The organism is Mucilaginibacter sp. CSA2-8R, assembly GCF_038806765.1.
Lineage (GTDB): Bacteria > Bacteroidota > Bacteroidia > Sphingobacteriales > Sphingobacteriaceae > Mucilaginibacter.
Window position 1 is genome coordinate 1,038,089 of the sequence record NZ_CP152389.1, and the last position, 57,671, is coordinate 1,095,759.

The window sequence follows — 57,671 nt, forward strand, 5'->3', positions numbered from 1 at the left end:
TGACTAACGTGTCGGACGCTGCGGATGCCGTAACACTTTCCGGAATTTTACGGGAGCCTGCTAATTCAGGTAATAAAACAACATCGGCAACTCCGGAAATTACTGAGGTAAACATAGGCCCTGCGGGTACCGCTATGCGGTTCTTAACTGCATTTTTTACTTTGCAGGATGGAGAGGTGTTGCTCACCGGTACCGAGCGGATGAAACAGCGCCCTATCGGTATTTTAGTTAATGCATTGCGCCAGTTAGGTGCCGATATTTCTTATGCCGAGCAAGACGGTTTTCCGCCATTGCATATTAAAGGCGGCTTTGAGCAAAAAACAAATCAGATTACGATTAAAGGCGATATCAGTAGCCAGTATATTACCTCGCTGCTGCTCATTGCGCCTAACTTGCCGCAAGGCTTGGAGTTGCATATTGACGGGGAGCTAACGTCCCGCCCATATGTAGAAATGACTTTGAGCATGCTGCAGCAGGCAGGCATACAGCATACCTGGACCAACCATGTGATTGGTATTGCTCCCCAGGAGTACCGCGAAACCAGCATCTGGGTAGAACCTGACTGGAGCGCTGCATCATACTGGTATTCGGTAGCCGCATTGGCCGATGAGGCAGAACTGTTTTTGCCAGGATTAACGTCTTACAGCTTACAGGGTGATAGTGTGATTACTGAACTGATGGCCAACTTTGGTATCACTTCGCAATTTAAAGATGGCGGTGTTTACCTGCGTAAAGACCCGAAGCCGGTAGTTCGCAAGATATTCGACCTGAAATCGTGCCCCGACCTGGCGCAGACTTTAGTGGTCGTATGTGCAGCCCTGAATCACGAAGCAACCTTCACTGGTTTGGAGACTCTAAAAATCAAGGAAACCGACCGTATTGCCGCCCTGCAAAATGAACTGGGTAAGATGGGCGTTAAGCTGATTGAAAAAGGCCAGGTCTACAAACTGGATTGCAGCGAACGCTTCATCCCTGAACGTATCACCATCAAAACGTACGAAGACCACCGTATGGCGATGGCCTTTGCACCACTGGCCCTCATCATCCCCGAAGTAGAAATCGAAGACCCTCAGGTAGTCGAAAAATCCTACCCCGCCTTCTGGCAGGATTTTGAAAAAGCAGGGTTCTCGATTAGAGAAATATAGAACCAAGAGCCAAGAACCAGGAGCCAGGAGTGCAAAAAGATAGGAGAGACGCTCATTCTTTAGTCGTTTCGTTCTTGGCTTCTGGTTCTTAGCTCTTGTCTCTATTCCACCTCCAGTCTATTCTCCTTCCTGTGTTGCCGGTAAATGTTTTCAAAGCCAGGTTTTAAATCCTTAATCAGGAAGATTCCTGTACCGTGCTCACGGGCTAAGGGGTTTTCTACCATCCCTGCGCGCTGGTAGCTTTCTGCTACCGGTTGCAGGTCGCTTACATCGTTATCATCACTTACATAAATCAGGTATTCGGCGTTGAGTTTTTCAGGCGCCCACAAGGCAAAACTGCTGTTGAGGCAAACTACCTCGGGTAATTGATAGCGGTTGTGGTATACATGCAGGGCACCAGCCTCGCCGTAGTTATCTGCAAAAATAACGGTGCGTTGCTGTTGTGCCGGGGTAAGCTGATGGTAGATGGCAGCAGTTTTTTTGGCTATTTCTTCCCATCCCAGCATATCGGCATAGTCTTGTGTAGTACGGTGCTTTTTGTGGTCTTCCCAGGTAATGGCAAAATCCATAAACTTTAAATGCTGGCGGTAATAATCAAAAAAGGAGAGTGCCTGGTTAATTGACAAAACGGGGAGCACGATTGGTAGGAGCAACAAGTTAGGGGCTATCATCAATATGGTAGCTACAATCCGTAGAGCGACATTTTTAAGCCAGTATTCGATTCCTGTACCACCAGCCGCAAACAGCATAGGGTAAGCCGCCAGGAGATAGTACGCTTTACCGTTCATCTTTAATAAAAAGGCAAAAACCAGTAAAAAAGCTAAACCTACAAACCGGTATTTAGCAAACTTTGGATGAAATAGCGCTACCAACAAACCCGCTATCCACACAACTGCCGCAGTGCCATGTAGCAGTAACTGCGGTATTATAAAATCAGCAGGTTTAATGTACTTCAATTGTTCCTGGTTCAGCTTGGTCATGTGGGTAACCACCGGCCAGTGATGGGTGTATTGCCACCAGAGGTTGGGTAAAAACAAAAGGATGGCTATTGCTGCAGCTATGGTAGTTTCTTTGCGCCATAGCAAACGCCGTTGAGGCATAAGTAATATTGCCATTAACAATGCGCCGGTAAAAAAGGCCATGGTGTATTTGGTGAGCAAACCCAAGCCAATGACCAAGCCTAAATAATATAAATATTTACCATTCTCGCTGTTTACATATTTTACGCACAGATAGGCAGCTAACAGCCACCACAGCTGGTCGAACACCACGGGCTGAAACAAATAACCGCTGGCAGCCATACCCGGCGAAAACAGGATACATAAACAGGCCAACGTGATGGCGAAGCGTTTGCCGCCCAGTTCGATGGTCAGCAAGCCGGTAAACCAGATGATGAGCAGACTGGCAATTGCCGGAAATACCCGCGCGGCCATTACGCTGCTCCCCAAAACAGTGGTGCTTATTTTAGCCAGCAAGGCAATCAGCGGGGGCACTTCCATGTAGCCCCAGTCCAGGTGGTCGCCCAGGGTAAGATGCAGTAACTCGTCCCGGTGAAAGCCATAATGGCCGCCGGTAAATATCACCAGTAATACTTTTACCGCAACAAATATCCAAACGAATGCTTTTAATTGCTGAACAGGTTGTGGTTGAGTGTTTTGCATAAGGAGGTTGGCGTGTAAGCTAAAAGTAATCAACAAAAAAGTAATTTGCCGTATTAATGAATAGATGTTATGAAAGTTCATGTCAAAAATATGGTGTGCCATCGCTGCAAACTGGCTGTAGAGCAGGTGCTGACCGAAAGTGGTTATCATGTGCAGCAAGTCGAACTGGGCGAGGTTACTATTGACGAAGATTTAAACAGCACTCAGCTAAACGCTTTAGATACCCAGTTAAAGCATTTAGGTTTTGAACTGATAGACGACCGTAAAGCCAAACTGGTAGAGCGGATTAAAAATCTGATCATTGACCGGGTACACCATCATGAGGATACACTAAGTATTAACCTATCCGATTACTTAGCAGAAAAACTGCATTACGAATATAACTACTTGAGCAACCTGTTTTCGGAGGCAGAGGGTACCACGATTGAAAAATATTACATCAGTCAAAAAATAGAAAAGGTAAAAGAGTTACTAATTTATGATGAATTAACGCTGAGCGAAATAGCTTACCGCATGGGATACAGCAGCGTGGCTTATTTATCAAACCAGTTTAAAAAGGAAACCGGTTTTACACCAAGCCATTTTAAAGCCATTAAAGAAAACAAGCGCCGCAATATAGAAGAACTGTAAATTTTATAAATCAATCCGGTAATTGTGTAAAGCCGCAGGCTTGGGTAGCCGTACCTTTGTATAGTAAATATTAAAGTTATGAAACACACCTACGCAGTAACCGGCATGACCTGTGCCGGCTGCCAATATAAAGTACAGCACCTGCTTTCGCAGGTTGACCACGTAAAAGAAGCCAGCGTTGATTTAGAAAAAGGTCAAGTAACGGTAGATATGGACCAGCATATTGCTACGCCTACCTTGCAATCCGCATTAAAAGAATATCCTAAATATCAACTGACGGATGCGCCTGCTGTTGCGAGTTCGATCAGCGGCGATGCAGTGCAAGACGAAGCAAAATCCTGGTTTGAAACTTACAAGCCCATCGTGATCATATTTGGCTACATCACACTCGTGTCTATAATTGTCGGTTCTACCTTAATTGGTTTCAACGAGTTGCTGGCCATGCGGGTGTTTATGGCCGGTTTTTTCCTGGTGTTCTCGTTTTTTAAACTGCTAAACCTGGATGGTTTTGCCGATAGCTATGCCATGTATGATGTGATTGCCCGACGGTTTAAAGGTTGGGGTTATTTGTACGCCCTTATTGAGTTAGCGTTAGGAATTGCTTATGCGGCCGATTTTAATCCGGTAGCCACAAACATTATAACATTAGTGGTGATGTCGGTAAGCATCATCGGCGTGCTGCAAACCGTACTTAATAAAAGAGCCATACAATGTGCTTGCTTAGGGGGCGTGTTTAACCTGCCTATGAGTACCGTAACTATTATTGAAGACGGCTTGATGATACTGATGAGTGCCTTGATGCTTTTTATGTATTGATATTGTATAGGAGCTATAACACAAACGGCAGCTATTTAAGAGATAGCTGCCGTTTGTGTTTATATAGTGCTATTGTAATTCAATTACAATTTGCTGTTTTTGTTTCTGAGCCAATGGTCGGCCACCACCAAAGCGGCCATAGCCTCCACAATAGGTACGGCACGGGGTACCACGCAAGGGTCGTGGCGGCCTTTGCCCTGTATCTGGGCGGCGTTACCTTCGGCATCAATGGTGTTTTGGTTGGTCATGATAGTAGCTACCGGTTTAAAGGCTACCTTAAACTCGATAGGCATCCCGTTACTGATACCGCCCTGTATACCTCCCGAAAAATTGGTACGGGTTTTTACTTCGCCATCTTCATCTTTTACAAAAATATCGTTATGCTCCGAGCCTAACATTTCACTGCCGGCAAAGCCCGATCCATATTCAAAGCCGTGTACCGCATTAATGCTCAGCATCGCCTTGCCTAAATCGGCGTGCAGTTTATCAAATACCGGTTCGCCCAAACCTACGGGGCAGTTAGTGATGGTACAACTTACTTTGCCGCCAATGGTATCACCTTGCTTGCGCACTTCATCAATGCGGGCAATCATCTCTTCGGCAGTGGCAGGATCGGCACAGCGCACAATATTAGCTTCTCTAAGTGCTTCAAATTCCTGGGCTGATGTAATACTGATGTTAGGTGCTTCAATAGTTCCTACACCGCTTACATGAGCCAATACATCGATACCTTGCGTTTTGAGTAACTGCTTGGCAATGGCACCGGCAGCTACCCTGGCGGCTGTTTCGCGTGCAGATGATCGACCGCCGCCGCGGTGGTCGCGGATGCCATACTTTGTAAAATAAGTATAATCGGCGTGCGAAGGGCGAAATACATCAGTGTTGTGAGTATAATCTTTTGAGCGCTGGTCTTCGTTAGGGATCAGCATGGCTATCGGGGTACCGGTGGTTTTACCTTCAAACGTTCCGGACAAAATCTGTACAGTATCGCTTTCTTTGCGTTGGGTAGTAATTTTAGACTGCCCCGGCTTGCGTTTGTCCAGCTCGGCTTGGATGTAATCTAAATCAACGCTTAACCCTGCGGGGCAGCCGTCAATAATAACGCCGATGGCCACGCCATGAGACTCGCCGAAAGTAGTGATACGAAAAAGTTGCCCGAATGAATTACCAGCCATTTTTTTGAATAAAGAATAAAAAGAACCAAGGGTACAACTACGCTTGGTTTGAGCAAATATGTGAAATTTTGTGTAATAGGTGGTGATAAAATAAGCGAAGAGGCCGGTAATTATATAACTACCAGCCTCTTCGTTTAAAAATTATCATAAGCTTATTTAGCTATCTACGCCGAGATGGCATTGATGATATCATATTGAGTAATAATCTCTATTTGACCTTTCTCATCTTCTACCAGCACCGCAGCGTTCTCTTTATTAATCATGGCCGAAATCTTATCAATCGATGCGTTCAGGTCGACAAACGGGAATGGTGTAGTGGTAATGGCATTCACCGGCTGCGATTTAAGCGACGGGTTTTCGAGCAGGGCATCTAAAATATCACTCTCGGTAATTTTACCAACTACCATGCCTTGCTGCGTAACCGGTATTTGCGAAATATTCAGCGTTTTTATGGTATTAATGGCTTCCAGTACTGTTTTTTCGCTGTCGATAGTCACAATCTCAGAGCTTTCTTTTTTGCGGATAATATCGCGAGCAGTCAGTTTCTCGTCTTTCAAAAATCCGCGCTCGCGCAACCAGTCCTCATTGTACATTTTACCCAAGTAGCGGGTACCATGGTCAGGGAAGATGATGACTACCACGTCGCCTTCTTTAAAACGGTCTTTCATCTGCAAGGTACCTGCTACGGCAGAGCCGGTAGAGTTACCCGCAAAAATACCTTCCTGCATGGCAATCTGCCTGGTCATTAAAGCGGCATCCTTATCGGTTACCTTCTCAAAATGGTCAATCAGGCTAAAATCTACGTTTTGCGGTAAAAAGTCTTCGCCTATACCCTCGGTAATGTAAGGGTAAATCTCGTTTTTATCGAAGATGCCGGTTTCTTTATATTTTTTAAATACCGAGCCGTAAGTGTCAATACCTAAAACCTGGATGTCAGGGTTCTTTTCTTTCAAAAAACGAGCAGTGCCCGATATCGTGCCACCGGTACCTACACCTACCACCAGGTGGGTGATTTTACCTTCGGTCTGCTCCCAAATTTCTGGTCCAGTTTGTTCATAATGCGCCTGTGCATTCGATAAATTATCGTACTGATTAGGTTTCCAGGAGTTGGGCACTTCTTTTTCTAACCGCGACGATACGGAGTAATACGACCGGGGGTCCTCAGGCTCTACGTTGGTAGGGCAAACAATAACCTCTGCTCCAAATGCACGCAGGGCATCAAATTTTTCTTTGGATTGCTTATCGGTGCTGGTAAATATACATTTATAACCTTTAATAACCGCAGCAATGGCCAGGCCCATGCCTGTATTGCCCGACGTGCCTTCAATAATAGTTCCGCCTGGTTTTAGCCGGCCGTCTTTTTCGGCATCTTCTATCATTTTAAGCGCCATACGGTCTTTGATAGAATTGCCGGGGTTGGTAGTTTCTATTTTAGCCAGCACGGTGGCTTTAATATCTTTGGTTATCCGGTTCAGTTTAACCATTGGGGTGTTGCCAATAGTTTCCAGTATGTTATTACTCCACATAATTAGTAGACAAAAGTGAGAATATTAAATGAATAACAAATGCATTAGTTGCACAAATGATGCAGTAATGATTAAAATAAACGCCTGTCCAGACCTGATTTCTTGATTTGCGCCAACGGCATATCATTTAATAGGCTATGTGGTTTTAAACAAAAAAAGCATGGTGTTTAGCAAAACTGCCACACACCATGCTTTTACTAAAAAGGAGAAAAGTATTAAAAATCGAATTTTACAAAAAACCTTACCCCTAATTTAGATACATCCGGATTATCCAGGTAAGTGAAACGTTTCACTAAATCTACCCTCAGTATTTTAAAAATGTTGGATATACCTACGCTTCCTTCTAAATAAGGTTTGCCGTTAAGGGTATAAGTAAGCGGTATACCGGCACCGTCAACCGGGAAAGCTGGCAAATCAGGGTGAAGCGACGGATTATTTTCGTTTCGTAAACCGCCCCAAAGGCCTTTAAAATCAACCACCTCACGCCATTTTAATTCTTTAAGTAATGGTATCTTGTTAAAAAAGAAACCGTTAAAGTTGTGGTCAATATTAAAACTGGCGTAATGGTCGCTCACAAACTCTAAGAAGTTCATTAAGTTGTATGATTGAAACTGAAACGCGTAGCTTTGGTTGGCCCTGTGTATGTAAGATAATGCGAATGGCACTTTACCAAACAAATTACCCCCTTCGGCCGAAAAATCGGTATAGCCTAACTGCGACAAGTAAAAGCGCTTGGTAATATTGGCAGTGATGTTTTGGTAATTGTAATCGCCGCCTAACAGGCCTTTGACGCCCTGGCTATAGCGCAAAGTAAAAACCGGGTATTTGTCGGGGATAGGGGTACGGTACAATTTACCCTGGTAAAACTTTTCCTGAGGGGCATAGCGAAACTCTGCTGATAGCTCGGTGGTGCGAATTGCGTTGATGTTATTAGGCTGACCGTTAACCGTATTGATAAAATACAATGAACCGGCGGCACTTTGATCCCATTTTTTTAGTCCCAGTGCGTACGAAAAATGATTTTGGAACTCGTGCATGTAATCGAGCCTAAAGATATCATTGTACAACCATTTGTCGTTCAGGCCGCGTTTAAATGATAGCAGGAAACTGCTCTCCTGCACAAACTGTAATTCCTGACCCGGAATTTTAGTGTCGTGCTGAAAGCTGGCGCGGATGTAATGCTGCGGAAAGCGATAAATAGATTTATTGTTAAAGGAGTAAGTACCACTCAAAAAATACTTCCATTTTTCGTCCTTAAAGCCATAGGCACCGTAAGTTTCAAAATAATAACGCTGACTGAGTGCTGTTGTAGTACGGCCGCCTAACCGTAGGCGGAAACCTTCTACCGGGTTAAAGCTGTAAAAAGTGTTTACCGGCCCCATCTCAAAAGGGCCAAAATTTTTATAACCTGCAATAAACAGCGTAAGTAAATCCATCGTGCGTTTAAACGAGGGGATGGTTTGCAGGCTGTCTATGTTTTTATAAACATCGCGCTGTGCCGTGGTAAGGGTATCTAATCGGTTAGATTGCCAGAATGCATCATTTTTTTCATCAGCTTTTGGCAGAGTGACCACCGAGGGGCCCTCATAGGCAGTGCTGGGTTGCGGATGGTTGATGACAAAGTTTTTAAGGGTTACCGTACGCTCGCCAAAAATACCGCCGCCTTTGTTTTTATTGATGCCGAAATCAATTTTAAGGTCGCTGTTGCTTAGATGGTAACGCCCATCGCTGCTTTTTTCAAAGCCCAGGGCTGCCTGCATCTGGCGTACAAAGTTTAAGTTGATGTTTTTGTTTACAGTGAGCACTGCATTTTCAACTGCATAATTGCCGTCCAGGGTAATGTAAATACGTCCCTCAAACAATAAATCGGTTGTGTTACGGGGGGTAAAGCTCAGTTCTACCAGTTTAGGGTTTTGATCTTTGATAGTATCAGTAATAAAAAACTTGTAAAAAGTAGGGGCGCCATCAGCAATCGGACTAAGGATTTGGTTGCTTAGCATCGAAATATTGTTATCATAAATATCAATATCCTGGTACATGCGGTTAAAGTAAGTGCTCAGCCCCTGGTTGTCTACAAAGTTTTCATCGTACTTTACCTGCTTATCAGCCGTAATAATTTGTTTGTGTGTATTAGGGCTTTTGCGATAATAGTTGTCCGACAGTTTTTCCTCCATGTACATAGGCAACAGGTTTTTACCACCAATGGCTGATGAGTCCTGCTCTTGAAACATAAACTGGTAATTCTTAAAAATTTTGCGGTTCTTGAATTTCTCCGAAAGGTTGCTGAGCGAAAAGAACATCTTTTCGTATTGTTGATACTGCGTGTAATTGTAACTATCGGTTCGGTTTTGATTTTTGTGCGCAATCACCTGGCGTATCAGCTCAACGGCCGGGTTATTTTTATTGCTGTATTTCTTCTTTTTACCTGCCTTTACCACAACAGTCTGTAGCTGCCGGGTATCGCTGGTTAAGTTAATGTCTACTGTTTGCTCGCGGCCTGCAATAATATTTTTAACAACTGTAATATAGCCCAGGTAGGTTACCCTGATTTGGGTATATGTACCGTTAATGGTAATGCTGTATTTACCATCATCGTCGGTACGTACACCCTGTGTGCTGCCCACAACACCTATGGTTACATAAGGCAGTACAGTTTTGGTCCTGGCTTCGCGCACAGTGCCTTTTACTACCGTGTTTTGTGCAAAAGCCAGGGTTGAAATGGCCATGCAAAAAATCAGCAGAAAATATTTGTTTAATTTACTAATGTTCATGATTATGAGAGAGTTCGGAGCTGAATGATAGTGCCGTCAAATATAAGTTGGTGACGAGGATGGTTTAAGGTCAAACCATATTTATGATATTACATTGACGGTAAGCTATGGTAACCATTATGCAACTGGATGATAAGTTGCACAATGGTTAAATTATTGCTTAAAACAGCTTTATTGTTTCCAACCGCCGCCCAAAGCCTGGTACAGGTTAACGATGGATTGCAGCTCCTGCAATCTGTCGTTTATACCGCTAAGCTGTGCAGCCAGCAGGCTTTGTTCTGATGTTAATACGTCGGTATAGTTGGTGGCCGAGCTGTAGCGCAAAAGCTCTTTAGTATAATCCACTGCTTTTTCTAAAGCCTTCAGCTGATTAGCCCGGGTGTTTTGTTTTTCGACGGCAGTTTGGTAAGCAAATAAAGCGTTCGAAACTTCGCCGCCTGCGTTCAATAATGATTGCTGGAAGGCGTAGTAGGCCTCTTGTTGCTGTGCTTGTGCTATCCTTAAGCGCGATTTGTTTAAGCCTTTGTTAAAGATAGGCTGCGTTAACCCACCAACAATATTGTAAAAAATTGAATTATCAAACAGGTTCCTGATCCGAAGTGAAGACACACCACCCTGCGCAGTAATAGTTAATTGCGGATAAAAGTAGGTGCGCGCCACGTTGGTGTTTTCAAATGCACTACGGAAAGCCAGTTCGGACTGCTGTACATCGGGCCTGTTTTTAAGCAGTTGCGATGGTACGCCGGTCTGCAGGTTATGATATGGTTTTTGGTCGGCCAGCGAGCTGCGTTTAATGGCGCCTGGTCCTTGTGCCAATAGGATGCTCAGTGCATTCTCCGTTTCGCGAATGCTGCGTTTCAAATCCGGAATGGTAACCTCGGCAGCGTAACGGTTAGCTTCGCTCTGCACCACGGCAGCGCCTGTTACTATGGCACTTTCCTTCAATGCTTTCATCGTCTCCACGTCGCTTATCCGGTTTTTTAGCGTTTGCTCGGTAATGCGTAGTTGCTCATCCAAGGCCAGCAGGTTATAATAGTTGTTGGCAATGTTGGCAATCAGCTGTGTTTGTACGGCACGTTTGGCAGCATCACTTTGTAAGAGCACAGCCAGTGCCTGCCGCTTGGCGCTGCTTAGCTTGCCCCATATATCAGCTTCCCAGCTGGTATTGAGCGCAGCCTGATAGGTGGTAGTTTTGAGGTTAAACGTGTTGGCAAACTCGGGCGGAAAGTTTAAGCCTGCTGCAGATTGCTTAACCCTTGTTGCCGTTGCGCTCCCGCTCAGGCTTGGCAAAAATGCTGCCCGGCTTTGCTGCAGATTAGCTTGCGCTTCGTTAATACGCTGCACTGCAGTTTTTAAGTCCAGGTTTTCTTGTATGCCCCGGTTTATCAGGTTTTGCAATACGGTGTCGGTAAACAGTTGGTTAACCGGCAGGTTGGCAATAGTAGTGGTATCGGTAACGGTAGTATCGCGGTACAGGTTGCCTTTTACATCCAAACCCGGCTGCTGATACTTTTTAGTTACACACGAAGCAAATACCAGTGCTGCTGCCAGCACTGTGTAAATTTGCTTTTTATATCCTTTAATCATGTTGATGATTGGCTGAATAAGTTAATGAATGTTGATTAATGAACTTCGGAAAGGGTGGCTTCTTCAGTTTCGACTGGCTGTGGCTTGCCGCCAATGCGCTCCTGCAACGATTGGAACATGATGAACAGTACCGGTATTACAAATACACCGAATATGGTGCCAATCAGCATACCGCCAACCGCGCCCGTGCCGATTGACCGGTTACCCGCGGCACCTGCCCCCGATGCCAGCATTAGTGGTACCAGGCCTAAAATAAACGCAAACGAAGTCATCAGAATAGGACGCAAACGAGCTACTGCACCATCTATGGCAGCATTCACAATGCTTTCGCCTTCGCGGCGGCGGGCTACCGAGAATTCAACAATCAAAATCGCATTCTTGGCCAGCAAACCAATAAGCATAATCAGCGTAATTTGCAGGTAGATGTTGTTTTGAATCCCAAAAAAGAAAGCAAAAATGAATGCTCCTGCCAAACCGATAGGTAAGGACAGCAAAACGGCGAAAGGCAAAATATAACTTTCGTATTGCGCGCTCAGCAAGAAGTAAACAAACACCAGGCACAGCATAAAGATGAACATGGTTTGGCTGCCACCCGAAATCTCTTCGCGGGTTAAGCCCGAAAACTCATAACCAAAGCCGGCAGGCAGGGTTTTAGCCGCCACCTCGCGGATAGCCTTAATGGCATCACCCGAACTGTAGCCTGGTTTTGGTGCACCGGTAACCGAAATAGAGGTAAACAAGTTAAAGCGGTTAATAGACTCCGGCCCGTAAACCCTTTTCAGGCTTACAAATTCTGATATCGGGGCCATTACGCCATCATTAGTGCGTACATAAATACCATTCAAACTTTCGGGCGTACCGCGGTAGGGCGCTGCAGCCTGAATCATTACCCGGTACTGTTTGCCAAACTGGTTAAAGTTAGACGCATATAAACCACCATAATAGCCTTGCAGCGTTCCTAAAACAGAGCTTACCGATACGTTGGCATCCTTACATTTCGGTACATTTACATCAACCTGAAACTGCGGGAAGTTGGTATTGAAAAAGGTAGTAGCGTACTGTATTTCGGGGCGCTGACTTAATGCCGCTAAAAACTTGCCGTTAACCTGAGCAAAGTTGTTAATGTCGCTGCCGGTTTTATCCTGCACCTGAAACTCAAAGCCACTACTGTTACCAAAGCCCTGCAATGCAGGAGGCACGATAAACAGAATACGGGCACTTTTGATGCCGGCCGTCATACCAAATAGTTTACCAGTTACGGCATCAACAGTATGTTCGGCACCCTCGCGCTTATCCCATGGTTTTAATTTAATAAATACCACACCATAAGAACCGCCGGCACCGCTCAAAATACCCTGGCCGGCAATGCGGGTAGCCGATTCTACCTCGGGCATTTTTTGGATCATGTCGGCCACCTGGTTTACAACCTGGGTGGTACGCTCTAATGATGATGCCGGTGGTAAAGAGATATCACCGATAATAAAGCCCTGATCTTCGTTAGGTACGAAGGCGCTTGGTGTGGTTTTTAGTAAAAACCAGAACACCACGGCAAACACGGCAATACCGGCAATCGCTATCCATTTTTTTACGGCTAAAAAGCTAACCGAACGTTTGTATTTCTGGGTAAGCGAATCGAATGAGGTATTGAAAGCGGTATAAAAACGCTGTAACAAACCAGACTTGTGGTGCTCACCTTCCGGGTGCGGTTTTAGCAACAGCGCACACAGGGCAGGGCTCAAGGTTAACGCGTTAACGGCCGAAATTAAAATAGAGATAGCCAGCGTTAAACCAAACTGTTTGTAAAATACACCAGACGAACCAGTAATAAATGATACCGGAACAAATACCGCAGCCATAACCAAAGTAATAGAGATAATGGCACTGCTAATTTCGCTCATGGCATCGGTAGTTGCTTTGCGGGCAGATTTTACGCCATGGTCCAGTTTGGCATGCACGGCCTCTACCACCACAATGGCATCATCCACTACAATACCAATGGCCAGAACCAAAGCGAATAAGGTAAGCAGGTTAATGGTAAAGCCAAATAACTGCAAAAAGAAAAAGGTACCTATAATAGCCACCGGAACGGCAATAGCTGGTATAAGCGTTGAGCGGAAGTCTTGCAAAAAGACGAATACGACGATAAACACCAGAACAAAAGCCTCAACCAACGTGTGGATTACCTTTTCGATAGATACATCCAGAAACTCGTTGGCACTAAAGATAGGGACTACCTTGATGCCGGCCGGAAATGTTTTTGATGCTGCCTCAATGGTTTGCTCACACTGTGCAATCATCTCGTGTGCGTTTGATCCGGCAGTTTGGAATACGGCCACAGCTATTGACGGATTGCCATTGGTTTCGGTGTTGCTCGCATAGCTTAATGAGCCCAGCTCTACCTTGGCTATATCGCGAAGGCGCAAAATCTGTCCCTTGGTTGCCGAGCGTATAACGATGTTTTCGAACTCGGAAGGTGATTTTAAACGGCCTTTGTATTTTAAAACATATTGAAAAGACTGATCGCTGTTTTCACCGATTTTACCCGGAGCAGCTTCAATATTTTGCTCAGCAAGCGCGGCGTTTACGTCATCAGGAATTAAGCCATAGGTGGCCATTACATCCGGTTTTAACCAGATACGCATCGAGTAATCCTGCTGACCGAATACGCTGGCATCACCCACACCGTTTACCCGTTTCAGTTGCGGGAGCAGGTTGATGTTGGCATAGTTTTGCAAAAAAGTCTGGTCGTAAGATTTGTTGGTACTGGTCATGGCAAATACCATTACCATACTGCTTTGCTGTTTAGCGGTGGTTACACCTGCTTTAGTTACCTCGGCAGGTAACAGCGGTGTAGCTTTTGATACCCGGTTTTGCACGTTTACCGCTGCCAAATCGGGGTTGGTACCCAGTTTAAAGTAAACGGTAATTTTAGCACTACCGTCATTACTGGCAGTCGAGGTCATGTAGGTCATGTTCTCTACGCCGTTAATCTGTTCTTCGAGCGGAACAATAACGCTGTTCATTACCACATCGGCATTGGCGCCCTGGTAAGCGGCCGAAACCACTACCGTTGGCGGCGCAATTTCAGGATATTGGGAAATAGGCAGTGTGGTTAAGCCCAGTACACCCAATATAACAATGATAACTGATATTACGGTTGATAATACCGGTCGTTCAATAAATTTACGTAACATTATAAAGTGTTATGTTGAAAGCCTGCATTAAATGCCACGGCTGTAAATAGGATTAGTTTAAGTCTTTGTACACTGTGCCGTCGGCCTGCATGTCGGGCTTAACCGGAGTGCCATCCTGTAAGTTAGAAGTGCCTTCGAGTATCACGGTATCACCGTCTTTCAGTCCGCTGGTTACCACATAATACTGCCCGGTGGCCAAGTCCATAATTTGTATCTCGGTATTTTTTACTTTGCCGCTGCCATCAACCACAAATACAAAGCGTTTTCCCTGTAACTCATAAGTTGCCTTTTGTGGTATTACAATTACGTTTTGCAGGTTTTGCGGTATACGTACGGTAGCACTACCACCGCTGCGGATTAACCGCATCGGGTTAGGAAAGGTAGCCCTGAAACTGGCCGAACCGGTTTGGGTATTTATTAAACCGCTTATGGTTTCTACCCGTCCTTTTTCGGGGTAATCGCTGCCGTCAGATAGTAGTAATGATACCTGGGGTAGTTTTCCCAATTTAGCTTCGAGCGTGCGGCCTTCATAATGTCTCGAAAAATCGAGCAATTGCTTTTCATTCAGCGAAAAGTAAGCGTATATGTTGCCAATGTTAGAAACAGTAGTTAATGGCTGAGCCGTGTTGCTGTTTACCAGACTGCCTAATTTATAAGGAATAGTGCCTACTACCCCATTAACAGGGCTGGTTACGGTGGTGTAGCCTAAATTAGTGCGCGAATTGGCTAAGTTAGCTTTAGCTTGTTTTAGAGCGGCTTTGCGGGCTTGCAGCGTTAACTGTGCCGACTCTAATTCATAGTGGCTGATGATATCTTTTTCTACCAGCGGTTTGGTTTTGTTAACTTGCAGTTGGGCAGCATTAACATCGGCTTCGGCACTGCTTACGGCAGCTGCTGAGTTATTAACGTCCTGGGCATATTGTGGTGCACTAATGCGGAACAGCACCTGGCCTTTTTTTACTACCGAACCTTCATCTATATAAATATGGTCAATGTAACCATCGATTTTCGGACGGATTTCGATGTTTTGCTGACCTTGAAGGGTAGCAGGATAGTCGCTATTAAGGGTTGCATTACGGGGGGATACCTTGAAGACAGGATAGGCTTGTACTGGTGGCGGACCACCGGCTGCAGGCGCTCCGCCTGCCTGCTGTTTGCTATTGCCGCAAGCCGACAATAGCAACAGTGCAGAACTGATTACAGTTGCAGATAACAGTCTGGTTTTCATAAAAAGGGTGTTGTTAGAATATAAATACATGAGGGTTGTTGAGCAGTTGATAATATAGTTTGACAATTTTGTCAATTTTTGAGCAAAAAAAATCTACTTTAAAATCATGTCGCAAATCAGCTTTTTGCGTTCATTGATAACATCTTTGAACTCATCGTCCGATAAATTGAAGAATTGTTTATATAACGGAGCGGTAATAAGTGGATACATCATTAACGAGAACAGGTTCATCATAAAGTGTATAGGGTTCATCCGGGTAAGATTACCATTGTCCATCTCTGTTTCTATCTGTTTCAAAAAAGTATTCACTTTGGTGTTTTTTTCTTCAAAACATATTTGCGGGCCTACCGAGTTAATTTGGGTAATCAGGAAAACCTCCTGGTAGGGGTAGCGCATAGTTTGGTCTAAAAAAACATCAATCATATGCTCCACTTTTTTCTTAAACGGCAGGTCGGAGTTCATTACACTTTCCAGGCGGCCATTAGTTTCTTGCATTGCATCTTTAAATACCTGCTCTACAAGCTGGTCTTTTGAGCGGAAATAATAATGTAGTAAAGTACGGCTTACTCCGGCGGCATCTGCTATGTCTTGCGTAGTTGAATGAAGTTTGCCCTCCACAAAATACACACGCTTGGCAGTGTCTATTATTAGCTTTTCAGTGCTGTTATCCTTGATTCCCATAGATTTTACAAAAATGTCAAACATTTTTGATAAAACAGTCTATTGAGCATTTGATTGTTTGTTTAAGGCTGAAATATGAATATTTGGTGACTTTTTGGTAAGAGGTAAAATATGTCTGCATCCCAACTCAATTTAATATCTGAGTTGAATTCGTAGCGAAATACAAACCATTTATTCCTGATAGTGTTAATCAATCAAAAATCTACTACTATGAATAATTTTTTTAGAGCACTTATTGCCGGTTACGGAGCAAAAAAATTGGGCGGCGGTTGCCTCTCTACCATTGTCATATTTATTGTTATTTATACCTTGTTAGGTAAGTGTAACAATTCACCTCGTGCTGCAATGCGCCCGCAAAATGTTAAAGGTGTTAATACCCATAGTATGGTTTATGTGCCCGTTCAAAAGCTTAACCGTTAAGCTACCGTTAAATTTATACGCATAGGCTAAAGCAAATTTCGCTTTAAAATATTTAAGCCGGAGTATGATGAATGACCGTTCATTTATCATACTCCGGCTTATTTGTGAGGTGGTTTTTAATTTTTCAACTTTTCTAAGATGTGCCTTCTCTTTTAAAGTGACGCTTTATTTTACATCAAATTTCGGACGTGGCCATTTCTGAAAATTATTGAGTTGATAAAATAAGGCAATTAGGTTAATTTGTGGCTTCTTAAAATCAAGTTATCACGTTAAGCCCATTGCAGCCGGCCTAAGTGTAAAGTACTTGGTTTCTATCGTCTCCGTTTAAATGGAGATGATTAATCATCAATACATAGTCAATGAGTAAAGTTTTTACAATAACAGAAGGCTTAGAAAACCTGGGTGCTCTGCGCACAGGCGGGCAAGGCTCGGTATATAAGGGTAAAAGGCAGGGTACGCTGTATTCGGCCATTAAACTGCTGCCTACACCCATCATGAACGAAAGTGAGGACGACCGCGGCTACCGTAATTATCAGAGTGAGGTTGCTAAACTGCAAAAGGTTAACGAGCAGCCCAACCCTCATGTAGTTAAAATTCGCAGTTTTGGGCTTACCGATAGCGGCTCGTTTCCGTTCATCGAGATGGAGTACATTGAAGGGCCTGACCTCAGCGAGTTGCTGCAGCCACCGCATGACCCCGTTTTTAGTTTAAAAGAACTGATAAAGGTAGCCGACCAGTTAGCCGATGCTTTAGCGCATTGTCATAAAGTAGGCGTTAAACACGGCGACATCAAGAGCAATAACGTTAAGTATAATATAAATACGGGTAACTATGTGCTGTTAGATTTCGGTCTGGCCATTTTAACTGATGAGCAGCGGCGCAGCTCGGTAAGGCATGCAGGGGCTATTGAGTTTATGGCACCCGAGCAGCACGAGGGCGGGCAGATGCTGCCTCAAACAGATGTGTACAGTTATGGCGTAATTTTGTATGAGCTATTAGCTGGTGAGGTTCCCTTTACCCTAAGTGGTAACAGCGAAACGGGCAGAAACGCGGTAATGTTATCGCATTTAGAGCAAGCCATACCCGACCCCATCGCAAAACGGGAACAAAAGCTACCGGCTGAGTGGAGTGCCGAAAAGCGCCGGCAGGAAATGCAGGTACCACACTGGCTGCTGCAACTGATTGCCAAATGTTTGGAGAAAAATCCGGATAACAGGTATCGTGATGGGCTTGAACTACAACAAGCTATCACCGAAGGCAGCTTGATGGCCAACGCACCCTATCTTACTACACCGCAGCCACAAAGCATGCCTGATGTAGGCACTGCCCTGCAAGACGAGAACCAGCGTTTGCAAAACCAGATTTTAGCCTTACAACAGCAGTTGGATGAAGCACCTCAGGCGGAGCAGGAAGATGATGAATCGAATGTGACAATGTCTAAGCCACTGTTTTTTTTGTTTGTGTTTTTATTGGTGGTGTTTATGGGCTTTTCGGTTTACTCGGCGTTTTTTAAACGTGAGCCTATGCCTGCGGCTACTGAGCAGGGAGGTACTACCGATACTACCCAAATAAAAACAGATACCGGCGCAGTTAGTGAGCCAAAAACTTACAATCCGGATAGTATAAGTGATGCTGTAATGCGAAAGCGCAGGAGAGACTCAATTATACAAAGTAGTATTGACAGTGTAAGACGTGCTACGCAGAAAGCCCTGGAAGAAAAACAAAAAGACAGCGCTGATGTGCAAACCGACACCACACAAAGCCAGGAAGAGTAATTTTAACAAAACTGATTTAACAGAATTTATTGTAGGCAATTATTAAAGCGCCGGCAAACATCTGCGCAGATTTGCCTGTTTTGCTACCTCATAATTGCCAAGCACTGTAACTTACTTTTATGGAAACCAAACCTAATTTTTGGCAACGTTTAGGCATACAAGATTGGTTTTTAACCAACGAGAGCCAGCCTGTTGCTAACGTAACTCCGGCACTTACTCCCGAAGTGATTTATAAATATATTGTCGAGAAATTTCAGGAGTCTATCAACGAATTGTCGTTTGCCGGGCGGGTGGTATTTTATCACGAATTTATTATCAGCTTTAATGCTGATGACTACCGCGAGTTTAACGACAACAAACAAGGCATTATTGGCTTGATTGTGCAGGAATGCGTTAAAAAGTTTTATGAGATATTAAAGGGCTACCGCGAGGCCGGAAAAACCGTAGAGCCTTCGGGTTCAAAATGGGTGTTCCGGGTAGTTACCCATCCCGACTATGCCCGCGGCGATAAAGGCTTTATCGGTAAATTACTGCCGGATAGCAGTGCGCCGCAAAAAAAGGAAGAAAATCTGCGTGTTACCTTCATCCCGAGGCAAACCGGTATTGCGCAAACTTTTGACGTGAACCAGGAAGTGCTGAGCGGCTTTACTTACTACAGTGATGGTTATTTCGAAATACCATACGAGGAGCAACTGGAATATGACGCTCAGGAGGTAAATGATAGTAAGCCCGGTCAGGCCGTTATTGCCCGCCTGGAAACCATCATCCCCGATAAACAGTTTGCCGGCAAAAAGGTAGAGTACCTGATGAAGAGCGAGGAAATCATTATAACCGGTAAAGAAGAAACCCGCGAGGGAGACGAGATATTTAAAATCCCGTCGGATTGGGTGAGCGTGCCGCACCTGCATATCCGCTACAATAAGGCCGACGGCAAGTTTTACCTGGCCTCTTTTGGCGAGATGACCACCCTGAATGAAAACCTCGTACAGCATAGCGATATTAATGCGCCGGTTTGGGTGGAACTGCCGGTTAACTCGCGCATGCTGCTCAACGGCATTATTGGTTTAAACCTTTTTAAAGGATAACGGTATGTCGCAAATATTATCGGTAGGCTTGTTAGTATTGATTGTGGCCTTATTGGGCACACATTTTTTTGACATTAAAAACTCGGGAAAGCGCAATGGCTGAAAACTATTTTGGATTAACCGATACCGGCAGGGTGCGGGATAATAACGAAGATACCTTTATTGCCCAACAAACCCCCGGCGGTTTAATTGTAGCCTGCGTAATTGATGGCGTTGGCGGCTATCACGGCGGCGAAGTGGCTGCCGAAATTGCCCGGCAGGAAGTGGTTGCCCAACTCAATCGGACTCAAGGTGATATTATTACGGGTATGACCGCGGCGTTTAAACAAGCCAGCAAAAACATCTACCAGCGCCGTAAAGAAGAAAAAGAACTGGAAAGCATGGCCTGTGTTGCTACCCTGGCCGTGGTAGACATCACCTCTAATCAATTTTATTATGCCCACGTAGGCGATACGCGCTTATACTTGCTGCGCGATGGCTCATTGGTAAAGATTACCAAGGACCATTCTTTTGTAGGTTTTCTGGAAGATTCGGGCCGGTTGACAGAAAGTGCCGCCATGAATCATCCTAAACGGAACGAAATAAATAAAGCCTTAGGCTTTGACACCGCCATTGCCACCGACGAAAGCTATATCGAGACGGGTCAGTCGCCTTTTTTGCCCGGCGATGCCTTGCTGTTATGCAGTGACGGCCTGACCGATTTGGTAGACAAGGAAGTAATGACGCGAATTGTAACGCAACCGGTTACGCTCGAGCAAAAAGCCGCTCAGCTTATAGATGCAGCTAACCGCGCCGGAGGTAAAGACAATATTACGGTAGTACTCGTACAAAACGATAAAACATCACAAAAAACCGTAGCCCGGATGCCTGCAAGCCCGGTTAAAAAAAAGGAGACGGTAAATAAGCCTGATACCATCATTAGCAGAACAAACGAAACTGTTACTACACCGCAGCAAGCCCCTGCCGTCGCAGATAAAAAAAGCAGTAGCTGGGGACTTGTTTTTGGTTTGCTTAGCTTAATCTTTTTGGGTACTACGGTTTGGTTTTATATGCAGTTGAATGCTAAATCAAATCAGCAAGCAACACCGTCTGATACTGCCGCAGCCAAACAACCCGGTGCCATGCAAGTCAAGCTGCAAAATGCCATTAATGCTGTTAAAGGAGATACGCTTACCTTGTCCGACACGACTTACAAAGCGCCCATCCTCATCAGCGATAGCCTGGTGATTGATAAAGATACCTTGTTCATTAAAACCAAAGGTAATATCCGTTTGCAGCGCGATTCTGTTTATGCAGGTCCAGGCCTGATATTGGGTGGGGCATGTAAATATTTAGTGATTGAAGGTTTGCAAATGCAGGATTTCAACACAGGTATAGCTTTGCAAAACACGTCCTTAGAATTAAGGGGAGTTCAGTTTATTAATTGTAAACAGCCGGTGAATGCATCTTATCTTTTTAATAATGACAAGCGTATTACTGCCAAAATTGGGCGCGTTAGCTACCGGGCCGATTCTATAATTACTGTAAAGCCTAATGGAAACAAATAAAATAGAGGCAACGGGCAGGGGTAAGGAGCGTATTTTTTTACTGCTCATTACTGTTTTATTAGGCTTGCTTTTTTACCGCCTGTATACGGTATTGCAATTGCGCTTTGCTGATGTTGACCAACGCCTTAGCGATGGCACGATGGTCAACATCAATGCAAAAAATCCGGCTGCAAATTTCAAAGATTTATTAACTAAGGGATATTATTTTGATGACAAACGCGACATCAATTTAATCGAATCGGTGGTGGCGCAGGGCATCAGTACCGGCGAAAAAATTGATAATATAGGCGAGCTCAACAAGCGTAAATATTATTTGAATGCCGATGATGCTTTTGCCAACGGCGGCACTTCGTTTAAAAAGCGCGTTGCAGCGTCCCGCTCTTTATTGGGTTATACCGGGGCCGATTCTGTTCGTTTTAAACAGGAACGACGCAATCCGCCTGAGTTGCCTTCGGAGGTAGATTTAGCCATGGGCCAATACAGCATCGAGGGTAAGATTGTCAACAAAGAGCAGCCGGTAGGTGGCGTGCTGGTGCGCTTGGAAATGATTTTGCCGCAAGACAGTATTGTGAACGATGAGGTAGGCGAAGACATTAAAACCACCACCGAAACCAGTCGTACATTTACTAAACAATATATCCCCGACAGTGCAGGCAAGCGTCATTTGCAAGCTTTAACAGCTTACGCACGCACCAATGCCGACGGCGAAATTGAGTTTAAAAACCTGCCAACAGAAAAGGCATTCCGGTTGCTGCCTTTGCAGCCCGGTTACCAGTTTGGTACTTCGCAGGGTGTGCAAAGCCTGGACGGTAATGAAAAGTTCATCTTTCATCAGCAACCCCATACCATTAGGCTGCTTTCAACCCGCGATTTTAATATTCTTAAAAAAGAAAAATCGCTGATTGTACGTACCCCACAAGAGTTTAACCGCTGGTTTTTCATCATCGCCGGATGTTTTGTGATGGCTTTCCTGCTCATTCACCTGGTACTGTCAGCAAAATTCAGTAATGCCGACCAGTTGATTTTGCCGGTAATTATGACGCTGACTGGTCTTTCATTCCTTACACTGCTAAGTTTGCAGGACCCTTTGCGTGACCGTTTTTTGGCTAAAGATACTTTGGTCTACCTGGGCATCGGTACTGCCGTAACCATAGCTATGCTAACGCTAAACTTGCGCCGCTTTACTACCGACTCGGGTTTATACCGCTTATTTGTATTTAAAGGTACGCCAAGCGCAGGCAACGGCTGGCCGTGGGCGGTAATGGCCGCAGGTTTACTGGCTTTAACCATTTTGTTTGGTACAGGCCCCGAGGGTAGCGGTGTTAAAGTGAACTTATTTGGCTTTCAGCCGAGTGAGATTGTTAAATACCTGGTGATATTTTTTCTGGCTGGTTTTTTTGCTGCTAACGAGAAACTTATAAGCGAGTATACCACCTGGACCAAGCGCTGGTCTTTCTTCTACTTCGCGCTTATAGCCATATTGGTTACGTTGATGCTGTTTTTGCTCTTGGGCGATTTAGGCCCGGCCATGGTGGTTTGCTTTACGTTTATTACGCTGTTCTCGTTCTCGCGCGGCGATTTTGGCTTTATGGCTTTGGCTGTCATTATTTATGTATTAGCCTCGTGGCTGTTAAAAAACGTATGGCTCTCAGCACTGGCAACAGCAGCCGTAATGGCCTTGTTAATGCTTTTCCAAAGGCGCCAGTTGAGCGAGTCGGCCGTGATGGTGCTGATTATTATGGCGGCTTTCCTCACCATCGACCAAATACCTTACCTGGATAAAGTTTTCCCCGGCCCTGTTCAGCGTTTAATTGATCGTAAAGCCATCTGGCAGGATGCCTGGAACAACGAAGTTTACGGCGGCGACCAGGTGGCTAACGGTTTGTGGGCTATGTCGAGCGGCGGTGTTTCCGGCCAGGGTATAGGCGAAGGCTTCGCCAAAACCATCCCTGAGGCTCATACCGACATGATATTGCCCTCTATGGGCGAGGAGTTCGGCTGGACGGGTATTGTCTGCATATTTATCTTGTTTTTGATTTATTTGCACAGGGCTATTTTAATAGGCCGCCGAACGGGAACGCCCTTCCTGTTTTATTTATGTGCCGGCATAGGCGTATCTACCTTTGTGCAATTTTTGCTGATTGCCGGTGGCTCAACCGGGGCCTTACCTTTATCCGGTGTATCACTGCCTTTCCAAAGCTATGGAGGCTCGTCTTTAGTGGCTAATATGCTGGCATCGGGCTTTTTACTGTCTGCATCAATGGTGCGGGGTACGCCGGTGCAAATGACCTATATCTCCAAACAGCAAGACCGTAACCTAGTGCCTGCATTATTAGCGGCTTGTATGGGTATCATACTGCTTACCGTAAATGTGTCGCGCTACTTATTTGATAATAAAAAGTGGGTAGTACAGCCTGCCTTAGTGGCCGACAAAAGCGGTGCCCGTATGTTTAGCTATAACCCGCGCATCGCCATATTAATGAACCGGTTGCAAGCCGGTAATTTGTACGACCGTAACGGCGCTTTGCTGGCTACCAGCAAACCCGAAACCATCCGCAAACAACGGAGCAAACTAATAAGTGCTGGGGCCGGTAATTACAATTTAGACTCGGCCATGCATAAGCGGCTGGACCGCTATTACCCTTTTGAGGAGCAAACCTTTTTTTGGACGGGCGATGCAAATACCGGCGTTTTTAACGGCAGCAGCAACGGCTACTTTGCCGAATATGAACATGCTGCCGAACTGCGTGGTTTTGAACTGCCAACTACCCATTATAACGTAACGGCCAACCGCTACCGCGAAGACCGCTTTTTAGCGCGGGGCGTTAAAGAGATGGCGGTGGTGAAAAAAGATTACAAAGCATTGGCCACGTTGTTACTGGCGGGGATAAATAGTAAGCAAGTAGATGCATTTCGTAACCGAAACCGCAACGTGCAGTTAACTATTGATGCCAGCTTGCAAACCAGTATTCAGAAATCACTGGCTACCGACACATCATTGGCCGATAACCGGGTATCGGTGGTGGTAATGGAAGCGAATACCGGCGATGTACTGACCTCGGCCGTTTACCCCTTGCCGCCTGTGCGCGATTGGGAAAAACTTACCATGACCACAGCCGAGCAAAACCAGCTGGCTGGCTGGATGACTACCTCCGATTTGGGTTTTACTACGGCAACACAACCTGGCTCAACGGCCAAGGTGCTAACCGGCTTAGCGGCGTTTAATAAATTGGGTATGGCAGCTGCCGATGTAAAATACCCGGTTTATGCCCGCGAACGTATCCGTACCAAGGGTATCGAACCTGACGAAACCGGGATGATTAGTATGGAGCGGGCTATCGTTAAATCTAATAACGTATATTTCATCAAACTGGCTAACCAGCAACATCTGGAAAACCAGATGACGGATTTGTACCTAAAAACCGGTATGTTTTTACACGGCGTTGGTGGATACTACTACGGCCGGGGCACCGTTGATTCTGTTCAGCAGGATAAATGGCGTAAGCTCTGGACAAAAACCGAGTTTAACACCAAGCCCCGTTACGACCCTAACAACATACACCGTACACGGGCTAAAGGTATATCGGGTATGGCCTGGGGCCAGGGCGAATTAATTGCCACTCCGGCAGCCGTAGCCAGGCTGGTATCGGGCGTTGCCAACAATGGCGTATTGGTTAACAACCGTTACGTGTTAAAGGTTAGTGCAGATGCCCAGCCTGTTAAAGCCGGTATTAAGCTGGCCAATAAGCCGCAGTATGCCGATTTAATGCGAAGGTATATGATTGAGCAAAGTGCCCCCAAAGCTTATACGCTTGGTATTGCAGTAGCCGGTAAAACCGGAACGCCCGAACGTATCTGGAAAAAGCAACAGATTAACGATGGCTGGTACACCTTTTTTGCACCCAAGGCTAATGGCAGCGGCAATATGGTGGTTTGTATTCGCATAGAGGCTACCAAAGGGTCATCAGATGCAGTGAAGCTGGCGGGGCGGCATGTGGTACCTTTTTTGCTTCAAAAAGGGTATATTAAAAGTATTGTTCCACAAGCAACGGAGTAACCCAAGGAACGCGTAACGGGCTGCTTAAACCTTTTGCATTTATAACAGTATAAGTAAGAACCTATGTTTAATTTTTTTAAAAGCGGTGCAGACGAGCGACCCACTGATGTTAAAGGTGTGCGTTATGCCTTGCTGCAATTTATAAAACAAGAACTGCAAAAAGCAGAAGGTGGTGAAGGTGCCAACATTAAAGGGTTGTGCTTATACATCAACGCTAATGCCGCCGAGCAGCATATTTATGAAACTGCGGTTTATGCCGAGCAACCAGAAGAGTTAAGAGAAGAGATACAAAAGATAGCCGACGACTATGCATTGGCTTTGCCTGATAATTGGACGCTGGATTTGATTTATGAAGATGATGTACCCGACGAAGCCGTAAAGGCAACTAACGTAGATGCAGCTATTTTTATCAAAACCAGCCGTCACTTTATCAAGCAAACCACTACTGCCTATATAACGGTATTAAGCGGAGAAGCAGAAAAACCGGAGTATGTGATTACCTCCGAGAGTGGCAAGATAAATATTGGCCGGGATAAAAAGGCGCAGGCTGATGACGGTTTTTTTCGAACTAACCATATTGCGTTTCCGTCTGATAGCCAAAATCAGAGCAATCGTTATGTGAGCCGTCAGCATGCCCATATAGAGTGGAATAATGACAATTCTCATTTCATGCTTCACGCGGATGAAGGTGGTGTGCCGCCACGCAACAAAGTGAAGATTAAAGTGGCAGCTACCGAAGAGCTGGTAAAACTGCACTCTACCGAAATCGGTCACCCGTTAAATGAGGGCGACCAGATTATCATAGGCGAATCGGCCGTATTACAGTTTAGCAATAAACCGTCGGGAAATGAGTAAGGTATTTACAATAGCGGATGGATTAGAAAACCTGGGTGCTTTACGCACAGGTGGCCAGGGCTCGGTATACAAGGGCAAACGGCAGGGTACATTGTACTCGGCCATTAAACTGCTACCTACGCCGATCATCAGCGAAAGCGAAGACGACCGTGGCTATCGCAATTTCCAGAACGAGGTAACTAAGCTGCAAAAAGTTAACGAGCAGCCTAATCCGCATGTAGTCAAAATCCGCAGCTTCGGGCTTACTGACAGCGGCTCATTCCCTTTTATTGAGATGGAGTACATTGAGGGGCCGGATCTTTGTGAACTGTTGCAACCCCCTCACGACCCAATCTTCAGTTTAAAAGAATTGATTAAGGTAGCCAACCAGTTGGCCGATGCTCTGGCGCACTGCTACCGGGTAGGAGTAAAGCACGGCGATATTAAAAGCAATAACGTAAAGTACAACGTTCACACCGGTAATTATGTATTGCTGGACTTTGGTCTAGCCATTTTAACCGACGAGCAGCGGCGCAGTTCGGTAAGGCATGCTGGGGCTATCGAGTTTATGGCGCCAGAGCAGCACGAAGGAGAGATGCTGCCACAAACAGATGTATACAGTTATGGTGTTGTGTTGTACGAACTACTTACAGGCCAGGTGCCTTTTGTGTTGAATGGTAATGGCGAAACCGCCCGGAATGCGGTGATGTTGGCACACCTCGAGCAGGCAGTGCCCGATCCAATCACCCGGCGTATATTGCGGCTGCCTGCAGGTTGGGATGAGGATAAGCGTAAACAGGAGTTGGCAGTTCCGCAATGGCTCTTACAGGTAATTACCAGGTGCCTTGAAAAAGATCCAGCCCGCAGGTATGCAAACGGGATTGAACTTCAGCAAGCCCTTACCGAAGGCAGCCTGATGGCAGCTGAGTCTCATCATTTGCCTGCATCGGCACGCATAGATGCTACTGCCCTGCAGGAAGAAAATGAACGGTTGCAAGCAGAACTGCTGCAATACCGGCAAAAAGAAGAACAACATCAAAATCAACTATCTTCTCTGCAATCGGTAGCCCTGGAAGCAGGCGGCCGTTACAATCCCGAAAAGGGAATGTATGAATCTAACAAAGATATTGTACACCTGCCTAAGCGCTGGTTTGTAGGTCTGGCTGGCGTCGCTGCCTTGTTTATCGCGCTGTTTTCTTTCTCTTTTTTCTCCAAACCTAAAACGCCTGCGGGTACCGAAGCTGCAGCTGTAAAAGTGGACGAGAACTATAAATCGCCGTTTGTCTTTTTAAGCAAACGTTACCAGGATAGTGTGAAGGCAGTGTATACCAAACCTGCCGTTAAAATGGCTGCTTTTAAACCTGCCGAACAGCAGTTTGTACCGCCGGGTTGGGCCAAACATCATAAAAAGTTTAAAGGCAAGCATCGTAAAAGGTTTTTAGGTCTTTTTTAAGTTATAAAACGATAGCTTCTTAATGGTTAGGGTGTAGTTTTATCAGCAGTGAAATTAAAACCGTATTAACTGTTATTTAAAAATTAAACTAAAACTGCTATTTTGCAGAACTGCCAAGTAATTGGCATTTTACATCTATACCTAAGAACGTGTCCGAAACTTTTACCTTTTTAAAAGGCGGCGGCCTAATGGGCGAATTAATGCGCGCCAATAACTGGTCCGAAACATCTTTCGGCTCGCCTCAGACCTGGCCCGATAGCTTGCAATTGGCCGTGAGTATTGCTTTAAATTCGGGTTTCCCCATTGCTGTTTATTGGGGTGCTGACTTTTCTTTATTATATAACGATGCCTGGAGCACCATACCCGCACAAAAACATCCCTGGGCGTTAGGTAAACCTGGTGCGGTAGTATGGCCCGAAATATGGGAAGGGTTGAAAGATGAGTTTGAAAGTGTACTGCACGAAGGTGCATCTTACCGAAGGCCTGATGCCCTGCTGTTGATGAACCGCAACGGTTACACCGAAGAGTGTTATTTTGATTATACCCTTTCGCCGGTAATGTCTAAAGATGGTACCGTGGGTGGTGTGTTTAACGCCGTTATCGAGACTTCATACAAGTATATTCATGAGCGCCGCAATCAGTTACTGCTTCAGCTGATACACAGTGCTAATAAATCACAAACGGTAATTCAAGGCATTAGCAACGTAATGCAGATATTGGGCAATTCGCGCCTGGATATTGCTTTTGCTGCCTTATACTTAAGTGACGAACACCAAGTTACCCAGGTAAGCCTGAAAGCCCATAGCAATATTTTACTAGAGCACCTCACTGCTTTCCAGCAATTGTGTAGTGAGGTTGCTATCGGAGGCAAGTCAATCTTTGTTGAACAATTGAACGATTATTTGCCAGCACCGGTTGATAGCTTATGGCCTGAGCCTGTACAAGAAGCTTTAATTGTGCCCGTTAGTAATGATAATGCCCGTTTAAAAGGCTGCCTGGTATTAGGGGCTTCGCCCCGTAAACGCATTGATGCAGATTACCGGCAGTTTTTAGAGACTACCGGAATGCATGTAGGGACTTTATTAAATAATGCTCACGCGCACGAAATGGGCGAGTCGTACCAGCGCGAACAGGCTCTAAACGAGGAACTGGGCGCAGCTAATGAGGAGCTTTCGGCAGCTAACGAAGAATTGGCCGCAATTAACGGAGAACTGCAGCAGACTCAGCAGCGCTTAAGCAGTCTGAATGCTCACCTGGAAGAACGTATTGAGAGCCGGACATTTGAACTGGCGGCAACTAACGAAGAGCTGTCATCGACTAATGAAGAGTTGCTAACCATTAACGAAGAACTTTACGCAACTAAGCACGACCTCGAAAAAACGATAAAAGAACTGGCTGCCAGCCAGGACCAGTTCACGTTTTTACTAAATGCCATACCGCAACAGGTGTGGACCGCAAAACCTGATGGTAAGCTCAACTACGTGAACCAGACGGTAAGTAAAGATTTTGGCTACATGCCAAGCGAGGTAGTTAACCACGGTTGGCAAAAACTTATTCATCCTGATGATTTGCCGGGCTGTTTGAGGGCATGGCACAAAGCGTTGGCCTCGGGCAATGAGTATGTGACTGAATTTAGGTTGCGTATGCACAACGGCGAATACCGGTGGTACTTGAGCCGGGCCGTGCCATTGATTGAAGAAGGGGCCATTAAAATGTGGCTGGGTACTAATACGGATATTGATTTGCAGAAGAGCAATGAGCATAAAAAAGATGAGTTTTTATCTATTGCAAGCCATGAGCTAAAAACGCCGCTTACCAGTATCAAGGCGTTTAACCAGTTAATGAGCAGGGCAAAAGACAGCGAAAAGCTTCACGGCTTTATCAAAAAATCTGCTGAGCATATATCCCGTTTAGAAAAACTGATTAACGATTTGTTAGATGTAACTCGCATTAACGCCGGCAAAATGGACTACAATATGGCGCCGTTTAACATGGCCGAGTTGATCATGAGCAGCGTTGAGGCAGTACAGCTTACAGCGCCGGATTATGAAATTATCATCCGCGAAAATGCCAACGTTACTTATACCGGCGATTATTTTAGGCTGGAGCAGGTGGTGCATAATTTTTTAACCAATGCCGTTAAGTATTCTCCCGATAATAAAACCGTAATCGTAGACGCTGTGGTTGAGGATGACAGCGTAATAGTTTCGGTAGAGGATTTTGGTATTGGTATAGCGCAAGACCATCTTGATAAACTATTCGACCGCTATTACCGGGTAGATAATACTGCCATGCGTTTTGAGGGCTTGGGCTTGGGGTTATTTATCTCGTCCGAAATTTTAAAGCGGCACCAGGGCACTTTCTGGATTGAAAGCAAACAAGGCAATGGCTCTACGTTTTATTTTAGGCTGCCGTTGGTACAAAAGGATGAGCGCCGGGAGTTGATGATGGCCGATAATTTTTATCAGGATAACAACATTACGTTGCAATACAGTGCAGTGCATAACTACGTAGCGGCCGATTGGACAGGTTTCCAAACGGTAGATACGGTGAAAAACGGCTGTATGCAGATGCTGAGCTTAGTTAAAGCAAATGGTGCAACCCAAATACTTAATGACAATACCCATGTACAAGGCACTTGGTCTGAAGCCTCTGATTGGGTAGGGCAGGAGTTTTTTCCGATGCTCGAAGATGCTGGTGTTAAACATGTAGCGTGGATTTTTTCGCCTAGCATATTCAGCCAGCTATCTGCTCAAAAAAGTGTTGATGTTAAGCAGGGTAATGTAGTAGCCCAGTTTTTTACCACTCGTGCCGAGGCCGAACAATGGCTTAATAACAAAGACTAATCATTGTTATCAGAGCATCTGCATAAACACATGCCCTGATAGTTTTAACTGTTGCTATTGGTACGGGCAATGGGTAGGCTAAAGTAAAACGTACTGCCTTCGCCCAGGGCACTCTCTACCCAGATGCGGCCTTGTTGCGCCTCGATAAAATCTTTGGAGATAGCCAGCCCTAAGCCCGATCCCGACTTATTTTGCCCGTCTGTTGGTACCTGAAAGTAGCGGTCGAACAGACGCTTTTTGTACTGCTCGTCAATACCTTTTCCAGAGTCGGTTACCGAAAATATCATTTGGTTACTTTCAGCATTCAGCCTGATGATAATTTTAGATTTTTCGGCACTGTAACGCAGCGCGTTCGATAAAAAATTAATCAGCACCCAGGCAGTTTTTTCAACATCGGCCTGTACTTGCGGCAGGTCATCGCTTTTTACTACCTCTAACTGCACGCTTTTTTGCTCGGCCTGAAATTTTACCGAATTGATCGCGTAATCAAGTATTTGCTCGGGAGCTACAGGTATAAAGTTTAGTTGGATGTTTCCGGTTTCTACCTGCGAAAGCTCGAGCAACTCACTGGTGATTTTTAACAACCGCGAGGTATCATCGGCTATGTGTTCAACCAGTTGCTGCTGTTCGGCGTTCATGCTGCCAATGCGCGAATCGTTAAGTAGCTTGAGACTCATCTTGATGGAAGAAATCGGGGTTTTAAGCTCGTGAGAGATCGTGGCGATGAAGTTGGTTTTAGCCTCGTCGCGCTCTTTAAATTCGGTAACGTTACGAAGCAGGTAAACCTTACCGGCAGATTTACTGGCAATTTTAATAGCTTCAGTTTGCTCACCCAGATTAGGTACATAAATATCGCGGCTTTGCAACTGGAAGTACGATTCCTGCCCATCCAACACAATTTTCAGCAGTTTAACAGCTGCCGTGTTGCTCAGAATAGAACGGAACAAATCATTATTTTTCTCTAGCTCTGCAGTGTTTTGGCCAACTACTTTGCCGTCGGTCAGGTTGAGGACTTTACGGGCAGCGCTGTTGATAAATAGTATCTCGTGGTTTTCATTCACCCCTACAATGGCATCCTGCATTTGCTCAATAATGGTTTCGATACGGCGTTTTTCGGAAAGGATGGTTGCCACGTTGCTGTTTTCCCACTCGTTAAGGCGTATGGCCATATTGTTAAAGGCGTTGGCTACTTCACCAAACTCATCACCCTCGTCAAAATGTAAACGCTTCCGATAGTTTTTCTCGCTGATTTCGCGGATACCTTCCAACAGCGACCTAAGGGGGTTGGCAATAAAGCCCGGAAAGTTTACGCTAAAGCTAAACAGTACTAAAAAGGTAAACGCACCGGCCAGTCCCATAATAATGCCGGCCTGGTTTACAGATGCTCTTGCCGCATCATTTTTACGCACAATGGCCTGCATATTTAAAGCCTCAATGTTGCGCAAATGAGCGCGGGCCTGCCGTTCGGTAGCCTGCTGCTCGGCCAGGGAGCCTTGCCCCAGGCTTAATTTTTTAAAAGATTTCCGCAAAGCGGCTACGGCTTCACCCTCACCTTTCTCGGTGATGTTGTGCTCTTCTTTCACCAGCTGCACGTCAAACAGGTGTGCTGCCTGCTGATTAAGCGGCAGCGGTGTTTCATCAAGCAGGGTCCGCATCTCGCGGGTATAGCTCAAGGTTTCGTAATTATCCTTCAGGATGATTTTTGCGTTGTTGGATATCTGCTGGATGTAATAGATAGAAAGCGCACCAAAAAGCAGCACGATAGTGAACAGGAAGCCGAAGCCGAGCCAAAGTTTAGTTTTTATTTTCATGATAATATCACTAAATCTGTTTCTGTAGTAGATAAGTTTTTGAGCAGTTCGTTAAAAATGGCAGTTTGTAAAATAACCTGAAATAAGCTTAAGTGTGGTTTGCCTATACAAATGGTAGTTACCTCGCGCTCTTGCGCCAGTTTGATGATGGTTTGGGTAATCTGGTCGCTTTTAAGTTTAACTACCTCGGCACCCAGTTCGGTAGCCAGTTTAAAATTATTAATCAGGTGCCGCTGTTTATCCAACTTTATTTTGTCCAGGCTCTCATTGCTGCTTTGCACATATAATACAATCCACGGCGAGCGGTAGTAAGAGGCTAGTCGTGCCGTTTTCCGGATAACTGTTTTAGCTGTGGTAGCGTTTGAGGATATACAGGCTAAAAACTTTTCGGCCCGGAGCTTGATTTGCTTGGGTATTTCTACGTCAATTTTGCGTTCCAGGTAATGTGCCACTTCTTTTAACGCTATCTCGCGCAGCTGCAATATTTTATCGCTCCTGAAAAAATTTTGCAGCGCTGTCTCTACCTTGCTCTTGTCGTAAATCTTACCCTCTTTAAGCCGGTCAATCAGCTCGTCGGCGGTAAGGTCAATGTTTACAATCTCGTCGGCCAGTTGCAGCACTTTATCGGGTATGCGTTCGGTAATGGCAATGCCGGTAATGTTTTCCACTTCCTCGTTCAGGCTTTCCAAGTGCTGTATGTTTACGGCGGTTATTACGCTGATGCCGGCCTCTAAAATATCAAGCACATCCTGCCATCTTTTGGCATTTTTACTGCCTTCGATGTTAGAATGTGCCAGCTCATCAACAATCACTACTTCGGGATGCCTGTTTAAAATGGTTTGCAGGTCCATTTCCTCCAGCTCTTTGCCTTTATAAAACGTACGGCGCCGGCTAATTGCCGGCAGTCCGTCTAAAAGGGCATGGGTATCGGCCCGGTTGTGCGTTTCAATAAAGCCAATTTGTATGTTAATCCCATTGCGCAACAAAGCATGTGCCTCCTGCAGCATCCTGAAACTTTTGCCTACACCAGCACTCATACCGATGTAGACTTTTAGCTTACCGCGCCTTGATTTTTGTATCAGTTCGATAAAGTGTTTTACCGAATCGTCTTTGTGCTCCTGTTCTTCCATACCATTGGCGGTTCAATTATGCAAAAATTTGGTATAGCTGCATCCTTAAAAAGAAACAGCCATGCTTGCCGTAATGAGCGGGTCAGTGTTAACCGGCGTTCCCAAACGGGTAAATACATCATCTTTACTATTATACAGTTTGCCTTCCAGGCGTAATAACGCATTGCTCACCGGGGCATAATCCAGGTTAATTGAGTAACCTGTAGTTTTAAATCCGTTCGGGGTGTTAGAGGCTACAATAATTCCGTTTTTATCCTGGTAATATTCAACCCGGCCGGCTACCGCCCATTTGCCCGAAAACTGGTAACGTGCAATAGCTACCGGTGATAACACATGGTAATGTTTATTGCTGCCGATGCTTTGTTGCTGAGTACCATAATCAAATCCGGCGGTTAAACCAAAAACCTGACTAAGCTGAATGATACCGTAGAAGTTGTGATAAAAGCGACGTACCCTTATCGAGTCTGCTCCCTCGGTACCTAAATAATTACTGTAATTCAAGGTAATCTGCGATGCCGGTTTATAAACAATCTGTACGCCACCGGCCGGTTTACTGTTACCCGGCTGACGGTTGATGCGTTGCCAGCCATTTAAGTATAAGCCGGTTAGCGTTAATTTACCATCATTGGTGATGTAGGTAACTTTAGCACCCGATTCATAATAAGGCGTATTTTCTGACGCGATGTTACGGGTAAGTACCCAGCAATCTTTACTGATGGCACTTTCAAAACCAATATGCGACGCAAAAATACCGGCATCCAGCCACAGGTTAGCATTTTTGGCTAGTTTAACACCGGCGTTGGCCTCAAATATGTTTTTTAACACGCCCGGCTCTGCGGCCAGGTTGGCGTTGGCATAAGTACCTGCCATCACCGCTAAATTTGCTCTGAAGTTGCTGGCATCATAATTAGCTTTAATAAAGCCAAGGTTAAGATTAAACTCATTGTGGCGGTTGTGCGAGTATACAAACCCCGGACGATTATTATCTGCAGGGCGGTTAAAATCAAAACCGTAGTATAATTCGGCATAGCCACTAAAAGTTAACTTACCTGCTTTCACACTATCCTGCGCTTTTGAGCAAATAGCCGAAACGCAAAGGATAGTGAATATTATAAATTTTTTCATCTGTAGTATTAAGTGTGTGTGGGTTATAGTTTGCACTGTAGGGTTTTTGCCTTGTTATTGGCAGGGTTTTAAAAAACAGCAAGGCTGTTTACTTTTTAAGGTTGTTTAAAGCGATGTTAAGCGCTAAAACGTTTACGGTAGCGGGGCCAAACATTCCCAGCAAGGGTTTCTGAATATGGCTTTCTACCAGTGCCGCAACTTGTTGCTCGCTTAACCCACGTTTAGCAGCAATCCGTTTAACTTGCAGGCGGGCAGCCTCGGGCGAAATGTCAGGGTCTAAACCACTACCGGAGGCGGTAACCAAATCGGCCGGGATGTCGCTGCGTTTGATGCCCGGGTTGTATTTTAACAGGGTATCAATACGGTTGTTCACCTCTTTCAGGTAGTCGGGGTTGCTTGGGCCTTTGTTAGAACCAGCAGAGCCGGCCGCGTTGTATCCAATCGCCGACGGGCGCGACCAGAAGTATTGCGGCTGGTCAAACTTTTGACCTAAGGCAGCATAGCCAATTACTTTGCCATTTTGGGTAATGGTTTCGCCATTGCCCTGGCCTTTAGATAATTTACCGGCAAAGGCAATAATTACCGGGTATATACCGCATAGTAATACCATGAGTGCCAGGGTTAATTTTATAGATTGAGCTAATGTTTTCATGTCTTTTTTAATAATTAATGCTACTATTTACTTACACCATCAGGCCTACCACCATATCAATCAGTTTGATACCGATAAAAGGGGCAACAACACCGCCTACGCCATAAATCAGCAGGTTGCGACGTAATAGTGCACTGGCACCGATGGGTTTATACTCTACGCCTTTTAATGCCAGCGGAATAAGCAACGGGATAATGATAGCGTTGAAGATAACCGCAGATAAGATGGCACTTTCCGGACTGTGCAAGCCCATTATATTCAGGCTTTGCAGCGCCGGGATAGAAGCAATAAAAAGTGCCGGCACGATAGCAAAATACTTGGCTACGTCGTTAGCGATGGAGAAGGTAGTTAAGGTACCACGGGTAATTAATAACTGTTTTCCTATCTCTACAATTTCAATGAGTTTGGTAGGGTCGTTGTCTAAATCCACCATGTTGCCGGCTTCTTTGGCAGCCTGGGTACCGCTGTTCATGGCTACACCTACATCAGCTTGGGCCAGGGCAGGGGCATCATTGGTACCGTCGCCCATCATGGCTACCAGTTTACCAGTGGCTTGCTCTTGTTTAATGTAGTTCATTTTATCCTCAGGTTTAGCTTCGGCAATAAAATCGTCTACACCGGCTCTTTCGGCAATAAATTTTGCAGTTAACGGGTTATCACCGGTTACCATTACGGTTTTAACACCCATTTTGCGTAGCCTTTCAAAACGCTCGGCAATACCGGGTTTAATAATATCCTGCAACTCAATAGTGCCTAAAACCTCTTCATTATAGGTAACTACCAGCGGCGTACCACCGTTAGAGGATATGGCCTGTACACGTTCTTTAACCGCGTTTGATACAGTATGACCTGCGTTCAGCGCCATTTTACGCATGCTGTCATAAGCGCCTTTACGGGTACGGTTACCATCAAGTGTGTTGATACCGCTTGAGCGGGTTTCGGCAGTAAACTTGATAAACTCAGCACCGGCTGGAACAGATGGTATAGCCATATGGCTACTGGCCAGTTCAATGATTGATTTACCTTCGGGTGTTTCGTCAGCTAAAGAAGCCAGTACCGCAGCTTTAACCAGAGCATCCGGACTAACATCAGGTGCAGGCCAAAACTGGGTAGCTTTACGGTTACCAATGGTAATGGTACCGGTTTTGTCCAGCAGCAACACGTCAATATCACCGGCAGTTTCTACCGCTTTACCCGATTTGGTAATTACGTTAGCTCTCAGCGCGCGGTCCATCCCTGCTATACCGATGGCTGATAACAAACCGCCAATGGTAGTAGGAATCAGACACACAAACAACGAAATTAAAGCGGCAATAGTGATAGGCGTATTAGCGTAAGTGGCAAAGGGTTTCAGTGTAACACACACGATGATAAACACGATGGTAAAGCTGGCCAGCAAAATGGTTAAGGCAATCTCGTTAGGTGTTTTTTGACGCGATGCACCTTCAACCAGGGCAATCATTTTATCTAAAAAGCTTTCGCCGGGTTGGGTGGTTACCAGTACTTTAATCTTATCAGATAAAACTTTAGTACCACCGGTTACAGACGATTTATCGCCTCCGGCTTCCCTGATAACTGGTGCAGATTCGCCGGTGATGGCCGATTCGTCAATGGTGGCCAGCCCTTCTATAATCTCGCCGTCCGTAGGAATGGTATCCCCGGCCTGACACACGAACATATCGTTTTTTTTTAGCTGGCTTGATGACACGACCGAGATGTTGCCGTTAGCATCAATCAGGTTAGCGGGTGTGTCTTCGCGGGTTTTGCGTAAGCTATCGGCCTGTGCTTTACCTCTGGCTTCGGCAATAGCCTCTGCAAAGTTGGCAAACAGTACGGTAAGCAGTAAAATCAGGAAGATGATCAAGTTGTATACCCATGAACCCTGACCGCTATGCGTAAAGCTGTATATGGTTACATATAACATAACAGCCGTACCCACCTCTACGGTAAACATTACCGGGTTACGCATCATAACGCGTGGGTCAAGTTTTATAATCGACTCTTTAAGTGCGGATTGCACTAAAGCAGGTTCAAATAATTTATCAGATTGATTTTTCATTTTTATATTGAGTAACTAACCGGCCCGGTTAGGCCGGTTAAGTATCATTGGTATTTATAGAGGGAAAACTTTTAGTGAGCCATTGAAAAATACTCAGCCAGCGGGCCTAAGGCCAGTGCCGGGAAATACGACAGGGCATTAAGTACCAAAATTACCGCCAGTGTCATCACACCGAAAGTAAAGGTGTCGGTACGCAAAGTACCAGCCGACTCAGGTACGTATTTCTTTTGGGCCAGCAAACCTGCTATAGCAACCGGGCCAATAATGGGTAAGAAGCGGCCTAAGATGAGTACCACACCGGTGCCTACGTTCCAGAATATATTGTTATCGCCCAAGCCTTCAAAGCCGGAGCCGTTGTTGGCGTTGGCCGAGGTAAATTCATACAGCATCTCCGAGAAACCATGGAAGCCAGGGTTGTTTAACCAGTTTGCCGGCTTAACAGCCCAATCGGCATTACCCAAGTTAGTGAAGATGAACGCTGCCAGGGCAGTGCCTGCTAAAATCAGGAACGGGCTGAGCAGGGTAATGAGTGCCGCAATTTTAACCTCGCGCGCTTCAACCTTGTGGCCCAAAAACTCAGGCGTACGGCCTACCATCAGTCCCGAAATAAACACGGCGATAATGAGGTAGATAAAGTAGTTAAGTATACCTACACCGCAACCACCAAAAAAGCCGTTAATCATCATACCTAACAACTGCCATGCACCGGTAAGCGGCATGGTACTATCGTGCATACCGTTTACTGAACCGGTTGATACGATGGTAGTCAGCGTGCTCCAGTAGCCGGTAGCCATAGGGCCAATGCGTACTTCTTTACCTTCCATAGCGCCGGTAGCTTGTTGTACGCCCATTTTAGCTATTGCTGAGCTGCCGCCGGTTTCGCTGAAAAGTGTTGGAATCATCAGCATCAGCATGCCCACGGTCATCATCGCAAATATAACCCAGCCTAATTTTTTGCGGCGAACAAAGTAGCCAAAAGCCAGAATCATAGCCATTGGTATAATCATCTGCGAGATGATTTCGACCATATTGGTAAAGTAGCTTGGGTTTTCGAGCGGGTGGGCAGAATTTGCTCCAAACCAGCCGCCACCGTTAGTACCCAAGTGCTTAATGGCAATCATTTGCGCAGCCGGGCCGTGGGATACATTAACCGTATCACCCTGCATCGAAATAAACTGGTCTTTACCGGCGTAGCTTGATGGCGTGCCGCTGAATGATAGTATCAAGGCTATTACTATTGATAGCGGCAATAACAAGCGGGTAATTGATTTAAGAAAATATTCCCAAAAGTTACCGATGTTAGAGGTGGTTTTTTCTCTGAATGCTTTAAATAAGCCAATTGCTGCCGCTATACCTGTGGCCGCACTGGTGAACATCAAAAACATTACGATAAATTGTTGAGTGAGATAAGTTAAGCCGCTCTCGCCCGAGTAGTGCTGTAAGTTACAGTTAACTACAAAGCTGATGATGGTATTAAAGGCCAGATCAGGTGTCATACCTGGGTTGCCGTCGGGGTTAAGCGGCAATTTATCCTGGTAGATTAAAACAAAAAAGCCGTAAACCAGCCATACCAGGTTAATGATCATCATGGCCTTCAAAAATTGTTTCCAGTTCATGGGCTCGCTGGGGTTGATGCCCGAAATTTTAAACAAACCGTTTTCAAGCGGCTTCATAAAGTCGGTCCATACCTTTTCGCCGGCAAACATTTTAGCGAGGTATTTTCCTAAAGGAATAGCGATAAGGAGGGTGATCGCAAAGGAAGCAACGATTCCTAAGAATTCAGTGTTCATGGGGCAGGGGATAATTAGAATTTTTCGGGTTTAAGCAGTACGTATACCATGTATACAAACACTGCCAGAGAGATAATAAATAACGCTAACATAGTTTTCAGATTTGCTCGAACCAGTCGATAGATTTAAAAATGAACCAGCACAAAACGAGTAAGGCTGCCAGTAATAGTAGAGTAAGCATGTGCATCTGTTTTGGTTACCCCAATGCCAAAACAAATACCAATACTAAGAGAGGTATTTATAAGGTGTTGAAATACAATAAATTAATCTGAAATTATAGATTAATAAAATTCTAATAAAACGAAAAACCCTTCCAAAATGGAAGGGTTCGTTTTCAAAATGAAAGAAAAGCATCAGCTAATCTTGTATTCGTCAATTTTTCGGTAAAGGGTAGTTAGGCCTATGCCCAGCAAACGGGCCGTTTCGGTTTTGTTACCCTGGGTATGGGCAAGTACTTTCTGGATATGCTGCTTTTCAACCATCTGTAAGGCAAAGGTGTTGCCCTGGTAGTTGTTTTGCCTAAACCCCGGTGGCAGCAGGTCGGTGGTAAGCGTATCGTCATCCGCTAAGATTACCACGCGTTCCATCATGTTTTTTAATTCGCGGATGTTACCTTTCCAATGATGCTGGTGCAGGTTTTGTAAAAAGTCGGTTCCCATTTTCATGGATGGTTTGCCATTCAGGGCAGCAAAGTGCCGCAGGTAATAATCAGCCAATAAATCAATATCCTGTTCGCGCTCATTAAGCGATGGCAGTTGTATGGTAAAAACTGATAAGCGGTAGTACAAATCAGACCGGAACTTACCGTTATCAGCATCTTGTTGCAAATCGCGGTTAGTAGCGGCAATAATGCGCACGTTAACCTTGGTAGGCTGGGTATCGCCTACTTTAATAAAGGTTTTATTTTCGAGCACCCGCAATAATTTAGCTTGCAGCTCAATGCTCATCTCACCAATCTCGTCTAAAAATATAGTGCCATGGTTAGCTTCTTCAAACAGGCCCTTCTTGTCTTTTAATGCACCAGTGAAGGCGCCGGCTTTGTAGCCAAAAAGTTCGCTTTCTAATAGTTCGGCGGTAAAGCTGCTGCAGTTAATGGCCACAAAGGGCATCTGGCGGCGTTCGCTTTCGTAATGTATAGCCGAGGCAAAAACCTCTTTACCAGTTCCGGTTTCGCCAAGCAGCAGCACCGTAGTATTGGTGGCTGCAACCTTACGGGCCAGTGCTATGGCATTGACAATTTGGGGCGACTTGCCAATAATGGCCGATAGCATGGTTTTACTTTGTGCTTTGCTGTTTTCTTTAAAAGCCTGGTATTGTTGCTGGGCCTTTTGCATAGCCTGGTGCACCAATGGGATAATCCGCTCGTTATCGTCGCCTTTGGTAATGTAATTAAAGGCACCGTTTTGAATTGCCTTTACACCATCGGGTATATTGCCATAAGCAGTCAGATTAATGACCTCGGCAAATGGCTTTTGTTCTTTAATGGTTTTAACCAGCTCAACGCCGTTTACATCCGGTAGTTTAACATCGCTTAACACCACCAGTACGTCTTCGTGCTGGCCTAATTGTTTTAACCCTTCTTTACCAGTTGCTGCTTGTAAAACGGTAAAACCTTCCAGCTCAATAATGCGGGCCATTAAGCCACTCAGCTTTTTCTCGTCGTCAATAATTAAAATGGTGGGGCGCATATGGGGGCTGTAGAATTATAGCAACTAATTGCTTAAAATGAAAAGTGGTGCAATCTAAATATTTATCTCCGAATGATAAAAGTTTAAAAGCCGAACCCAGTATTTATGTTCGGGCGGAGGTAACTAAAAGCAAAATTTACGCTGATGTAGGTTTGATGAGTCAGCTTTTGCGTCAATATTCGCTTAAAACAAATTTAAATAAAATGCTGCTGACGTTTTTTTAAGTAATTGATAGTAAGTAACATAAATCAAATAAAGCTTAAATAAGCCTATATTCTGTTGTTACAATTAGGATAAACTGAGCGTCTGCTTTTTCTTTGCTTACCGATTAATAAAAAGGGCAAATGAGACGCTGCTTAAAGTAGTAATCTATTTGTCCGGGTGGCTGCCAATGCCACACCTAACCTGTAACTAACCATTTTGTATACCAAATTATAAGCGTTTAAATGCATATGCAGAAAAACTATTATCTAACTTTCATACTTCTTTTGCTGGTGATAACGGCAAAAGCACAAACCATTACTTCGCCCGATAAAAACCTGACGCTTAAGTTTGCTTTGGCGGCTAATGGCGTACCTACTTACCAGCTTACTTATAAACAAAAGCAGGTGATTAAAACCAGTAAGCTTGGCATTGAAACCAAAGATGTACCCTCTTTTTTAGATGGTTTTACAATTGCCAAAACCGAACAGCAATCTTTCGATGAGAGTTGGAATCCGGTATGGGGCGAGCAGAAAACCATCCGCAATAATTACAACGAGTTGCTGGTAACACTGGCCCAAAAGGTAGTAAAAGGCCGTTACATCCGCATCCGTTTCCGGTTGTTTAACGATGGCTTAGGTTTCCGTTACGAGTTTCCGTCGCAGCCTAACTTAAACTATTTTATTATCAAAGAAGAGCATACGCAGTTTGCTTTGGCCGGCGACCATAAAGCATTTTGGCTGCCCGGAGATTTTGATACTCAGGAGTACGAAACTGTTACCTCAAAACTGTCGGAAGTAAGAGGCAAAATGAAGGCGGCCGTTACGCCTAACGTTAGTCAGACTACTTTTTCGCCAACAGGCTTGCAAACGCCGTTGATGATGAAAAGCCAGGATGGTTTATACATTAACATCCATGAGGCCGCGCTGGTAGATTACTCGTGCATGTCGTTAAACCTGGATGATAAAAACTTTGTGCTTGAGTCGTTTTTAACGCCTGATGCCATTGGTGATAAAGGGTATATGCAGGCTCCAACGCAATCACCGTGGCGCACCGTAATTGTAAGTGATAAAGCAGGGGATGTGCTATTGTCTAAACTGGTTTATAACCTAAACGAGCCTACCAAGTTCAAGGATGTATCATGGATTAAGCCTGTAAAATACGTAGGTGTTTGGTGGGAAATGATTACCGGCAAAAGCACCTGGGCTTATACCGACTTGGAAAATGTACAGTTAGGCATTACCGATTACTCTAAAACTAAACCTAACGGCAAACACGGCGCCAACACAGCCAATGTTAAAAAATATATAGACTTTGCTGCCAAAAATGGTTTTGATGCCGTATTGGTTGAAGGCTGGAACGAGGGCTGGGAAGATTGGTTTGGCAAAACCAAAGACTTCGTTTTTGATTTTGTAACTCCTTACTCTGATTTTGATGTGAAAGAACTGCATCGCTATGCGGCCTCAAAAGGTGTTAAAATCATCATGCATCATGAAACCTCAGGTTCGGTACGTAATTATGAGCGTCACTTAGATACTGCCTATAAGTTTATGGTAGAGAATGGTTATAATGCCGTAAAAAGTGGTTACGTAGGGCAGATTATCCCTCGTGGCGAGCACCATTACGGCCAGTGGCTGGTTAATCATTACCTGTACGCCGTAACTAAAGCGGCAGATTATAAAATTATGGTTAATGCCCACGAGGCTATCCGCCCAACGGGTTTAGCGCGTACTTACCCTAACCTTATTGGCAACGAGGCGGCCCGCGGTACTGAGTACGAATCGTTTGGCGGTAACACGCCCGACCATACTACCATTTTGCCATTCACCCGTTTAATTGGCGGACCAATGGATTATACGCCGGGCATCTTCCAAACTAAAATCAGCGCTTACAATCCGGAAAATAACTCGTTTGTGCATACTACATTGGCTAAACAACTGGCGTTGTACGTAACCATGTACAGCCCGTTGCAAATGGCGGCCGACCTGCCCGAAACTTACGAAAAGTTTGCAGACGCTTTCCAGTTCATCAAAGATGTAGCGGTAGATTGGGACGAAAGTTATGCCCTGGAAGCCGAGCCTGGTGATTACATTACCTTGGCCCGTAAAGCTAAAGGCAAAAACGAATGGTACATTGGTAGTGTAACTGATGAAAACGCCCGCGTGGCTACAGTGACTTTCGGCTACCTGCCTAAAGGTAAAACGTTCGAAGCAACTATTTATGCCGATGGCAAGGATGCCAGCTTTGATAAAAATCCGCAGAGCTACAGCATCCGCAAAATGAAAGTAAACTCAAAAACCGTACTGAAACAGGAGGTTGCTCCCGGTGGTGGCTTTGCTATCAGCGTAAAATAATTTTTGTTATATATTAGGTTGAAGCCGTAGGACCGAAAGGTTCTGCGGCTTTTTTGTTGGATTTCCGAGCGGCAACACTATAATTTACAATTCTTTAAACAAGGTATTTTATAATGCGTCCTGTAGCTTGCAAATATTAGTCGTTTGATAAGCCAAGATGAAGTCTCATTAATAACGTGTTCATATAATGTGGTTAATTATGGCTACCTGGCGCGGTAATCATGATGTATATCTTCGTATCACTTGAGCATCAAGAAGAAAGCCGTGCTCCCTTAAAAGAAGTACAGCTTTCAACTTAATTTGGGTAACCTGTATAAGGTTATTTAGAAGCCTGTAATTTTATCCTTTTACCTACGGTAGGGTGCACTTTTAATATGTTGCCTTGTTTATCAAAATTCAGGCTGTCTATACAAAGCTGTCTAAGCACGTAGGCTTCTTTTTGCGGATAAATACGGTGATACAAAATGTAATCTTGATTACCGACTTTAAAGGTAGTATGGTGCCCCGGGCCAACTACCAATTTATCTGCCGAAGTATTCAAAATTAACCGGTGGTCATCCTCTTTAAAAGGGCCTAAAGGTGTTGGGCCAACAGCATAACCTACCTGGTAAGTATCATCAATGGCTTTACCTTCCGAAAACATCAGGTAGTATTTACCCTTGCGTTTTAACAAATGTGCACCTTCAAAAAAATGAGGAGTAGTCACATCTTCGGGTTTACCATCAAAGGTGTACATGTCTTTCTTAAGTTTAACCGCCATGCAATGGCCATTTTTCCAGTTATAGCCCGATCCCCAATACAAGTAGGCCTGGCCGTTATCGTCAATAAAACAATCCGGGTCAATATTATGCACTAAAGGGAAATCTGTATATTTTACCAATGGGCTATTATCTGGTTTAATGTTCTTCCAGGGGCCAAGCGGCGCATTGCTTACTCCGGCCCAAACCTCGCTGCCCACAGCTACATACATATAAAACTTACCGTCTTTGCCTTTTACTACCGAGGGTGCCCATACCATGGAGTCTTTTGAGGTAGGGCTGGTACAAGCCGCTTTGGTTGGCCAGTTAATATGGTGGCGTTTAAATGTTTTAAAATCTTTAGTTTCAAAAACAGCTAACTCCTTACTGCCCCATGGGTCAATAGTAGCATAAATAAAATAACTATCGCCATTTTTAACTATGGTTGGGTCGGCAAAGTAGCCATCTACGATGGGGTTTTGCGGCGATAGCATTTTTTGAGCAAAGCCGGGTGAGAGCAGGAAAAAAAATACGGCAAAGAAAAAATAGAAGGGTTTGTTCATGTAAGTATAAATGAGACTGAAAGTTAAATGCCTGTCAAAATAAATGCATCTTGCCGGATAAGAGCGTTTTAGTCTATCATCCGCCGCAGTGTTAACCGCTGTTAGCAGGATGCAATTTGCTTGAGCTTTTAAAACTATAAAAAATCAATCAGGTCTGTAGGTTATTGCAAAAACAAAATGATAAAAAGCGGTGCGCTCTTAAAAACAACTTTAAGGTGTTTGATAGCTAATGCTAACTGGTTTTCGACAGAACGTTTAGAAATGCCCAAAGCGTCAGCAATTTCCTGATTACTTAAATGATCCAGTTTACTCATCTGAAAAATAGTTTGGCAGCGCTTGGGCAACTGGCTTAAATGCCGGTATAATTCAGTTTTGAGTTCTTGCTCCTGTATTTTTTCATCGCCTTGGTTTGCTACCGAGCGAGCGTCTTCAAACACAGTAAAATCAGTTGGCACCAATGTAAGTTTAGCGGCCCGCTGGTGGTTGTAAATCTGGTACCTAACGGCCCTTGTTAAAAAGCTTTCAAAATGCTGTATTTCAAGCGTCTGCCTGCGTGTCCAGATGTTTAAAAAAACATCATGCACAATCTCTTCGCTTAACTCCTGGTTTTGGGTGTAGTTGTATGCCGCATAGAAAAGCTTTTTCCAATACCGGTTAAAAAGCACAGCAAAAGCTGCTGTGTCATTACTACGAATGGCGCTCCACAAATCAACATCATTAAACAAACCTGGCGGCATATAATTGGATTTTTAAAGGTATGAAAGCTTTTTGACAATGCAAACTCCATGATTTAGAGCATCAAAAAAAATAAAAAAAGTGTGTGAGTTAGTGCAGCCTTTCTACACTATGTAGGTAAACCAATTATTTTATCTTTCATGATCAGTAAAGAGCAGTATATACTTCTTTATGAAAAATTTTTGCAAGGGCAGTGTACGCCCGAGGAAATAGCATTGCTTGATGCTTATCAGGATGAGATAAATTTAAACGGCGAAAACGTTAGCGCAAAAGAGGTAGACGAAAATGCTGTACAGCATCGTCTATGGCAGCGGCTGCAAAATCATATAGACGTTGCATCCGAGCCGACACTACAAAAAACATCAGGTTACCTTTGGTTAAAAATTGCTGCGGTTTTGTTAGTAGTGATCTCATTTGGTCTTTTATTATTTAACTACACACGGGTAAATAAACCGCAGAACCAGTTTGGCAGCGTTAAAGGCGGTGCAGCGCAAATAAAAGCTGGTGGTAACAATGCTTATTTAACACTGGCCGACGGAACGGTTATTAGCCTTAATGGCGCCGGTGACGGCGAGTTGGCTAACCGGTCGGGCATTCAGATTACTAAAGCCAAAGATGGGATGCTGGTTTACAAGTTTGTAAACACGAAAGGTACTAAGCCTGCAACCAATGAGATAAATACCATTACAACGCCGCGCGGCGGCCAGTACCAGGTGCAACTTGCAGACGGTACCAAAGTTTGGTTAAATGCCGAAACCTCAATCAAATTTCCGGTTACGTTTAATACTAAGCATCGTGATGTAGAATTAACAGGCGAAGCTTATTTTGAAGTAGCCAAAAACAAACATCAACCTTTTACGGTGCACGCTAACGACACTAAAGTGCAGGTATTAGGTACACATTTTAACGTGAGTGCCTATGACCGTGATGCTGTATCTACTACATTACTCGAAGGCTCTGTGAGATTGGTAAAGCAAAACGCTACGGCAATGCTTAAGCCAGGTCAAAACGGAACTACTGAGCAAAACCGGCAAGATATAAACGTACAAAAAGCAGATATAGAGCAGGATATAGCCTGGAAAAACGGTTATATTATATTTAACGATGCCGATATTAAAACCGTCATGAAACAAGCTGCGCGATGGTATAATGTAGACGTAGAGTATCAGGGAAGTTTGTCTGATCAGCGTTATAATGGCAAAATTTCAAAATACAAGGATATAACAGAACTGTTAACTAACATGGAATTGACTGGTACAGTCCATTTTAAAATTGAAGGAAGGAGGATAATCGTGATGAAGTAAAATTTACTCTCCGGTTATCTGTAAAAAAAATCATCAGGAGCGTTCGCACCGCCCCTGACGATATAAAAGTTTCAGCCTTGAGAAGCTGAAATGTCGGATAATCTTCTTAATCGTTTCTACAACCAATTATCAACTAACCAACATTCAAATGTATAAAAATTTCACTGCAATTACTTGCGGGGCTCGCTCCTGCATTGTACCTAAATTTTTGAGAATAATGAAATTAGCGCTTGTTTTGTGGGTAGCAACTATGTTGCAGGTAAGTGCTGCAAGCTATGCCCAAAAAGTAAGCCTCGACGTAAAAAATGCCCCGCTAAATGAAGTACTGAATACGCTGAGTAAACAAAGCGGATATAATTTTTTATATACTAATGCCGCACTTAAAAGCAGCAATCCGGTAAGCGTTTCACTAAAAAACGAATTACTGAGTGAAGCATTGGAGCAATGCTTAAAAGGACAGCCGTTGAGCTTCGTTATAAACGGTAATACCGTCATTATAAAAAAGAAGGAAGATTCTTCTGCTCTTAATATTTCATCTGCAGCATCCGTTGTGCCGATAAAAATAACAGGTACCGTTGTTGATGCCAAAGGTGCGCCATTGCCGGGTGTAACAGTTAAGGTTAAGGGTGTACAATCGGGTACGCTTACCGGCGTAAATGGCAATTTCGCTATCAACGTTCCAGACAATGACGCAGTGTTAGTGTTTTCTTATGTCGGTTTTGTTACGCAGGAAGTACCTGTGGGCAGCAACACCAATTTGAAAGTGGTTTTAGCCGACGACGACAAGACACTTACCGACGTGGTGGTGGTAGGCTATGGCACTAAAAAGAAAAGCGATTTAACAGGTAGTATAGCTTCGCTTAGTTCTGACGAGATTGTAAAATCGCGTGCCCCAAATGCACAAGAGGCATTGCAGGGTCGTATGCCCGGAGTAGACGTAAAACGGAGCTCGGGTAAGCCCGGAGCCGATATGACGATCGAGATCAGGGGCGTAAACTCTATATATGGCAATACCCAGCCCTTGTATGTAGTTGATGGTATCCCGGTAGCTAATATTAACGACATCAACCCGGCCGACATTGAGCGTATGGATGTGCTAAAAGACGCGTCCTCTACAGCAATATTTGGTTCGCGCGGTGCTAATGGGGTGGTTATTGTAACTACCAAACGCGGTACCAGGGGAAAAACAAAAATTAACTATGACGGCTATGTAGGTTTTGTAAACCCCTACAACTTGCCTAAAGTTATGGATGGTGCCAAGTTTGTTGATTACGCCCGCGAATACTACCGCACGCTTGGTACTAACGTAACGCCCAATGTTAACTATACCGATGCTCAGATATTTTCTCCTACAGAACTATCTAACATTGCAAGTGGCAACTACACCAACTGGATTGACCTGATTAAACGTAACGGGCTGCAAACCAACCATAACTTATCAATAACAGGAGGAGATGAAAAAACGCTTTACTTCTTGTCGGCCGGTTATCAGCAATATGAAGGTGCTTTAAAGGTAGAGAATACCAAAAAGTACACGCTAAAAGTGGGATTAGAAAAAACGCTGAATGATGTGGTAAAAATCGGTGCCTCTATTTACGGCACTTATGCCGATTTTAATTTGGGCAGTGGCGAGGTATTTAGAAGTGCCTACCGCTTACGCCCCACCGGAAGCGCTTATAATGCCGATGGTTCACCAAGGTTTTTTGCTTACGAAACCGAAGCTCAGATAACTAATCCGTTATTTGACTTTGATAACGACCTGCGCCGCAATCAATACATCCGCATGCTGCCAAACCTGTTTGCGGAAGTTAATATTCTTAAAAATTTAAAGTTCAGGTCGTCTTTTACGCCCGACATTACTTTCCAACGCTCGGGAACTTATACAGATACCTACTCAAAAATAGGTGCAGGTACCCGGCCAAATGCAGCCACCAATGGGGCAAATCACCTGTTTAATTACACGCTGGATAATCTGCTTATCTATAATCAAAACATTAATAACGATAATAAGCTGGAATTTACCGCAGGTAATTCACTTAATTATTACCAGCAGGATAATAACCTGATTTCGGTAACAGGTTTACCTTACCGCTCGTTGTGGTACAATGTAGGCAACGTTACTACCATTAACGGCATTGCACCATCTACTACGGTATCCAGCGCTTACAGTAAGCAAAATATCAGCTCCTTCTTTTTTAGAGGTAACTATACCTTAAAAAACAGATACCTGTTAACCGTTACCGGCAGGGCAGATGGTAACTCTATTTTTTCTAACGGCAACAAGTGGGGTTTCTTCCCATCGGCCGCATTGGGTTGGGTAGCCAGCGAAGAAAATTTTATTAAAAATATATCAGCAATCAGTTTTCTAAAATTCAGGTTAAGCTACGGTAAATCGGGTAATGCTGCGGTAAATGGCACTTACTTTTATCCTTACGTAACCCAATCGGCCGTTACTACCAGCTTTTACGATTTTAACGGCAGCACAGCCAATGGCTCGGCCATCGTAAACCTGGCGCCTGCCGATCTTACCTGGGAGAAAACAACCGAGTACAATGCCGGTATGGAACTTAACGTGCTGAAAAACCGCATTGCCTTTACCTTTGATTATTATAACAAAACAGCTAAGGGTACCTTACTGCCGCAGCAAATTCCGGCTGCTAACGGTTACAGCACCGTAACGGCCAACGTTGGGTCAATCCGCAATAGCGGTATCGAAATCGGGCTGAATACCACTAATATTAAATCGTCAGATTTTAAATGGAGCACCAGCTTTAATTATTCAAAAAACAATAATAAGATTATTGACCTGTTTGGCAACGGTGCCAATGATGTGGGTAACGCGCGTTTTATCGGCCAAAAAGCCCGTGTATTGTATAACTACAAAATCATTGGTGTTTGGCAAACCAGCGAGGCGTCACAGGCCGCAACCTACGGGCAAAAGCCGGGGCAATATAAATTGCTGGACGTAAACGGCGATGGCAAGATTACTGCTGATGACCGGGTAATACAGGGCAGCGATATCCCTGATTGGTTTGGCGGCATCACTAACAATTTCAGTTACAAAAACTTTGATTTTGGAATTACCGTTTATACCCGCCAAGGTACCACCCAGGCAAGCACCTTTTTAGACCAGGCCATGAACGGCGACCAGGGCCGGGCCAGGTTTGGCGCGTATGACCGCAGCTATTGGACAACTACTAACCCAAGCAATACCTGGGCTAACAACGCCATTGAAACCGATGCAACGCGCAGGTTGATTGCTACTTACCAAAACTCGTCATACACTAAAATTAGTAACATGACTTTAGGGTTTACGGCACCTAAAAACTTAGCATCAAAAGTAGGGATGAGTAACCTGCGTATTTACGCTACCGCTTACAATCCATTTATCTGGACCAAGTTTATAGGATGGGACCCGGAAACTGCCGATTTAAACTCATTTGGTTTGCAGGATTTCCGTACCCGCACATTTATTTTAGGTGTAAACCTTACTCTGTAATTTAAAAAACTGTAACATGACTGCTATTAAATATTTAAAAAACAGCGTACTGTTTTTCTTATTCGCCATCATCGCAACCGGCAATACCGGCTGTAAAAAATATATCGAAGAAACTAATCTGGGTGCAGCAACCGACCAGTTGTATTATGTAACCAAACAGGGTTTCGAAGATTTGGCCAGGTCTAACTATCCTAACCTGCGTTATGTTGTGAGCATGAGTTCGCTTTATAACCTTGGCACGGATGTGTACACCTCCTATGCCACAACGGATGTTAACCCGCTAAATATTTACAACGTCTCCCTTAACTCGTCATTAATCGACGTAGATAACTACTGGAAGCAATTGTATTATACTATAGGCGGAGCCAATACTACTTTGTACTGGGCAACACAAGTGCAGGGAATGGATGCTGCCACCTTAAACGCCCGCGTAGGCGAAGCAAAAGCATTGCGGGCATACTGCTATTACTTGCTTGCCGAAACCTTTGGCGATGTGCCGCTGGTTTTAGATCGTACCGTAAGTGTAAACGTATCTTTTACCCGTACACCCGAAAAAGATATTTACACGCAGATTATTAAAGATTTAATGGAGGCTACCACCGCTTTGCCCGCTACTACCACCGATTTTGGCCGTATTACTAAAGGTTTTGCCCAGCAATTACTGTCTAAAGTTTACCTTACCCGTGGGTATAAAAGCTACGGCGCAGGAGCAACTGATTTTACGCAGGCAGCATCGCTTGCCGAATCGTTAATTACGAGCGGCACCTACTCACTGCGGCCACAGTTTTCTACGCTGTTCGATCCTACGGTTGCTAACTTTCAAGTAAATTCTGAGGTGATATTTTCTGTGCAGTACAGCACCAATGTGGCTACTAACCCGGTTTATTTTATGGGTAAAACCGGCGTTCCGGCTGTGGCAGGCGGTTCGGCCGCCTCGGGTACTGCAGTTGTAGGTAATGTGTTGCAGCAGTACTTTTTATGGGATGTACAAAACGTGCCAACTATAGGTAGGGCAGCTTTTTACAACAAGCCCAATGCTGCCCATACAGCCGTTCCCGACCCGTACTTTTTTTCGTTATTTGATAAAGCGCGCGACAGCCGGTACCAGGCCAGTGTGTGGACAGGTTTGTTAGCGCAAACCGCCGGTACATTAAACGGAAAAACTTTTGCGGTAGGAGATACCGTTATCTATTATCCTGATGTTGCTTTTACCGCAGCGCAAAAAGCAAATCGTAAATATTATGTTATTAATCCCGATGAGTACCGCACATCGCCATTTACGGGTAATACGCGTTCTTTTCCGCTGTTTAAAAAGTTTAGAGACCCTAACGCAGCATTTGCTGATAATGGTGGCACACGCGATACTTATGTTTTTAGATTGGGCGAAACTTACTTACTGGCTGCCGAAGCATTTTTGCAGGCTGGTAATTTGCCAAAGGCATTGCAGTATTTTAATCTGTTACGGGCAAGGGCTGCCAGGCCGGGTAATAACCCAAGCACCGGCACGTCATATGCCAGCGAGTTACAGGTAAGTTCGTTAACGCTCGACAACATCTTAGATGAGCGTGCACGCGAACTGGCCGGAGAAGAATTCAGGTGGTTTGAGTTAAAGCGTACCGGTAAATTAATCAGCCGTACGCTGGCCTACAACGAAGAAGCCCGTGCCGCAAATACACTGCAGTCGTTCCACTTGCTGCGCCCTATTCCGCAAAGCCAGATCGATTTAAATCGTGGGGCAGCGTTTCCGCAAAATCCGGGATATTAACTATGTTTGTCATTCTTTAATTTATTTCAAAGCGTACCGCCGCAATAGTGGTACGCTTTTTTGCATTTTATTCTCTTAGCAATTATAGGGGTATTAAAGTGCTTATCTAAATCATCTGTAACATGAAAAAGATATACTCAATAGTTTTGCTAATGTGTGCGCACTTGGCAGTACATGCTCAAAAAAATTACACCATCGCCAATTACGGAGCTAAAATAACGCTGCCTGATAATGCATCGGCAATACAAAAAGCTATTGATGATGCATCTGCAAACGGTGGTGGCAGAGTAATTGTTCCGGCAGGTAATTTTGTAACAGGCCCCGTTAAACTTAAAAACAACGTCGAGCTTCATTTAGCTGAATATGCCGTTTTATTAGGCAGTACCCATCGGTTAGATTTTGCTGAAAACAGCATGGCGGTAATATCGGCGCTGGGCCAGCACCATGTATCGGTAACTGGTAAAGGAACCATTACCGGGCAGGCACATTTGCTAATGGCAGATGTATTTAAGCAGTTGCGGGATGGAAAGATACAGGACGAGCAATGGCTCACTAAACGGCCTACTGAAAAAAACCGACCTAACTTAATTTTCTTTAAAAACTGTAAAGATGTTAAAGTAACCGGCATTAATTTGAAAGACGCTGCCAGCTGGATACAAAATTATAAAGAATGTGACGGCGTGGTTATAGATAGTATCTCGGTAAATAGTACCGCCTATTGGAACAACGATGGTATCGATATTGTAGACTCTAAGAATGTTAGAATTTCCAACAGCTTTTTTAATGCTTCTGATGATGCCATCTGTCTGAAATCAGAAATTGCTGATGGTTATTGCGAAAATGTTGTGGTAGAGAACTGCACATTGCGCTCAAGTGCCAATGGGTTTAAGTTGGGTACAGGTTCGGTTGGCGGCTTTAAAAATATTAAAGTAAGAAACATTACGGTTTATGACACCTACCGGTCGGCAATAGCGCTGGAGGCCGTTGACGGCGGCTTTATAGAAAATATAGACATCCGTAATGTAAGGGCAAAAAATACGGGCAACGCATTTTTTATTCGCTTAGGGCGTCGTAATACTGATAACCGTTACAGCAGTATTAAAGATGTACTGATTGATGATGTTAAAGTACAAATTCCGGCCGGAAAGCCTGATATAGGCTATCCGTTTGAAGGGCCGTTACCTAAAGTGCCGCCACACAATGTGCTGCCGGCTTCAATAGCAGGTTTGCCCGGGCATCTGGTTCAAAATGTAAATCTTCAAAATATCGAAATTACTTATGCAGGCGGCGCAAGCAAAGAAAAAGCTTATGTAAGTATCGATTCGCTTAATTCTGTTACCGAAAATGCCGCAGGTTACCCAGAATTTAATATGTTTGGTGAATTACCCGCATGGGGATTATATATTCGTCACGCTCAAGGTATACAGCTAAAACGTTTTATTGTAAATGTCGATCATGCTGACTTTCGTCCGGCAATGATTTTTGATGATGTAACGGGGCTGGCTTTACATGGTGTGTCAATCCCCGCAGGTAATCAATTGCCGGCAGTAGTGTACAAAGGCGTAAGTAAACTAAGTACTGTTGCTCTTACTATGCCTGTGGCAGCCGGAGCCATAAAACTTCAGAAATGATAAAAACAGATACACACTTAAAAATGACTTTCAAAACCTGGTTTGCTGCAATTATAGCTTGTGTTTTAATTACTGGCAATAATGCGGAAGCGCAAAATCTGGTAAATTATGTACAGCCTATGGCAGGTACGGCTATTGCCACTACAGCATCTGCCTTAAAACATGGCTCGGAGCTAACGGGGGCACGTTTTGCTAATACTATACCTGCTGTGACTTTGCCTTTTGCCATGACCCAGTGGACGCCGCAAACCCAAATTAGCGAAACTAAGTGTGTACCGCCCTACTATTACCAGGATAAAGTTTTTTATGGTTTTCGCGGGTCGCATTGGATAAGCGGTTCCTGTATGCAGGATTACGGAAGTTTTAGTGTGATGCCTATCACCGGCCAGCTAAAAACCACCAATTACGGCGCAAACTTCGAACATGTTGATGAAATGTCGGCTCCGCATTTATATAGCATCAACCTGAAACAATACCAGCTGCATGCTGCCATAACCGGCACCGAGCGTTGTGGCCTGATGCAGTTTACTGCTGATAAAACAGACAGCTTGTACTTGCTGGTGAAAGCTAACAGTGATTACCATGAAGGTTATATACGGTTTAATGCCAAAACCGGCGAAATATCAGGTTATAACCCGGCGCATCGCATTTATCAGGGTTGGGGTAAAAGCGCAGGCTTTAACGGGTATTTTGTCATCAAATTTGAAAAAAGTATTGGCAATACAGGTACTTATGTAAACGATAAGTTGTTTAAAACCGATAGTGTTAAAAATGATGCAGGTGCTGGTATTTACGCCGGGTTTAAACTCAACAAAGGCGAAAAGCTAACCATCCGCATTGGTACCTCATTTACCAGTTTAGCCGGTGCCCGTAAAAACCTGCAAGCTGAAGCGCCCGACTTTAACTTTGACCGGGTAGCGGCTACTGCCAAAGCCAAATGGGAAAAAACTTTAGGACAAATTACGCTTACCACTACTAATGAGCGCGACAAGCGAATATTTTACACCTCGTACTACCATGCCATGCAGCAGCCGCGGCTTTTTAATGATGTAGATGGTAAGTACCCCCGCTTTGCCGGCAATTATCAAACTGAGCAATTGGCTGGTGGTAATTATTATGACGATTTTTCGATGTGGGATATTTATCGCGCTCAGATTCCGTTATTTGAAATTTTGAATCCGCCTTTCATCAATAACCTGTCTAAATCGTTATTGCTTAAAGGCAAGCAAGCCGGCTGGATGCCTATTTTTCCTTGCTGGAACAGTTACACCTCCGAAATGATAGGTGACCATACTACCTCAGTCATCAGCTCGGCCTATTTAAAGGGGATTACCGATTTTGATGCTAAAGAAGCCTATCAGATTTTAAGGCGCAATGCTTTTGAGCAGCCTGCCAGCCATGCTGATTATGTAGAAGGTAAGGGCCGCCGCGCGCTGGATAGCTATTTAAAATATAAATACATTCCGGTTGAAGACAGCGTGCTGGATGCTTTTCATAAAATGGAGCAGGTAAGCCGTACCATGGAGTATGCTTATGACGATTTTGCCCTGGCTCAATATGCTAAAAGCTTAAAAAACACAACTGATTACAATGCCTTGATGCAGCGTTCTAAATATTATGCCAATGTGTTTGATAAATCGACAGGTTTGGTGCGGGGCAGGCATGCCGATGGTAGCTGGATTACTCCTTTTAAACCCGACCAGAAAGAAACCTACATTACCGAAGGTACGCCCCGGCAGTTTACATTTTACGTACCGCATGATGTAAGCGGCTTGGCTAAGTTAATGGGCGGCGCGACAAAACTCGAGCAAGCTTTAGATAGTCTGTTTAATAAAGGCGAGTACTGGCATGGTAATGAGCCCGGGCACCAAATTCCTTTTATGTACAATTATTCGCCCTCGCCTTGGAAAACGCAGGCAGCCGTGCGCAAAATATTGGCAGCCGAATACAGCGACGGGCCGGGCGGTTTAGGTGGTAACGATGATGCCGGGCAAATGAGTGCCTGGTATATGTTTGCCGCGATGGGCTTTTACCCGGTTAATCCGGTGTCGGGCGAGTATATGCTTTGCGCACCCCTGTTTGATAAAGTGTCTGTAAGTTTACCGGGCCAAAAAAAGTTTGAAATTGTTTGCCATAAAGGTAGCGGCGATGCTGCTTATATTCGTGCAGTTAGCTGGAACGGGAAACCTTATAACAGAAACTTTATCCGCTACCAGGATATGATGAAGGGTGGTAAGCTGGACATTTACCTGCAAAGCCAGCCCAACAAACAATGGGGCAGCAAGCCTCAAAATCAATCTGCCCTGTAATCGCCAGCCAAATTACCACGTTTAAAAATGAACAAACTCTGCATACTTTTCCTCCTATATACTTCTTTAACTGCTAAAGCATCGGCCGGCAATATAGAGCCCGACAGCTTAGGCAAAGCACCCGTACCTAAAGAAATTCAGGACCCCGAATGTTTGGGAATCAATAAGGAGCCTGCCCACGCTACGCTGATGCCATATGCCAGTTTAAAAGAGGCGCTGAAGGCCAACCGCCATGCTTCATCTTTTGCTCGGTCACTTAATGGTAAATGGAAATTTAATTGGGTATCGTGGCCGCAAAGCCGGCCCGAAGATTTTTACAAACCGGATTACGATGTATCTAAATGGAAGGATATCGAAGTGCCGTCTAATTGGCAGATTAAAGGATACGGTACACCGTTTTACCGCAATATAGGCTATACCTTTCAAAAGGATTTTCCGCGGGTGATGAGCGCACCACCTAAAACCTATACGGCCTATACAGACCGTAATCCGGTAGGAAGTTACCGCCGTAATTTTACCGTACCGGCCAATTGGAAAGGCGGACGCTTATTTATCACTTTCGACGGTGTAGATGCCGGTTTCTTTTTATGGATAAACGGCCAAAAAGTAGGTTACAGCGTAAATAGCCGTAATGCCGCCGAGTTTGATATTACTAAATACGTTAAAGCAGGCGAGAATACGATTGCGGCAGAGGTATACCAGTATACCACAGGCAGCTATCTGGAAGACCAGGATATGTGGCGGCTAAGCGGCATATTTCGTAATGTTACATTATGGCGCGCGCCAGAGCAGCATATCCGCGACTACTTCATCAAAACCGATTTAGATAAAAATTATAAAAACGGCGTTGCCCAAATTACCGCCAAAGTGATTAGGTATGCCGGCGTAGCTACAGGTAAGCAAAAATTAACGGCCACCATTTATCAGGGCGATAAAATGGTGGCTACGGCCCTAGTTGCCGTAAGCCCGCTGGCACCGGGCAAAGAAGCTGCCGTTAAACTTTCAATACCTATTACTAATCCTGCCAAGTGGACGGCCGAGACCCCTAATCTGTATACTGTAGTATTGAAGCTAAACGGAGCAATAGGCGAAACAGAACTGTTATCTCAACAAACGGGTTTTCGTAAGATTGAGATTAAAGGCCGCGTGTTTATGGTAAACGGTGTGCCTATCAAATTAAAAGGCGTTAACCGGCACGAGAACTGGCCCGAAGATGGCCATGCCATTACCGAGGCGCAAATGATTAAAGACATTGAGGTTATTAAACAAGGCAATTGCAATCACGTACGTACCTGCCATTACTCTGATGATCCGCGCTGGTACGAGCTATGCGACCAGTACGGGCTTTACCTCGTAGCCGAAGCCAACGTAGAGTGCCACGGCCTGCGCGACCGGTTTAACGAAGAGCCAACCATGAAAGGCGCCATTGTTGACCGCAACGTGGCCAACGTGCAAAGTTTTAAAAACCATCCATCGGTAATTATCTGGTCGCTGGGCAATGAGTGCGGCAGTGGTGGCAGTAACTTTAGGTATGCCTTGCAGGCCATCAACAAAATAGATGGTACCCGCCCAACTCATTACGAAGGTTTTGGGGTGGGGGCTAACAACCCGGCCAGTATTGATAGTAAAATGTATTCGCCTATTTTGCCGTATGAAAATCCGACGCCTAAACAGAAATTATTATCCTCAGTAGAGTTAACCGCTACAGATAAAAGCCTGACCAAGCCGTTTTACTTGTGCGAGTTTGCGCACGCCATGTTTAACTCTATGGGATCGCTTAAAGAATATGCAGATCTTTTTGATAAATATCCAACCATTTTGGGTGGTGCTATCTGGGAGTTTCAGGATCAGGGCATCTGGAACCGGCGCAACTCGGAGCATCCCATC

At 44.7% G+C, this 57,671-nt stretch carries 36 protein-coding genes (2 of these 36 running past the window's edge); 18 read left to right on the top strand and 18 right to left on the bottom strand.

The genetic code is table 11. The features are described from left to right. Positions 1 to 1,145, top strand: partial view of a 3-phosphoshikimate 1-carboxyvinyltransferase gene (aroA, locus tag AAGR14_RS04515; RefSeq protein ID WP_342647408.1) — the 3' portion only. It extends 127 nt beyond the left edge of the window; only the last 1,145 of its 1,272 coding nucleotides appear in the window; its start codon lies beyond the left edge, outside the window; the stop codon is at positions 1,143 to 1,145. Positions 1,146 to 1,246: 101 nt separating this feature from the next. Here the strand turns inward: aroA and AAGR14_RS04520 are convergent, their stop codons facing one another. Continuing rightward, the gene (locus AAGR14_RS04520; protein ID WP_342647409.1) at positions 1,247 to 2,806 is read right to left on the bottom strand and encodes a glycosyltransferase family 39 protein; all 1,560 of its coding nucleotides are present in this window, start codon (positions 2,804 to 2,806) and stop codon (positions 1,247 to 1,249) included. A 69-nt stretch (positions 2,807 to 2,875) separates the two neighbouring features. On the opposite strand from AAGR14_RS04520, the gene AAGR14_RS04525 reads away from it, so the two are divergent. Both AAGR14_RS04525 and AAGR14_RS04530 read left to right on the top strand, forming a co-directional pair. Next, entirely contained in the window at positions 2,876 to 3,436 is a 561-nt protein-coding gene (locus AAGR14_RS04525; protein ID WP_342647410.1) for an AraC family transcriptional regulator, read from the top strand. Positions 3,437 to 3,514: 78 nt separating this feature from the next. Continuing rightward, entirely contained in the window at positions 3,515 to 4,252 is a 738-nt protein-coding gene (locus tag AAGR14_RS04530) for a cation transporter (RefSeq protein ID WP_342647411.1), read from the top strand. An 83-nt stretch (positions 4,253 to 4,335) separates the two neighbouring features. Here AAGR14_RS04530 and aroC read toward each other — a convergent pair whose 3' ends face one another. The 7 genes from aroC to AAGR14_RS04565 all read right to left on the bottom strand — a co-directional run bounded on the left by aroC (position 4,336) and on the right by AAGR14_RS04565 (position 16,414). Next, a complete protein-coding gene (gene aroC, locus AAGR14_RS04535) occupies positions 4,336 to 5,427 on the bottom strand; it encodes a chorismate synthase (protein WP_342647412.1) in 1,092 nt (363 codons plus the stop codon). 164 nt (positions 5,428 to 5,591) lie between these two features. After that, a complete protein-coding gene (locus AAGR14_RS04540; protein WP_342647413.1) occupies positions 5,592 to 6,953 on the bottom strand; it encodes a pyridoxal-phosphate dependent enzyme in 1,362 nt (453 codons plus the stop codon). 215 nt (positions 6,954 to 7,168) lie between these two features. Then, the gene (locus AAGR14_RS04545; protein ID WP_342647414.1) at positions 7,169 to 9,724 is read right to left on the bottom strand and encodes a DUF5686 family protein; all 2,556 of its coding nucleotides are present in this window, start codon (positions 9,722 to 9,724) and stop codon (positions 7,169 to 7,171) included. Positions 9,725 to 9,895: 171 nt separating this feature from the next. Next, on the bottom strand, positions 9,896 to 11,311 hold the full coding sequence (locus AAGR14_RS04550; protein ID WP_342647415.1) for an efflux transporter outer membrane subunit: 1,416 nt from the start codon (positions 11,309 to 11,311) through the stop codon (positions 9,896 to 9,898). 35 nt (positions 11,312 to 11,346) lie between these two features. Continuing rightward, positions 11,347 to 14,505, bottom strand: a complete 3,159-nt coding sequence (locus tag AAGR14_RS04555; RefSeq protein WP_342647416.1) for an efflux RND transporter permease subunit — start codon at positions 14,503 to 14,505, stop codon at positions 11,347 to 11,349. A gap of 52 nt (positions 14,506 to 14,557) precedes the next feature. Beyond that, the gene (locus AAGR14_RS04560) at positions 14,558 to 15,733 is read right to left on the bottom strand and encodes an efflux RND transporter periplasmic adaptor subunit (RefSeq protein WP_342647417.1); all 1,176 of its coding nucleotides are present in this window, start codon (positions 15,731 to 15,733) and stop codon (positions 14,558 to 14,560) included. A gap of 93 nt (positions 15,734 to 15,826) precedes the next feature. Continuing rightward, positions 15,827 to 16,414, bottom strand: coding sequence for a TetR/AcrR family transcriptional regulator (locus AAGR14_RS04565; RefSeq protein ID WP_342647418.1), 588 nt, complete (start codon positions 16,412 to 16,414; stop codon positions 15,827 to 15,829). Positions 16,415 to 16,624: 210 nt separating this feature from the next. Between AAGR14_RS04565 and AAGR14_RS04570 the strand changes: the two genes are divergently transcribed. The 8 genes from AAGR14_RS04570 to AAGR14_RS04605 all read left to right on the top strand — a co-directional run bounded on the left by AAGR14_RS04570 (position 16,625) and on the right by AAGR14_RS04605 (position 30,431). Next, a complete protein-coding gene (locus tag AAGR14_RS04570) occupies positions 16,625 to 16,834 on the top strand; it encodes a hypothetical protein (RefSeq protein WP_342647419.1) in 210 nt (69 codons plus the stop codon). Between the two features lie 359 nt (positions 16,835 to 17,193). Beyond that, the gene (locus AAGR14_RS04575) at positions 17,194 to 18,609 is read left to right on the top strand and encodes a serine/threonine-protein kinase (RefSeq protein WP_342647420.1); all 1,416 of its coding nucleotides are present in this window, start codon (positions 17,194 to 17,196) and stop codon (positions 18,607 to 18,609) included. Between the two features lie 119 nt (positions 18,610 to 18,728). After that, complete coding sequence (locus AAGR14_RS04580; RefSeq protein ID WP_342647421.1) at positions 18,729 to 19,694, top strand: hypothetical protein; 966 nt, start codon at positions 18,729 to 18,731, stop codon at positions 19,692 to 19,694. A gap of 95 nt (positions 19,695 to 19,789) precedes the next feature. Further along, complete coding sequence (locus AAGR14_RS04585) at positions 19,790 to 21,241, top strand: protein phosphatase 2C domain-containing protein (RefSeq protein WP_342647422.1); 1,452 nt, start codon at positions 19,790 to 19,792, stop codon at positions 21,239 to 21,241. Further along, positions 21,228 to 25,298: an FtsW/RodA/SpoVE family cell cycle protein gene (locus tag AAGR14_RS04590; RefSeq protein ID WP_342647423.1), complete on the top strand. Its 4,071-nt coding sequence runs from the start codon at positions 21,228 to 21,230 to the stop codon at positions 25,296 to 25,298. Before AAGR14_RS04585 ends, AAGR14_RS04590 begins: the two co-directional genes overlap by 14 nt. A gap of 63 nt (positions 25,299 to 25,361) precedes the next feature. Further along, positions 25,362 to 26,153 (top strand): FHA domain-containing protein, encoded by a 792-nt coding sequence (locus tag AAGR14_RS04595; protein ID WP_342647424.1) that lies wholly within the window; start codon positions 25,362 to 25,364, stop codon positions 26,151 to 26,153. Beyond that, positions 26,146 to 27,585 carry a serine/threonine-protein kinase gene (locus AAGR14_RS04600; protein WP_342647425.1) on the top strand — a complete coding sequence of 480 codons (1,440 nt, stop codon included), beginning with the start codon at positions 26,146 to 26,148 and terminating at the stop codon, positions 27,583 to 27,585. Before AAGR14_RS04595 ends, AAGR14_RS04600 begins: the two co-directional genes overlap by 8 nt. 149 nt (positions 27,586 to 27,734) lie before the next feature. Next, the gene (locus AAGR14_RS04605; RefSeq protein WP_342647426.1) at positions 27,735 to 30,431 is read left to right on the top strand and encodes an ATP-binding protein; all 2,697 of its coding nucleotides are present in this window, start codon (positions 27,735 to 27,737) and stop codon (positions 30,429 to 30,431) included. A 44-nt stretch (positions 30,432 to 30,475) separates the two neighbouring features. On the opposite strand, the gene AAGR14_RS04610 is transcribed toward AAGR14_RS04605, so the two are convergent. The 8 genes from AAGR14_RS04610 to AAGR14_RS04645 all read right to left on the bottom strand — a co-directional run bounded on the left by AAGR14_RS04610 (position 30,476) and on the right by AAGR14_RS04645 (position 40,686). After that, on the bottom strand, positions 30,476 to 32,242 hold the full coding sequence (locus AAGR14_RS04610; RefSeq protein WP_342647427.1) for an ATP-binding protein: 1,767 nt from the start codon (positions 32,240 to 32,242) through the stop codon (positions 30,476 to 30,478). Beyond that, complete coding sequence (locus AAGR14_RS04615; protein WP_342647428.1) at positions 32,239 to 33,372, bottom strand: sensor protein KdpD; 1,134 nt, start codon at positions 33,370 to 33,372, stop codon at positions 32,239 to 32,241. Before AAGR14_RS04615 ends, AAGR14_RS04610 begins: the two co-directional genes overlap by 4 nt. A gap of 45 nt (positions 33,373 to 33,417) precedes the next feature. Beyond that, on the bottom strand, positions 33,418 to 34,497 hold the full coding sequence (locus AAGR14_RS04620) for a porin (protein ID WP_342647429.1): 1,080 nt from the start codon (positions 34,495 to 34,497) through the stop codon (positions 33,418 to 33,420). 88 nt (positions 34,498 to 34,585) lie between these two features. Then, positions 34,586 to 35,149, bottom strand: a complete 564-nt coding sequence (locus AAGR14_RS04625) for a K(+)-transporting ATPase subunit C (protein WP_342647430.1) — start codon at positions 35,147 to 35,149, stop codon at positions 34,586 to 34,588. Positions 35,150 to 35,180: 31 nt separating this feature from the next. Next, on the bottom strand, positions 35,181 to 37,208 hold the full coding sequence (kdpB, locus tag AAGR14_RS04630; protein ID WP_342647431.1) for a potassium-transporting ATPase subunit KdpB: 2,028 nt from the start codon (positions 37,206 to 37,208) through the stop codon (positions 35,181 to 35,183). A gap of 71 nt (positions 37,209 to 37,279) precedes the next feature. After that, positions 37,280 to 38,998, bottom strand: a complete 1,719-nt coding sequence (kdpA, locus tag AAGR14_RS04635; protein ID WP_342647432.1) for a potassium-transporting ATPase subunit KdpA — start codon at positions 38,996 to 38,998, stop codon at positions 37,280 to 37,282. Positions 38,999 to 39,012: 14 nt separating this feature from the next. After that, positions 39,013 to 39,090: a K(+)-transporting ATPase subunit F gene (gene kdpF / locus AAGR14_RS04640; protein WP_342648730.1), complete on the bottom strand. Its 78-nt coding sequence runs from the start codon at positions 39,088 to 39,090 to the stop codon at positions 39,013 to 39,015. Between the two features lie 261 nt (positions 39,091 to 39,351). Further along, positions 39,352 to 40,686: a sigma-54 dependent transcriptional regulator gene (locus AAGR14_RS04645; protein ID WP_342647433.1), complete on the bottom strand. Its 1,335-nt coding sequence runs from the start codon at positions 40,684 to 40,686 to the stop codon at positions 39,352 to 39,354. A gap of 494 nt (positions 40,687 to 41,180) precedes the next feature. Between AAGR14_RS04645 and AAGR14_RS04650 the strand changes: the two genes are divergently transcribed. Next, positions 41,181 to 43,241 carry a glycoside hydrolase family 97 protein gene (locus AAGR14_RS04650; protein ID WP_342647434.1) on the top strand — a complete coding sequence of 687 codons (2,061 nt, stop codon included), beginning with the start codon at positions 41,181 to 41,183 and terminating at the stop codon, positions 43,239 to 43,241. A gap of 319 nt (positions 43,242 to 43,560) precedes the next feature. Here AAGR14_RS04650 and AAGR14_RS04655 read toward each other — a convergent pair whose 3' ends face one another. Both AAGR14_RS04655 and AAGR14_RS04660 read right to left on the bottom strand, forming a co-directional pair. Next, positions 43,561 to 44,541, bottom strand: a complete 981-nt coding sequence (locus AAGR14_RS04655) for a family 43 glycosylhydrolase (RefSeq protein ID WP_342647435.1) — start codon at positions 44,539 to 44,541, stop codon at positions 43,561 to 43,563. Positions 44,542 to 44,702: 161 nt separating this feature from the next. Further along, on the bottom strand, positions 44,703 to 45,278 hold the full coding sequence (locus tag AAGR14_RS04660) for an RNA polymerase sigma-70 factor (RefSeq protein WP_342647436.1): 576 nt from the start codon (positions 45,276 to 45,278) through the stop codon (positions 44,703 to 44,705). A 138-nt stretch (positions 45,279 to 45,416) separates the two neighbouring features. Between AAGR14_RS04660 and AAGR14_RS04665 the strand changes: the two genes are divergently transcribed. From AAGR14_RS04665 to AAGR14_RS04690, 6 genes are all read left to right on the top strand, one after another. Beyond that, on the top strand, positions 45,417 to 46,580 hold the full coding sequence (locus tag AAGR14_RS04665; protein ID WP_342647437.1) for a FecR domain-containing protein: 1,164 nt from the start codon (positions 45,417 to 45,419) through the stop codon (positions 46,578 to 46,580). A 217-nt stretch (positions 46,581 to 46,797) separates the two neighbouring features. Next, entirely contained in the window at positions 46,798 to 50,079 is a 3,282-nt protein-coding gene (locus AAGR14_RS04670; protein ID WP_342647438.1) for a TonB-dependent receptor, read from the top strand. A 16-nt stretch (positions 50,080 to 50,095) separates the two neighbouring features. Next, the gene (locus tag AAGR14_RS04675) at positions 50,096 to 51,844 is read left to right on the top strand and encodes a RagB/SusD family nutrient uptake outer membrane protein (protein WP_342647439.1); all 1,749 of its coding nucleotides are present in this window, start codon (positions 50,096 to 50,098) and stop codon (positions 51,842 to 51,844) included. A gap of 122 nt (positions 51,845 to 51,966) precedes the next feature. After that, positions 51,967 to 53,475 carry a glycosyl hydrolase family 28 protein gene (locus AAGR14_RS04680; RefSeq protein ID WP_342647440.1) on the top strand — a complete coding sequence of 503 codons (1,509 nt, stop codon included), beginning with the start codon at positions 51,967 to 51,969 and terminating at the stop codon, positions 53,473 to 53,475. Positions 53,476 to 53,498: 23 nt separating this feature from the next. Then, positions 53,499 to 55,784, top strand: a complete 2,286-nt coding sequence (locus tag AAGR14_RS04685) for a GH92 family glycosyl hydrolase (RefSeq protein WP_342647441.1) — start codon at positions 53,499 to 53,501, stop codon at positions 55,782 to 55,784. Positions 55,785 to 55,811: 27 nt separating this feature from the next. After that, on the top strand, positions 55,812 to 57,671 hold the 5' portion of the coding sequence (locus AAGR14_RS04690) for a glycoside hydrolase family 2 TIM barrel-domain containing protein (RefSeq protein ID WP_342647442.1). Its footprint extends 1,338 nt past the window's final position; the window shows 1,860 of its 3,198 coding nt (coding positions 1-1,860); it begins with the start codon at positions 55,812 to 55,814; the stop codon falls past the right edge of the window.

Excerpts from the sequence above, each read along its gene's own strand:
- AAGR14_RS04680 (WP_342647440.1), top strand. The coding sequence starts at position 51,967 with ATGAAAAAGATATACTCAATAGTTTTGCTAATGTGTGCGCACTTGGCA.
- kdpB (WP_342647431.1), bottom strand. The coding sequence starts at position 37,208 with ATGAAAAATCAATCTGATAAATTATTTGAACCTGCTTTAGTGCAATCC.
- AAGR14_RS04570 (WP_342647419.1), top strand. The coding sequence starts at position 16,625 with ATGAATAATTTTTTTAGAGCACTTATTGCCGGTTACGGAGCAAAAAAA.
- AAGR14_RS04600 (WP_342647425.1), top strand. The coding sequence starts at position 26,146 with ATGAGTAAGGTATTTACAATAGCGGATGGATTAGAAAACCTGGGTGCT.
- AAGR14_RS04585 (WP_342647422.1), top strand. The coding sequence starts at position 19,790 with ATGGCTGAAAACTATTTTGGATTAACCGATACCGGCAGGGTGCGGGAT.
- AAGR14_RS04565 (WP_342647418.1), bottom strand. The coding sequence starts at position 16,414 with ATGGGAATCAAGGATAACAGCACTGAAAAGCTAATAATAGACACTGCC.
- AAGR14_RS04660 (WP_342647436.1), bottom strand. The coding sequence starts at position 45,278 with ATGCCGCCAGGTTTGTTTAATGATGTTGATTTGTGGAGCGCCATTCGT.
- AAGR14_RS04545 (WP_342647414.1), bottom strand. The coding sequence starts at position 9,724 with ATGAACATTAGTAAATTAAACAAATATTTTCTGCTGATTTTTTGCATG.
- AAGR14_RS04580 (WP_342647421.1), top strand. The coding sequence starts at position 18,729 with ATGGAAACCAAACCTAATTTTTGGCAACGTTTAGGCATACAAGATTGG.
- AAGR14_RS04625 (WP_342647430.1), bottom strand. The coding sequence starts at position 35,149 with ATGAAAACATTAGCTCAATCTATAAAATTAACCCTGGCACTCATGGTA.
- AAGR14_RS04685 (WP_342647441.1), top strand. The coding sequence starts at position 53,499 with ATGACTTTCAAAACCTGGTTTGCTGCAATTATAGCTTGTGTTTTAATT.
- aroC (WP_342647412.1), bottom strand. The coding sequence starts at position 5,427 with ATGGCTGGTAATTCATTCGGGCAACTTTTTCGTATCACTACTTTCGGC.
- AAGR14_RS04520 (WP_342647409.1), bottom strand. The coding sequence starts at position 2,806 with ATGCAAAACACTCAACCACAACCTGTTCAGCAATTAAAAGCATTCGTT.
- AAGR14_RS04620 (WP_342647429.1), bottom strand. The coding sequence starts at position 34,497 with ATGAAAAAATTTATAATATTCACTATCCTTTGCGTTTCGGCTATTTGC.
- AAGR14_RS04560 (WP_342647417.1), bottom strand. The coding sequence starts at position 15,733 with ATGAAAACCAGACTGTTATCTGCAACTGTAATCAGTTCTGCACTGTTG.
- AAGR14_RS04530 (WP_342647411.1), top strand. The coding sequence starts at position 3,515 with ATGAAACACACCTACGCAGTAACCGGCATGACCTGTGCCGGCTGCCAA.
- AAGR14_RS04525 (WP_342647410.1), top strand. The coding sequence starts at position 2,876 with ATGAAAGTTCATGTCAAAAATATGGTGTGCCATCGCTGCAAACTGGCT.
- AAGR14_RS04645 (WP_342647433.1), bottom strand. The coding sequence starts at position 40,686 with ATGCGCCCCACCATTTTAATTATTGACGACGAGAAAAAGCTGAGTGGC.
- AAGR14_RS04540 (WP_342647413.1), bottom strand. The coding sequence starts at position 6,953 with ATGTGGAGTAATAACATACTGGAAACTATTGGCAACACCCCAATGGTT.
- AAGR14_RS04550 (WP_342647415.1), bottom strand. The coding sequence starts at position 11,311 with ATGATTAAAGGATATAAAAAGCAAATTTACACAGTGCTGGCAGCAGCA.
- AAGR14_RS04615 (WP_342647428.1), bottom strand. The coding sequence starts at position 33,372 with ATGGAAGAACAGGAGCACAAAGACGATTCGGTAAAACACTTTATCGAA.
- kdpA (WP_342647432.1), bottom strand. The coding sequence starts at position 38,998 with ATGAACACTGAATTCTTAGGAATCGTTGCTTCCTTTGCGATCACCCTC.
- AAGR14_RS04655 (WP_342647435.1), bottom strand. The coding sequence starts at position 44,541 with ATGAACAAACCCTTCTATTTTTTCTTTGCCGTATTTTTTTTCCTGCTC.
- AAGR14_RS04665 (WP_342647437.1), top strand. The coding sequence starts at position 45,417 with ATGATCAGTAAAGAGCAGTATATACTTCTTTATGAAAAATTTTTGCAA.
- AAGR14_RS04675 (WP_342647439.1), top strand. The coding sequence starts at position 50,096 with ATGACTGCTATTAAATATTTAAAAAACAGCGTACTGTTTTTCTTATTC.
- AAGR14_RS04555 (WP_342647416.1), bottom strand. The coding sequence starts at position 14,505 with ATGTTACGTAAATTTATTGAACGACCGGTATTATCAACCGTAATATCA.
- AAGR14_RS04670 (WP_342647438.1), top strand. The coding sequence starts at position 46,798 with ATGAAATTAGCGCTTGTTTTGTGGGTAGCAACTATGTTGCAGGTAAGT.
- AAGR14_RS04595 (WP_342647424.1), top strand. The coding sequence starts at position 25,362 with ATGTTTAATTTTTTTAAAAGCGGTGCAGACGAGCGACCCACTGATGTT.
- AAGR14_RS04610 (WP_342647427.1), bottom strand. The coding sequence starts at position 32,242 with ATGAAAATAAAAACTAAACTTTGGCTCGGCTTCGGCTTCCTGTTCACT.
- AAGR14_RS04590 (WP_342647423.1), top strand. The coding sequence starts at position 21,228 with ATGGAAACAAATAAAATAGAGGCAACGGGCAGGGGTAAGGAGCGTATT.
- kdpF (WP_342648730.1), bottom strand. The coding sequence starts at position 39,090 with ATGTTAGCGTTATTTATTATCTCTCTGGCAGTGTTTGTATACATGGTA.
- AAGR14_RS04575 (WP_342647420.1), top strand. The coding sequence starts at position 17,194 with ATGAGTAAAGTTTTTACAATAACAGAAGGCTTAGAAAACCTGGGTGCT.